The sequence below is a fragment of the Streptomyces sp. NPDC046859 genome (genome assembly GCF_040645135.1).
In the GTDB taxonomy this organism is placed as follows: domain Bacteria; phylum Actinomycetota; class Actinomycetes; order Streptomycetales; family Streptomycetaceae; genus Streptomyces.
The window spans coordinates 1-56,351 of the sequence record NZ_JBEYXR010000002.1 but is presented as its reverse complement, the minus strand read 5'-3'; the positions used below and the strand labels follow the sequence as shown (position 1 = coordinate 56,351).

The 56,351-nt window shown below is 72.6% G+C and carries 49 protein-coding genes, 2 rRNA genes and 3 pseudogenes (1 of these 54 running past the window's edge); 14 read left to right on the top strand and 40 right to left on the bottom strand.

From position 1 onward, the window contains the following. A protein-coding gene (locus ABZ899_RS02630) for a DUF3533 domain-containing protein (RefSeq protein WP_361339681.1) crosses the window boundary here: on the top strand, positions 1-364 show its 3' end. 698 nt of this gene lie to the left of the window's left edge; the window shows 364 of its 1,062 coding nt (coding positions 699-1,062); the start codon falls outside the window, past its left edge; it ends in the stop codon at positions 362-364. A 59-nt stretch (positions 365-423) separates the two neighbouring features. On the opposite strand, the gene ABZ899_RS02625 is transcribed toward ABZ899_RS02630, so the two are convergent. The 3 genes from ABZ899_RS02625 to ABZ899_RS02615 all read right to left on the bottom strand — a co-directional run bounded on the left by ABZ899_RS02625 (position 424) and on the right by ABZ899_RS02615 (position 4,613). After that, positions 424-1,506 carry a S1 family peptidase gene (locus tag ABZ899_RS02625; RefSeq protein ID WP_361339679.1) on the bottom strand — a complete coding sequence of 361 codons (1,083 nt, stop codon included), beginning with the start codon at positions 1,504-1,506 and terminating at the stop codon, positions 424-426. Between the two features lie 429 nt (positions 1,507-1,935). Further along, the gene (locus tag ABZ899_RS02620) at positions 1,936-2,841 is read right to left on the bottom strand and encodes a S1 family peptidase (RefSeq protein ID WP_361339676.1); all 906 of its coding nucleotides are present in this window, start codon (positions 2,839-2,841) and stop codon (positions 1,936-1,938) included. Between the two features lie 542 nt (positions 2,842-3,383). Then, a complete protein-coding gene (locus tag ABZ899_RS02615; RefSeq protein ID WP_361339673.1) occupies positions 3,384-4,613 on the bottom strand; it encodes a DUF5685 family protein in 1,230 nt (409 codons plus the stop codon). A gap of 314 nt (positions 4,614-4,927) precedes the next feature. Here ABZ899_RS02615 and ABZ899_RS02610 point away from each other — a divergent pair, with 314 nt between their 5' ends. Continuing rightward, a complete protein-coding gene (locus ABZ899_RS02610; RefSeq protein ID WP_361339670.1) occupies positions 4,928-5,365 on the top strand; it encodes a cell division protein SepF in 438 nt (145 codons plus the stop codon). A gap of 37 nt (positions 5,366-5,402) precedes the next feature. On the opposite strand, the gene ABZ899_RS02605 is transcribed toward ABZ899_RS02610, so the two are convergent. Further along, on the bottom strand, positions 5,403-6,593 hold the full coding sequence (locus ABZ899_RS02605; RefSeq protein ID WP_361339667.1) for an acyl-CoA dehydrogenase family protein: 1,191 nt from the start codon (positions 6,591-6,593) through the stop codon (positions 5,403-5,405). Positions 6,594-6,718: 125 nt separating this feature from the next. Continuing rightward, on the bottom strand, positions 6,719-8,320 hold the full coding sequence (locus ABZ899_RS02600; protein ID WP_361339665.1) for an MFS transporter: 1,602 nt from the start codon (positions 8,318-8,320) through the stop codon (positions 6,719-6,721). Between the two features lie 455 nt (positions 8,321-8,775). On the opposite strand from ABZ899_RS02600, the gene ABZ899_RS02595 reads away from it, so the two are divergent. Continuing rightward, the gene (locus tag ABZ899_RS02595) at positions 8,776-9,801 is read left to right on the top strand and encodes a phosphatase PAP2 family protein (protein WP_361339662.1); all 1,026 of its coding nucleotides are present in this window, start codon (positions 8,776-8,778) and stop codon (positions 9,799-9,801) included. 94 nt (positions 9,802-9,895) lie between these two features. Here the strand turns inward: ABZ899_RS02595 and ABZ899_RS02590 are convergent, their stop codons facing one another. Beyond that, on the bottom strand, positions 9,896-10,111 hold the full coding sequence (locus tag ABZ899_RS02590) for an I78 family peptidase inhibitor (protein ID WP_361339660.1): 216 nt from the start codon (positions 10,109-10,111) through the stop codon (positions 9,896-9,898). Between the two features lie 458 nt (positions 10,112-10,569). On the opposite strand from ABZ899_RS02590, the gene ctaD reads away from it, so the two are divergent. Then, positions 10,570-12,252: a cytochrome c oxidase subunit I gene (gene ctaD / locus ABZ899_RS02585; protein WP_361339657.1), complete on the top strand. Its 1,683-nt coding sequence runs from the start codon at positions 10,570-10,572 to the stop codon at positions 12,250-12,252. Here the strand turns inward: ctaD and ABZ899_RS02580 are convergent. Continuing rightward, a complete protein-coding gene (locus tag ABZ899_RS02580; protein ID WP_361339654.1) occupies positions 12,140-12,613 on the bottom strand; it encodes a hypothetical protein in 474 nt (157 codons plus the stop codon). The two genes, ctaD and ABZ899_RS02580, sit on opposite strands and share 113 nt — an antisense overlap. A 68-nt stretch (positions 12,614-12,681) precedes the next feature. After that, positions 12,682-12,918 (bottom strand): annotated as a pseudogene (locus ABZ899_RS02575) (amino acid ABC transporter substrate-binding protein); the annotation flags it as partial. On the opposite strand from ABZ899_RS02575, the pseudogene ABZ899_RS02570 reads away from it, so the two are divergent. After that, positions 12,917-13,518: pseudogene (locus ABZ899_RS02570) on the top strand (ATP-binding cassette domain-containing protein); the annotation flags it as partial. The pseudogenes ABZ899_RS02575 and ABZ899_RS02570 sit on opposite strands and share 2 nt — an antisense overlap. A 376-nt stretch (positions 13,519-13,894) precedes the next feature. Here the strand turns inward: ABZ899_RS02570 and ABZ899_RS02565 are convergent. Next, positions 13,895-14,191, bottom strand: a pseudogene (locus ABZ899_RS02565) (transglycosylase family protein); the annotation flags it as partial. Between the two features lie 218 nt (positions 14,192-14,409). Further along, complete coding sequence (locus ABZ899_RS02560; RefSeq protein ID WP_361339652.1) at positions 14,410-15,087, bottom strand: transglycosylase family protein; 678 nt, start codon at positions 15,085-15,087, stop codon at positions 14,410-14,412. A gap of 545 nt (positions 15,088-15,632) precedes the next feature. On the opposite strand from ABZ899_RS02560, the gene ABZ899_RS02555 reads away from it, so the two are divergent. Together ABZ899_RS02555 and ABZ899_RS02550 are read left to right on the top strand one after the other, a co-directional pair. Continuing rightward, the gene (locus tag ABZ899_RS02555) at positions 15,633-16,415 is read left to right on the top strand and encodes a hypothetical protein (protein ID WP_361339650.1); all 783 of its coding nucleotides are present in this window, start codon (positions 15,633-15,635) and stop codon (positions 16,413-16,415) included. Between the two features lie 130 nt (positions 16,416-16,545). Next, complete coding sequence (locus tag ABZ899_RS02550) at positions 16,546-16,899, top strand: hypothetical protein (protein ID WP_361339647.1); 354 nt, start codon at positions 16,546-16,548, stop codon at positions 16,897-16,899. Between the two features lie 51 nt (positions 16,900-16,950). Here ABZ899_RS02550 and der read toward each other — a convergent pair whose 3' ends face one another. The 5 genes from der to aroH all read right to left on the bottom strand — a co-directional run bounded on the left by der (position 16,951) and on the right by aroH (position 21,411). Beyond that, entirely contained in the window at positions 16,951-18,429 is a 1,479-nt protein-coding gene (gene der, locus ABZ899_RS02545; protein WP_361339644.1) for a ribosome biogenesis GTPase Der, read from the bottom strand. Between the two features lie 78 nt (positions 18,430-18,507). Then, complete coding sequence (locus tag ABZ899_RS02540) at positions 18,508-19,095, bottom strand: lysophospholipid acyltransferase family protein (protein ID WP_361340553.1); 588 nt, start codon at positions 19,093-19,095, stop codon at positions 18,508-18,510. 53 nt (positions 19,096-19,148) lie between these two features. Further along, complete coding sequence (cmk, locus tag ABZ899_RS02535) at positions 19,149-19,835, bottom strand: (d)CMP kinase (RefSeq protein WP_361339642.1); 687 nt, start codon at positions 19,833-19,835, stop codon at positions 19,149-19,151. A gap of 131 nt (positions 19,836-19,966) precedes the next feature. Beyond that, positions 19,967-21,052 (bottom strand): prephenate dehydrogenase, encoded by a 1,086-nt coding sequence (locus ABZ899_RS02530; RefSeq protein ID WP_361339639.1) that lies wholly within the window; start codon positions 21,050-21,052, stop codon positions 19,967-19,969. After that, positions 21,049-21,411 carry a chorismate mutase gene (gene aroH / locus ABZ899_RS02525; RefSeq protein WP_361339636.1) on the bottom strand — a complete coding sequence of 121 codons (363 nt, stop codon included), beginning with the start codon at positions 21,409-21,411 and terminating at the stop codon, positions 21,049-21,051. Before aroH ends, ABZ899_RS02530 begins: the two co-directional genes overlap by 4 nt. Positions 21,412-21,656: 245 nt before the next feature. Here aroH and ABZ899_RS02520 point away from each other — a divergent pair, with 245 nt between their 5' ends. After that, entirely contained in the window at positions 21,657-22,082 is a 426-nt protein-coding gene (locus tag ABZ899_RS02520; RefSeq protein WP_361339633.1) for a Rieske (2Fe-2S) protein, read from the top strand. 22 nt (positions 22,083-22,104) lie between these two features. Continuing rightward, positions 22,105-22,848 (top strand): nucleotidyltransferase domain-containing protein, encoded by a 744-nt coding sequence (locus ABZ899_RS02515; protein WP_361339630.1) that lies wholly within the window; start codon positions 22,105-22,107, stop codon positions 22,846-22,848. Here ABZ899_RS02515 and ABZ899_RS02510 read toward each other — a convergent pair. The 12 genes from ABZ899_RS02510 to ABZ899_RS02455 form a co-directional block, all read right to left on the bottom strand. Next, positions 22,774-23,517, bottom strand: a complete 744-nt coding sequence (locus ABZ899_RS02510; protein ID WP_361339627.1) for a nucleotidyltransferase domain-containing protein — start codon at positions 23,515-23,517, stop codon at positions 22,774-22,776. The two genes, ABZ899_RS02515 and ABZ899_RS02510, sit on opposite strands and share 75 nt — an antisense overlap. A 3-nt stretch (positions 23,518-23,520) precedes the next feature. Then, a complete protein-coding gene (locus ABZ899_RS02505; protein WP_361339624.1) occupies positions 23,521-24,543 on the bottom strand; it encodes an ADP-ribosylglycohydrolase family protein in 1,023 nt (340 codons plus the stop codon). Next, positions 24,540-25,277: an NUDIX domain-containing protein gene (locus tag ABZ899_RS02500; protein WP_361339621.1), complete on the bottom strand. Its 738-nt coding sequence runs from the start codon at positions 25,275-25,277 to the stop codon at positions 24,540-24,542. The genes ABZ899_RS02505 and ABZ899_RS02500 overlap by 4 nt, the downstream gene beginning before the upstream one ends. A gap of 266 nt (positions 25,278-25,543) precedes the next feature. Beyond that, entirely contained in the window at positions 25,544-26,659 is a 1,116-nt protein-coding gene (locus ABZ899_RS02495) for a pseudouridine synthase (RefSeq protein ID WP_361339618.1), read from the bottom strand. Continuing rightward, on the bottom strand, positions 26,659-27,309 hold the full coding sequence (gene scpB / locus ABZ899_RS02490) for an SMC-Scp complex subunit ScpB (RefSeq protein ID WP_361339615.1): 651 nt from the start codon (positions 27,307-27,309) through the stop codon (positions 26,659-26,661). Before scpB ends, ABZ899_RS02495 begins: the two co-directional genes overlap by 1 nt. Then, a complete protein-coding gene (locus tag ABZ899_RS02485) occupies positions 27,306-28,439 on the bottom strand; it encodes a segregation/condensation protein A (protein WP_361339612.1) in 1,134 nt (377 codons plus the stop codon). The genes scpB and ABZ899_RS02485 overlap by 4 nt, the downstream gene beginning before the upstream one ends. 18 nt (positions 28,440-28,457) lie before the next feature. Next, the gene (locus ABZ899_RS02480) at positions 28,458-29,030 is read right to left on the bottom strand and encodes a hypothetical protein (RefSeq protein WP_361339609.1); all 573 of its coding nucleotides are present in this window, start codon (positions 29,028-29,030) and stop codon (positions 28,458-28,460) included. Next, the gene (locus tag ABZ899_RS02475) at positions 29,015-30,151 is read right to left on the bottom strand and encodes a ParA family protein (protein ID WP_361339606.1); all 1,137 of its coding nucleotides are present in this window, start codon (positions 30,149-30,151) and stop codon (positions 29,015-29,017) included. Before ABZ899_RS02475 ends, ABZ899_RS02480 begins: the two co-directional genes overlap by 16 nt. A gap of 399 nt (positions 30,152-30,550) precedes the next feature. After that, on the bottom strand, positions 30,551-31,675 hold the full coding sequence (gene ald / locus ABZ899_RS02470; RefSeq protein ID WP_361339603.1) for an alanine dehydrogenase: 1,125 nt from the start codon (positions 31,673-31,675) through the stop codon (positions 30,551-30,553). A gap of 135 nt (positions 31,676-31,810) precedes the next feature. Then, positions 31,811-33,907, bottom strand: coding sequence for a tetratricopeptide repeat protein (locus tag ABZ899_RS02465; protein ID WP_361339600.1), 2,097 nt, complete (start codon positions 33,905-33,907; stop codon positions 31,811-31,813). Between the two features lie 168 nt (positions 33,908-34,075). Next, on the bottom strand, positions 34,076-34,702 hold the full coding sequence (locus ABZ899_RS02460; RefSeq protein ID WP_361339597.1) for an NUDIX hydrolase: 627 nt from the start codon (positions 34,700-34,702) through the stop codon (positions 34,076-34,078). Between the two features lie 83 nt (positions 34,703-34,785). Continuing rightward, positions 34,786-36,453: a CTP synthase gene (locus ABZ899_RS02455; RefSeq protein ID WP_361339594.1), complete on the bottom strand. Its 1,668-nt coding sequence runs from the start codon at positions 36,451-36,453 to the stop codon at positions 34,786-34,788. A 500-nt stretch (positions 36,454-36,953) separates the two neighbouring features. On the opposite strand from ABZ899_RS02455, the gene ABZ899_RS02450 reads away from it, so the two are divergent. The 3 genes from ABZ899_RS02450 to ABZ899_RS02440 all read left to right on the top strand — a co-directional run bounded on the left by ABZ899_RS02450 (position 36,954) and on the right by ABZ899_RS02440 (position 41,947). Continuing rightward, on the top strand, positions 36,954-38,756 hold the full coding sequence (locus tag ABZ899_RS02450) for a glycoside hydrolase family 15 protein (protein ID WP_361340550.1): 1,803 nt from the start codon (positions 36,954-36,956) through the stop codon (positions 38,754-38,756). A 67-nt stretch (positions 38,757-38,823) separates the two neighbouring features. Next, positions 38,824-40,203, top strand: a complete 1,380-nt coding sequence (locus ABZ899_RS02445; protein ID WP_361339592.1) for an FAD-binding oxidoreductase — start codon at positions 38,824-38,826, stop codon at positions 40,201-40,203. A gap of 67 nt (positions 40,204-40,270) precedes the next feature. After that, entirely contained in the window at positions 40,271-41,947 is a 1,677-nt protein-coding gene (locus tag ABZ899_RS02440) for a PucR family transcriptional regulator (protein ID WP_361339589.1), read from the top strand. An 11-nt stretch (positions 41,948-41,958) separates the two neighbouring features. On the opposite strand, the gene ABZ899_RS02435 is transcribed toward ABZ899_RS02440, so the two are convergent. The 6 genes from ABZ899_RS02435 to ABZ899_RS02410 all read right to left on the bottom strand — a co-directional run bounded on the left by ABZ899_RS02435 (position 41,959) and on the right by ABZ899_RS02410 (position 48,221). Continuing rightward, the gene (locus ABZ899_RS02435) at positions 41,959-43,098 is read right to left on the bottom strand and encodes a glycosyltransferase family 4 protein (RefSeq protein ID WP_361339587.1); all 1,140 of its coding nucleotides are present in this window, start codon (positions 43,096-43,098) and stop codon (positions 41,959-41,961) included. 333 nt (positions 43,099-43,431) lie between these two features. Further along, positions 43,432-44,196, bottom strand: coding sequence for a hypothetical protein (locus ABZ899_RS02430; protein WP_361339584.1), 765 nt, complete (start codon positions 44,194-44,196; stop codon positions 43,432-43,434). Between the two features lie 53 nt (positions 44,197-44,249). Next, positions 44,250-45,968, bottom strand: coding sequence for a DNA repair protein RecN (gene recN, locus ABZ899_RS02425; protein WP_361340547.1), 1,719 nt, complete (start codon positions 45,966-45,968; stop codon positions 44,250-44,252). A gap of 207 nt (positions 45,969-46,175) precedes the next feature. Next, positions 46,176-47,081 carry an NAD kinase gene (locus tag ABZ899_RS02420; RefSeq protein WP_361339581.1) on the bottom strand — a complete coding sequence of 302 codons (906 nt, stop codon included), beginning with the start codon at positions 47,079-47,081 and terminating at the stop codon, positions 46,176-46,178. Then, positions 47,078-47,893 (bottom strand): TlyA family RNA methyltransferase, encoded by an 816-nt coding sequence (locus tag ABZ899_RS02415; RefSeq protein WP_361339579.1) that lies wholly within the window; start codon positions 47,891-47,893, stop codon positions 47,078-47,080. The genes ABZ899_RS02420 and ABZ899_RS02415 overlap by 4 nt, the downstream gene beginning before the upstream one ends. Positions 47,894-47,900: 7 nt before the next feature. Continuing rightward, entirely contained in the window at positions 47,901-48,221 is a 321-nt protein-coding gene (locus ABZ899_RS02410; RefSeq protein WP_361339576.1) for a hypothetical protein, read from the bottom strand. Positions 48,222-48,263: 42 nt separating this feature from the next. Here ABZ899_RS02410 and ABZ899_RS02405 point away from each other — a divergent pair, with 42 nt between their 5' ends. Beyond that, a complete protein-coding gene (locus ABZ899_RS02405; protein ID WP_361339574.1) occupies positions 48,264-48,611 on the top strand; it encodes a sterol-binding protein in 348 nt (115 codons plus the stop codon). Here the strand turns inward: ABZ899_RS02405 and ABZ899_RS02400 are convergent. From ABZ899_RS02400 to ABZ899_RS02385, 4 genes are all read right to left on the bottom strand, one after another. Next, positions 48,595-49,473, bottom strand: a complete 879-nt coding sequence (locus tag ABZ899_RS02400; RefSeq protein WP_361339572.1) for an ABC transporter ATP-binding protein — start codon at positions 49,471-49,473, stop codon at positions 48,595-48,597. The genes ABZ899_RS02405 and ABZ899_RS02400 overlap by 17 nt on opposite strands. Further along, the gene (locus ABZ899_RS02395) at positions 49,470-50,489 is read right to left on the bottom strand and encodes an iron chelate uptake ABC transporter family permease subunit (RefSeq protein WP_361340545.1); all 1,020 of its coding nucleotides are present in this window, start codon (positions 50,487-50,489) and stop codon (positions 49,470-49,472) included. The genes ABZ899_RS02400 and ABZ899_RS02395 overlap by 4 nt, the downstream gene beginning before the upstream one ends. Positions 50,490-50,560: 71 nt before the next feature. Beyond that, on the bottom strand, positions 50,561-51,604 hold the full coding sequence (locus tag ABZ899_RS02390; RefSeq protein WP_361339569.1) for an iron chelate uptake ABC transporter family permease subunit: 1,044 nt from the start codon (positions 51,602-51,604) through the stop codon (positions 50,561-50,563). A 71-nt stretch (positions 51,605-51,675) separates the two neighbouring features. After that, the gene (locus ABZ899_RS02385; RefSeq protein WP_361339566.1) at positions 51,676-52,704 is read right to left on the bottom strand and encodes an HAD hydrolase-like protein; all 1,029 of its coding nucleotides are present in this window, start codon (positions 52,702-52,704) and stop codon (positions 51,676-51,678) included. A 72-nt stretch (positions 52,705-52,776) separates the two neighbouring features. Between ABZ899_RS02385 and ABZ899_RS02380 the strand changes: the two genes are divergently transcribed. Continuing rightward, positions 52,777-54,069, top strand: a complete 1,293-nt coding sequence (locus tag ABZ899_RS02380; RefSeq protein WP_361339563.1) for a DUF1015 domain-containing protein — start codon at positions 52,777-52,779, stop codon at positions 54,067-54,069. A gap of 54 nt (positions 54,070-54,123) precedes the next feature. Here ABZ899_RS02380 and ABZ899_RS02375 read toward each other — a convergent pair whose 3' ends face one another. The 3 genes from ABZ899_RS02375 to ABZ899_RS02365 all read right to left on the bottom strand — a co-directional run. Further along, a complete protein-coding gene (locus ABZ899_RS02375; RefSeq protein ID WP_361340542.1) occupies positions 54,124-54,858 on the bottom strand; it encodes a hypothetical protein in 735 nt (244 codons plus the stop codon). A 1,197-nt stretch (positions 54,859-56,055) separates the two neighbouring features. Beyond that, positions 56,056-56,172, bottom strand: a 5S ribosomal RNA gene (rrf, locus tag ABZ899_RS02370). A 106-nt stretch (positions 56,173-56,278) separates the two neighbouring features. Beyond that, a 23S ribosomal RNA gene (locus ABZ899_RS02365) occupies positions 56,279-56,351 on the bottom strand; the annotation flags it as partial.

The following is a 56,351-nucleotide window of genomic DNA, read 5'->3' as shown; positions in this document are numbered from 1 at the left end:
CTTCGCGGTCGGCGCGGCCACCCTCGCCTTCCAGTCCCTCTTCGGCCTGGCCGGCATCGGCCTGGCCATCCTGATCATGGTGATCCTCGGCAACCCGAGCGCGGGCGGCGCCCTGCCGCCCCCGCTGCTCCCCCCGTTCTGGAAGGACATCGGCCCCGCCCTGCCCCCGGGCGCGGGCACCTGGGCGGCCCGCTCGATCGCCTACTTCAGGGGCAACGACTCCACGGGCTCCCTGCTGGTGCTGTCGGCGTGGGCGGTCGGCGGCGTGGCCGTCGCGCTCCTGACGGCGACAGTGCGGGGCAGAGACAGAGGCAAGGGCGGGGGCAGGGACCAGGACCGGACCGAGACCGCGGCCGTCCCGTGAGGGGACGGCGACGAGCCCCGCCCCCCCGACAGCGGGGGCGGGGCTCTCGTGAAAAGGCGTCAGCCGATCTCGGTACCCGTGGCGGACAGCGCCTCGGTCACCGGCTGGAAGAAGGTCTCGCCGCCGGAGGTGCAGTCACCGCTGCCACCGGAGGTGAGGCCGACCGCCTTGTCGCCGGAGAACAGTGAGCCGCCGCTGTCGCCGGGCTCGGCGCAGACGTCGGTCTGGATCAGCCCGTTGACGATGTCGCCGTTGCCGTAGTTCACGGTGGCGTCCAGGCCGGTCACCTTGCCCTCGTGCACCTGGGTGGTCGAACCGCTCCGGGTGACCGCCATGCCCACGGTGGCCTCGGCGGCACCGCTGATGGCCTGCGAGGAGCCGTTGTATAGGTTGACCTCGCTCGGGTGGTCGACGCCGGCGGTGTACTCGACCAGGCCGTAGTCGTCGTCCGGGAAGCTCGAGTCCGCGTTGGTGCCGATCTGCCGGCCGCTGGAGTCGGACCAGGTCGAGATGGACTCGGTGCAGTGCCCGGCCGTCAGGAAGAACGGCTCGCCGCCCTTGACGACGTTGAAGCCGAGCGAGCACCGCCCGCCGCCGCCGGTGATCGCGTCACCGCCCGCGACGAAGGGCTTGAACTCCCCCTTCGACCGCTTCAGTTCGACCGTGGCGCCCAGCCCGTCGGCCACCTCGGTGAGCTTGGCCCACTCGGCCTTGGAGACCGTGCGGTCGGCGGTGACCACGACCTTGTTGGCGGTCGGGTCCGTCACCCAGGCGGTGCCCGGGATGGTGGCGTCCTTCCGCAGCGTGGTGCGGGCGCTTCTGAGCTCGGCCAGCGAGTTCCGGACGACCCGCGCCTCGGCGCCGGCCGCCTCGACGGCGTCGGCGGCGTCCTCGTCGAGGACGTTCACCACGAGGCTCCTGGCCTCGGCGTCGTAGTAGGTGCCCGCGGTGTCGGTGCCGAGGTCCTTCACGAGGGTCGAGGCGAGCTTTCCGGCCGCGCCGGCCGACAGGGTCTTGGGCGCGGACGCCTCTGGCGTCTCACTCGCGTTCGCAGACTGCAAGGTCACTCCCGCGGCGACCAGTGCGGCGATGCCCGCACCTGCCACGGCGACCCGGCGCCTGGATATGCGTCGGTGCTTCAACTCACGTCCTCCTGTGGGGGGTCGGTCCGGGAGGTTGTGGGGACCTCGTCGGACCGGAAGGCGTACGGCGAAGGGGACGACTCACAACAAAAGCCACACCCGCGCCGGTTGAACACGCCTCACTATTCCTATGTTCGACAGGAGCACACAAGGTCGACTTCAGGACGCGCACAGAACACACACGCACACACCCCCCACTCTTGACCATGCACAGTCACGCCTGCCGCCTTCGCTCAGCAAACACCGCGAGCGAGCGAGGCATCAGCAGCGGGTGAGGTCTACTCCTGTCTTGAAATCGCCCCTGGAGTGCCGGACATCGACGGCCCCGGAAAAGCCCGGACGCACAACGACGAGCCCCCGCACGCGATCGCGTGCGGGGGCTCTGCCCGATGCCGTGCGGACCTCACCTGTGCCGTGCCGGCACGACGGTCAGTAGACGCTGACGCCGTAGGCGGACAGGGCCTCGGTGACCGGCTGGAAGAAGGTCGTGCCGCCGGAGCTGCAGTTGCCGCTGCCACCGGAGGTCAGACCGTAGGCCGTGCCGTTGCTGCCGTAGAGCGAACCGCCGGAGTCGCCGGGCTCGGCGCAGACCGTGGTCTGGATCAGGCCGGAGACGACGTCGCCGCCACCGTAGTTGACGGTCGCGTTGAGAGCGGTGACCTGGCCGCTGTGCGTACCGGTGGTCGAGCCGTCCCGGATGACCGTCGTGCCCACGCTCGGCGTGGCGGCGCGGGTGATGTCCACGCCGTTGGCGGTGCCGGGCCGGCTGACGGAGCCGGTGTAGCGCACGATGCCGTAGTCGTTGCCCGGGAAGCTGGAACCGGCGGTGGAGCCGATGACCGTGGTGCGCCCGGAGTTGGAGTACCAGGTCCCCGCGCCGTCGGTGCAGTGGCCGGCGGTCAGGAAGTACTGGTTGCCGCTGCTGTCCTGGACGTTGAAGCCGAGCGAGCAGCGCCAGCTGCTCGCGTAGATGGCGTCACCGCCCTGGATGAACTTCTGGAACGTGCCGGGGGTGCGCTTGATCGTGAGCGCGTCGGCGTCGGACCCGGCCTGCTTCTTGATCTTCGCTATCTCCGCCTGGGAGACCGTGCTGTCGACGGTCACCGTGACGCGGTTGGTCTTGCTGTCGACGGCCCAGGCGGTGCCCGGGACGTCGGCCTTCAGCACGGAGCCGCTGACGCTCTTGAGCTGGGCGGCGCTGAAGGTGGTGGGGGTTTCCGCGGCGGTCGCGTTGGGGATCGCGAAGGCCGCCGCAGCGACGAGTCCGGAGGACACGGCGATCAGCCGGGTCCGTCTGGTGATGCCGCTGCGGGGGGTGGTGCGCTTGATCCTCACGTTTCGTTCCCTCCAAGGGAAGTCGGGGGGCCCGCGTGGGGTCGGGGCCCGTGAGGCGCAGGCAGGGGGCCGAGCGTCCGGATTCCGAACATGCCGTGCCCCTGACAAGCGCTGAGGGGAGTATTCGGCCGAACGACCGGTCGGCACAAGGGTGCCTTTCGGCCGTCAACATTTGAACTATGTGTACGTGTTGGTCGAGGCTGTCCGCATCGGCGCCGGTCAGAGCAGGTTGCGCGCCCCCTCGCCCGGCGCGCCCCCGACGGCCCGGGAGAGAGCGCAGAGGTGCCCGTCGCCCGCACAAGAGGGGCGCGGGCCATGGCCACAGCGGGACGCCGGCCGGTGTCCGTCGCCGGAATCCGGCACACGGCGTACGCGCCCCGGGGCTTCGCGCGCCACGCGCCCCGACGCGCATCGACCCGCCCGACCCCCGCCCCCGCGCACGCCTCCGCCCTTCGCCGAGTGGCCGGAATTAGCCCCTCCGAATAGCGCCGCCGACCTCCCGCAATCCGGACAGCGCCCTCCCCGCGTTGCGGCGAACGGTTCTAGCAGCCGTCGCACGGGCAGCAGCAGTCGCACCCGTCGCAGTCGCAGTCACGGCAGCAGCCTTCGCGCTTCTTCCGGGACCAGGGGCCCTCGTACTCCTCCGCGCAGCACAGCTTGCAGGTGCAGCACAGCAGCCAGAACATCCCGCAGCCGGCCCAGAATCCGCGCCGTCCCTTCGGGGGCTGCGGTGCCGGGCCACCGCCGAAGCCGCCGAAGCCACCACCACCCCCACCGGGCGCTCCCCCGCCGCCGGCGAAGGGGTTGCCCCCGGCGTACGGATTCCCGCCACCGGCGTACGGGTTCTGCTGCGCGCCGTGAGGTCCCTGCTGCGGCGGCTGCCCGTACGGGCCCGGCTGATGGGAGGAGCAGACCGGCGTCGTACCGAACGCCCGGTCCACGGAGCGCCGCAGTTCGTGCACGAGCAGCAGATGCGCGAGCCCGGGCTCGGTGAACTCCACCTCGCGCAGCGCCAGCCGTACGCCCTGCACGGCGTCGTCGGCGAGCCGCCGCGCCTCCGCGAGCGAGGTCCCGGTCGCGGTCAGCGGGTTCCACGCACCGGCCTCGGCGTCGGCGGCCAGGTCCTCCACCGCGTCCAGGAGGTGCGCAAGCCGCCCGAAGAGCCGGCCGGCCTCGGCCAGCGGCCCGGCGTTGCCCGGCCGCCCGGCGAGGACGGCGGTGTGCGCGAAGGCGGCGGCGGTCGCGGTCTCCGTCGGCTCGGTGACGGTGAGGATCGGTGTGCCGGGTCCGGCGAGTGTCTCGATGCCGAGCTGCCGGTCGACGGCGTCCACAAGGACGGCCGTGTCGAAGCCGACGGCCGAGCCGGAGCGCAGACCCGCCGCACCCCAGCCGGCGGCCACCCGCCGCGCGGCGAGCGCCACCGGCCTGCGGGCCAGCAGCCCGTCCCCGTCGGCCACGTGGTCGCGCACCTTCGCCGAGGCGAGCACCAGCGAGACGGCGGCGGCCAGCCGGGCGCCCTCACCCTGAGCGACGGACGCGGTGCGCATTCCGCGCAACGGGCACGGCCCCGCCGTACGCCGCAGCGCACCGGAGCCGTCGGACTGAGCCTCCGTCAGGACGGATATCAGCAGCCCGTCGTAGTTCGTGACCACCCGGGCCAGCTGACCGTGGTCCCCGCGCAGCGCGAGGCACAGCCCGCACAGATGCGCCATCCATTCACTGGTGAACCGCTCTCCGAGCCGGTGACGGCAGGGCCTGACCATTCCGAACATGACGCTCCCCCGAGGTTGTTCCGCTGTGCCGAGCTGCCGCATCGTACCGGCCGTCCGTGCCTTTCCCCCGGGCGCGTCGTTCACCCGGACGCACCCCTCATCACCCGGACGCCGTGAAGAATCATATTTCACTCACAGTCAGCAGCCGTTTGTGGCACGCCCCTTGGGGGACACGGACTCTCGACGGATTCGCTGTGCACCAGTACCGTCACAAACCCCCCGCGCGGCGTCTATCCACTTGGCGCGACGTCCGCATCATGGATGACGATAGGGATGCGGAATGGAAAGAAAGACCGCTGTGAGAGGAGGCGTCCATGGGATCGGTGCGCAAGGCGAGTGCCTGGCTGGGCCTCGTTGACGACAACGATGACGAGCGTTACTACGACGACGACTACTCCGAAGGGCCCGAGTCCGGGGACGCCTGGGTCACCGATCCGCGGGTCAAGGTGGCCACGGACGTCGCCGAGGAGAAGGGCCGCCGTATCGGCACGGTCACCCCGGACAGCTTCCGGGACGCCCGCGCCATCGGCGAGCTGTTCCGGGACGGCGTCCCGGTCATCATGAACCTCACGGCCATGGAGCCCGCCGACGCCAAGCGTGTCGTCGACTTCGCGGCGGGGCTCATCTTCGGTCTGCGCGGTTCGATCGACCGCGTGTCCAACCGGGTGTTCCTGCTGTCCCCCGCCGACACCGAGATCGTCAGCGGCGAGCCGGCGGCGCACCGCGCGGACGGCTTCTACAACCAGAGCTGAGGCAGGGCCGCTCGCCGGCCCTGCCCGCTGGTGGGGTTCACCGGAAGGCGTCCAGCCCGGTGAGCGCCTTGCCCAGCACGAGCTGGTGCATCTCGACGGTGCCCTCGTAGGTGAGCACCGATTCGAGGTTGGTCGCGTGCCGCATCACGGGGTATTCGAGCGAGATCCCGTTGGCACCGAGGATCGTCCGGGACGTACGGCAGATGTCGATGGCCTCGCGGACGTTGTTGAGCTTGCCGAAGCTGACCTGCTCGGGACGCAGGCGGCCGGCGTCCATCCGCCGCCCGAGATGGTGGGCGAGCAGAATCCCCTTGTGCAGTTCGAGCGCCATGTCGGCGAGCTTGGCCTGGGTGAGCTGGAAGCCCCCGATCGGCCGGCCGAACTGCTCCCGCGTCTTCGCGTAGTCGACGGCGGCCTCGAAGCAGGACCGCGCCGCCCCCATGGCTCCCCACACGATCCCGTACCGGGCGTGCGAGAGGCAGCTGAGCGGACCCTTCAGCCCGACCACCTCCGGCAGCACGGCGTCGGCCGGCAGCCGTACGTCGTCCAGCACCAGCTCGCTGGTGACGGAGGCCCGCAGCGACAGCTTGTGCTTGATCTCCGGCGCGGAGAACCCGGCGCTGTCGGTGGGCACGACGAATCCGCGGATGCCCTCGTCGGTCTGCGCCCACACCACGGCGACCCCGGAGACGGACCCGTTGGTGATCCACATCTTGCGTCCGCCGAGCACCCAGTCGGAGCCGTCCTTCTTGGCGTAGGTGCGCAGGGAGGCGGGGTCGGAGCCGTGGTCGGGCTCGGTCAGCCCGAAGCACCCGATGACCTCGCCGGAGGCCATCCGGGGCAGCCAGGTCTGCTTCTGCTCCTCGCTGCCGAAGCGGTGGATGGCGTACATGGCGAGGGAGCCCTGCACGGAGACGAGGGAGCGGATGCCGGAGTCGGCGGCCTCCAGCTCCAGGCACGCCAGCCCGTACTGCACGGCGGAGGCGCCGGCGCAGCCGTAGCCGGTGAGGGACATCCCGAGGGCGCCGATCGCGCCGAGCTCCCGCGCCAGCTCCCGGATCTGAGGCAGCTCGCCCTTCTCGTACCACTCCGCGACATGGGGCAGGACCCGGTCCGCCGCCCACTGCCGCACGGTCGCCCGGACCGCCAGGTCCTCGGACTCGAGGAGGTCGTCGATGCCGAGGGGGTCGGCGGCCTCGAACGGGGGCAACTTCACGGACGCGGACATGGGACACCCTCCGGCAGCACGAAAACTAGCACCGCTCATCATCATCGACCGGCCCGACGCTACGACGCGCTCCCCCCGCACGTCCAGTGCGCACCGGCACCGCAGGGCCCCTCACGAGGGCCGGGTCAGGCGGAGACGCGGGGTTCCACGGCCTCCCGCGGCTTGGGCAGTTCCACGGGCGGGGCCTCGCACTGCATCACGCGGGGCAGGCGCAGCGCCATCGCGGCCCCGAGCAGCAGCAGACCGGCGCTGACGAGGAGCGTCACATGCAGCCCGTGCACGAAGGAGTCCCGTGCCGCGTGCCGCAGCGCCTCGCCGGCGCGTCCGCCGAGTTGCGTGGCGATCTCGTAGGCCTCGCCCAGCGAGTGCGAGGCGGACGAGGAGGTGGACGCCGGTACGCCCTCGACATGGGTGAGGCCGGGGGCGTAGGCCGCGTTCATCACGCTGCCGAGCAGCGCGATCCCGATGCCGGCGCCCAGCTGGTAGGACGTCTCACCGATGGCCGCCGCGCCCCCGGCCTGCTCCTGCGGCGCCTCGGAGAGCATCGACTCGTACGCCCCGAAGAGCGTGGTCTCCAGCCCGAAGCCGAGCAGGACGAATCCGGCGACCATGAGCGCGCAGTTGTCGGTCCGTCCCATGAACGTCAGCAGCACCACGGCGGCGGCCGTCAGGCAGAAGCCGAAGCACACCATCGCCCGCGGCCCGAACCGGCGCAGCATCCGCGCCCCCGCGAGTCCGGCCGCCATCGCGGCGAAGGTGAGCGGCAGCAGCCGCAGCCCGGTCTCCAGCGGGGACAGCCCGAGCACCAGCTGGAGGTACTGCGCGGCGATCAGTTCGAGGCCGACCAGGGCGAGCATGGCGAGCACGATGCACCCGACGGACGTGCTGAACGCGGGCCGCGCGAACATCCGGAGATCCACCAGCGGATACGTCCGACGCCGCTGCCGTCGTGCGAAGAGGACCAGCAGGGCCGCGCCGGCCAGGAGCGGTGCCAGGGTGAGCGCGCTCACCACGGGCTCCCCGCCGCCGAGCCGCTTCACGCCCAGCACCACGCCGAACAGTCCGGCCGCCGCCATCAGGGCGCCGACGACGTCCCAGGGGCCTTGGCGGTCGCCCTTCGACTCGGGCAGCAGCAGACGTCCCACCGGCAGGCTGACCAGCATCAGCGGGATGTTGACGAGGAAGACCGAGCCCCACCAGAAGTGCTCCAGCAGGAAGCCGCCGAGCAGGGGCCCGACCGCCGCGCCCACGGCGGCGACGGCGCTCCAGATACCGATGGCGAGGGCGCGTTCGCGCCGGTCGGGGAAGACCTGGCGCAGGATGGACAGGGTGGCCGGCATGATCATGGCGCCGCCGACGCCGAGCAGCGCGCGGGCGAGGATCAGCACCTGTGGATCGTGGGCGAGGGCGGCCAGGCCCGAGGCGAGGCCGAAGAGGCCGTACCCCAGGAGCAGCACGCGTCTGCGGCCCACGCGGTCGCCGAGCGTGCCGAAGAGGATCAGCAGCGAGGCGCAGACGAGCGGGTAGACGTCGACGATCCAGAGCAGTTCTATCGCGCCGGGCCGGAGGTCCTCGGTGACGGCGGGTACCGCCACGTGCAGGACGGTGGCGTCCACGGCGACCAGCAGCAGGCTGACGCAGAGGACGACGAGGACGACCCAGCGGTTGGCACCGGCCCCGGCCGCCCGACGGCGCAGCGCAGCGGCGGCCGTGGTCGTCCCGGACATGTACGTACCTCCCAGATGTTCCCTCGCCCCGGCGGGCTCACGGGGTGGGGACTCCCCGAGACTCGGCCGGAGTAAGCGGTGTCTCCGGCCCGCGCGACGAAGGGCGAGTGACTCGTCAGAGTACGCGAGTCCGCGAGGGCGCCGAGTGGCGGACCTCTCAGAGCTCCGCCCGGCGCCTGTGGCGTATGCCACACCACCGGCCGTACCGGCCCCCGTCCGGCCCCACCCCGGAGGGTGATCGGCGGGCAAAGGTCACCCGAGGCTCCGATGAACGAATTCATAAGGCGGGAATAACAAAGGGCCGAGACGATCAATGGAATTGAAGGAACGGGCGCCCGCCGATTAGCGATTCACAGGAATTGAAGGTCTCGCTGAGAGGAATGCCACATCACATCGTCATCACAAAGCCGTGGAATCGCCGTTCTACCGCGCTCACTCGCTGTAGCGTCGATTGGGTGTGTACCAAACCGAAGCTGACCCGTCTGGACCGGGTCTTCGCCAGGCTGGACCGGGAGCCCGAACGCCCGGCCCACATCGATGTGCCGCGGATGACCCCGCACCGGGTCGTGCTGTTCGCGGCGGCCCTCGCCTTCTACGGGGCCATCGTGTGGGCCGTCGTCGTCACCTCGTGGCTGGTCCGGCTGGACTGGCAGGTCATGTTCTTCCGCCCGTACCAGCAGTGGGCCGAGATCCACGCCTTCGTCGACTACTACGTGGTGCTGGGCCAGCGCGGCCCCACCGCCGTGATGGTCGCCGCGTGGCTCGGCTGGCGTTCCTGGCGGCAGCACACCCTGCGTCCGCTGCTCGCGCTCGGCGTCTCCCTGCTGCTGCTGAACGTGACCGTCGGCGCCGCCAAGCTCGGCATGGGCCGGCTCGGACCGCACTACGCGACCGAGATCGGCTCGAACGAGATGTGGCTCGGCGGCGATATATTTCCGAGCGGTCACACCGCGAACGCCGTGGTCACGTGGGGGATCCTCGCCTACCTGGCCTCCACCCCGAGAGCCCGCCGCTGGCTGTCCGCCCTGTCGGCGGTGACCTCGCTGGGCGTCGGCATGTCCACCGTCTACCTCGGCACGCACTGGCTGAGCGACGTGGTGCTCGGCTGGACCGCCGGCCTGCTGATCCTGCTCGCCCTGCCGTGGTTCGAGCCGCTGATCGCCCGCGCCGAGACCTGGCTGCTCGACCTGCGCGACCGCTGGCGGGAGCGCGGGGCCACCGGGGCGGCCGTGCCGGTCGCGCCGGTCGAGGCCCCGGTGCTGCTCTCCTCGCTCCCCGCGGCCGTGGAGGACGAGGCCGCGGCCCGGGAGGCGAGCCCTCCGCCCCGCTCCCCCAGGGCGCCGGTCTATCTGGCGCCCGGCCCGCACACCGCCCGCGCCGAGCGCGCCCCGGGGACGCCGGCCGGCAGCCGCAGGCCGCCGCACACGGAGCGCACCGCACGCGGCGCCGCCTCCACGGCCCGTCCGGTGACGGGCGGCTGACACCCCGGCGGCGGGGTCCGGTACACACACATGAGGCCCCGCGGCACGGCGAAGGCCCCGGTTCCCTCCACGGGAGCCGGGGCCTTCGGCCTGCTCAGCCCTTCCAGGCCCGCACGACCCGGTCGTCCTTCACCTCGAAGTTCAGCCGTCCCGAGCGGTACTCCATCGTGATGATCGCCCCCGGCGGCAGCGCGCGCACCGTGGACCACCCCCGGGTCCGGGCGCGCCGCTCGGCCCCGTCGGCGTCGAGGCCGACGTAGGTGTCCGGGTCGTCCTGGGGTTCGGTGGGGGGATGCGGAATCGGTGCCATGCGGCCCACGCTAGGGCCTCGGCGCGGGATCGGGCCAGAGGGCCCGCGGCCGTGCCCCTCCGCGTCCGCGTCCCCTCGGGGTCACGCTTTCGTCACAGCATCACGACACGCGTTCCGGTCACCTGAACGGCTGTGGAGGACACGATGAGCCGCCACACGAACGAGTGATTTCCAAGGCCCACCGCGGGCATTCGAACGCAATTCCCGCGTGTCGCCGAAGGCCCCCGGAAGTGGGGCGCGAGAGTTCCGCACAAGCGCCTCGGCATTCCTTTTCCCGGGATTTCGCGCGGGCTCCGGCTGCCGATGCCGCACGAAAAGTACATGGTTCTACCACAGAACCTCCGTACGCCCTCTGTCGCCGCACCGCCGACGCGAGCATCATGGCGTGAGCTCGCGTCGGCGCGTGCGGCGCGGGTTCAGCGGGCCCGGGGCACGGCGAGCGAAGGGGCGAGCGAGCGATGGGGACGCAGACCGTACCGGCGACGGCACGACCCATACGGAGCGAGAGGCCCGGCCGGGTGGTCGTCGACTGGCTGACCACGACCGACCACAAGAAGATCGGCCACCTCTACCTGATCACGTCGTTCGTGTTCTTCCTGGCCGGTGGTCTGATGGCGTTGCTGATGCGGGCGGAGCTGGCCCGGCCGGGCCTGCAGATCGTCACCAACGAGCAGTTCAACCAGCTCTTCACCCTGCACGGCACGATCATGCTGCTGCTGTTCGCGACGCCGACCTTCGCGGGGTTCGCCAACGAGCTGATGCCGCTGCAGATCGGCGCCCCGGACGTGGCCTTCCCCCGGCTGAACATGTTCTCGTACTGGCTGTTCCTGTTCGGCGGGCTGATCGTGATGGGCTCGCTGATCGTGCCGGACGGGCCGGCGTCCTTCGGCTGGTTCGCCTACGCGCCGCTCAACAGCCTCCAGCGGTCCCCCGGCATCGGCCCCGACCTGTGGATCATGGGCCTGGCCCTGGCCGGCTTCGGCACGATCCTGGGCGCCGTCAACTTCATCACCACGATCATCGGGATGCGCGCCCCCGGGATGACGATGTTCCGGATGCCGATCTTCACCTGGAACACGCTGTTCACGTCGATCCTCATCCTGATGGCGTTCCCGGTCCTGGCCGCCGCGCTGCTGGTGCTGGAGGCGGACCGCCGGTTCGGCTCGGTGGTGTTCGAGGCGGGCAACGGCGGAGCGCTGCTGTGGCAGCACCTGTTCTGGTTCTTCGGGCATCCCGAGGTCTACATCATCGCGCTGCCGTTCTTCGGCATCATCACGGAGATCATCCCGGTCTTCAGCAGGAAGCCGATCTTCGGCTATCTGACGCTGGTCGGCGCGACGATGGCGATCACCGGGCTGTCGATCGTGGTGTGGGCTCACCACATGTTCGTCACGGGCGCGGTGCTGCTGCCGTTCTTCTCCTTCATGAGCTTCCTGATCGCGGTCCCCACCGGGGTGAAGTTCTTCAACTGGACCGGGACCATGATCAAGGGCTCGCTGTCGTTCGAGACGCCGATGCTGTGGGCGACGGGCTTCCTGGTGACGTTCCTGTTCGGCGGTCTGACGGGGGTGATCCTCGCGTCGCCGCCGCTGGACTTCCACGTGTCCGACACGTACTTCGTGGTCGCCCACTTCCACTACGTCGTCTTCGGCACCGTGGTGTTCGCGATCTTCGCCGGGTTCCATTTCTGGTGGCCCAAGTTCACCGGGAAGATGCTCGACGAACGGCTCGGCAAGATCCACTTCTGGACGCTGTTCACCGGCTTCCACACGACGTTCCTGGTGCAGCACTGGCTGGGCGCGGAGGGCATGCCCCGCCGGTACGCCGACTACCTCGCCGCCGACGGCTTCACCGCCCTGAACACCGTCTCGACGATCGGCGCCTTCCTGCTCGGCCTGTCGACGCTGCCGTTCCTCTACAACGTCTGGAAGACGGCCCGGTACGGTGAGAAGGTCGAGGTCGACGACCCCTGGGGGTACGGCCGCTCGCTGGAGTGGGCGACCTCCTGCCCGCCGCCCCGGCACAACTTCACGACGCTGCCGCGCATCCGCTCGGAGGCCCCGGCGTTCGACCTGCACCATCCACAGCACGCGCTGGAGGCGCCGCAGCCCGAACCGCCGTCCCACCAGGCGTCGTCATGAGCGCCAACCGGCTCTCGACGCTCAGGTTGCCCTGCCGGGTCACGTACGGGACGCGGGAGGCCGACGGGTGGACGTCCATGGCGCCCGACGCCACCCGGTGGTCGGGGGCCTCCGCGGTCACGCCGGCGTAGGCGTCCCAGTGGCCCTCCGGCAGGACGACGGTGCTGGGCAGGGCTGCGCGCAGCCGGCCCCGGGCCGCCGGGGCGAGTGGCAGGGTGACCTCCTCGGGCCCCTCGCGGTGGCGCAGCACGAGATGGGCCGCGGCGTTCGCGTCGGGGGCGGTGACGTCGAACGTGAGCCCGCCGGCCGAGTCGGCGATGCAGTCGGCGCGCAGGGGCGCGGCCTGCGGCACGGTCGTCATGCGCTGCGGTTCCTCCTCGGCTCGGGGCTACGTCGGTTGGACCGGCGATACCGCCGTTTGGTTGCCCTTCAGGGCCGGTACGGCGGCTGCGCCATCTCCAGGCACGTGCGGTTCATGTCTCCCTGGGAGACCCGGCCCCTGCCGTCCTCCCGGCGGGCCACCGACAGACAGGTGCGGCGGCTCTTCGGCGGCACGGGCAGCCGCTCGAACCCGACGGGGAGTAGCAGCCCGCCCGCGGTGAACCCCGGACTGCGGTCGATGTGGTCGTCCACGCACACGCGGGTGACGCCCCGGCCGGCGCACGCCGCCGGGCCGGGCGTCACCGTGTTGGGCCGCAACGGCAGCGGCCGTACGACCGTCCCGCGCACCCTGGCCGGGGTCGTGCCCCTGGCGGCGGGCGCCGTGGTGGGGGACGGCGCCGACGTGACCGAGACGCCGCGTACGGGCGGGCCCGCCGGGGGATGTGCCTGGTGCCCGAGCGCCAGGCGGTGTTCGGCTCCGTCACCGGGCGCGAGAACCTCGAATTCGTCGCCCGTTCCCCCGACATGGCGCTGGAGGCCTACCCCGCGCTCGTCCCGCTCCTGGCGCGCCGCGCCGGCACGCTCTCCGGGGGCGAGCAGCGGATGCCGGCCCTGTCCCGCGCCCTGCCGGCCCGCGCGCGGGTCGTCCTGGTGCACGAGCCGGCGCGGGGCACGGCACAGGCGGTGGCCGCCCGGACGTACGACCTGCCGGCCGGGCTCGACGCGTGCGTGGTCGTCGCCGAGCAACGACTGCCGCCCGCCCTGCGGGAGCGGGCGGCAGTCGTCCACGAACCGCGGCGCGGGGCGCTCGTCTTCAGTGGTGAGAGCGCTGAGTACCGGCGCCTGGCCGCGGCACGGGCAGGAGGGTCGACCCCCTCGGCATGAGCAGCAGGGCACCGGGGATGAGCAGGTCCTCGAGCCTGTGGTCGGGGTAGGCGGGCTGGTCGGCGCCCGTGTCCCAGCCGGGGGCGGTGGCCTTCTCGGGCTCGGTCGCCGGCGCGGTCTTCGGGGACTTGCCGGTCCCGGTCGACGCACCGGTCCCGGAGCCCGACCCGGACCCGGCGGGCTTGCCCTCCTTCTTCGGCTTGCCCTGCTTCGGCTCATCGCCCTTCGCGGGCTTCTCGTCCTTGCCCGGCTTCTCGTCCTTGGCCGGCTTCCCGTCCTTCGAGGGCTTCGCCGGCTTGGTGGGCTTGGCCGGCTTCTCGGCGTCCGGCTTGCCGCCCTTGCCGGGCTGGGTGACGGCGGGCTTCTCCAGCGTCATCCGGCCGGCGAGCCCGTACCGGCGGGAGCACTGCGGCCAGGCGCCCCAGCCCTGGACCGCCACCACCTTGACGGCGATGGTGATCTGCTCCTCGCGGGTGGCGAGGTCCGCGCGCGGGGCGAACTTCAGCCCGCCGAAGCCCGCCCAGGTGGACTGCGAGAACTGCAGCCCGCCGTAATGGCCGTTGCCGGTGTTGATGTGCCAGTCGCCGCCGCTCTCGCACTGGGCGACACAGCCCCAGGGCCACTGGTCCTTGGCACAGCTCAGGGACGCGTGTTTGGGCGGAGGCCCGGACATATATGGTGCGGAGGCCCCCCGGGGGGCGTACGTGGCCTGCGACGTCCCCGGGGTGACGGCGGTCAGCAGGACGGCGGCCAGGACGATGGTCAGCGGTGCGTTCTTCATATGAGCACGCTAGGCAGCTCCTTGCGGCCGTCCCGGCGCGGCGCGTCCGACAACGGCCGGGCCCCACCCGGTCGGCGGACCGGGCGGGGCCCGCATCAGGCGTGCGCGGGTCAGAGTTCGAGTCGCTGTCCCGGCACGATCAGGTCGGGGTCGTCGCCGATGACGGCCCGGTTGGCGGCGTGCAGCCGCTGCCAGGTGGTGCCGTGCCGGGCGGCGATGCCGCTCAGCGTGTCGCCCGCGCGCACGGTGTAGTCACCCCGCGAGGAACCGCGTGCGGGGTGTCCGGGCTGCGTGTCCGGTGTCCGCGCGGGAGTCGACGGGGCCGCCTTCTTCGCCGTGGCGGAGGAGGATGCCGTCGAGCCGTGCGTGGAGGCCGCCGGGGCGCTCCCGTTGGCGCCGGCCCGGGCCGAGCAGGTGGGCCAGGCGCCCCAACCCTGGGCGCGCTGGACCTTGGTGGCCACGGCGATCTGCTGCTCCCTGGACGCGCCGTCCGCCGTGGGCGCGTAGGCGGTGCCGCCGTAGGCCCGCCAGGTGGAGGCGGCGAACTGGAGCCCGCCGTAGTAGCCGTTGCCGGTGTTGATGTGCCAGTCTCCGCCGCTCTCGCACTGCGCGATGCGGTCCCACACGCCGCTGTCCGCCGCCGCGGCGTCGCCGGTGGCGGCCAGGAGTCCGAGCGGAGCGAGCAGTGCCGCTCCGGCGAGGACGGCTCCCGCCCTGGTCCGGCTTCCGCCCGGAGCCTTCGGCTTCTTCCGGACGTCGTGGTGAGTGGTATCGGCACATTCGGACATATGGTTCCCTCTCCGAGGACCCGGGGTCCCCGGGCGGTACGCCGCCGTACGCGCCATGGGACGCGTGGCCGGCGCCCCGCCCCGTCCGCCGGGAGGCTGGTACTGCGTTCCGGCGGGCGCTGCTTGCCGGTTGGCGGACGTACCCGGGCGGTGCTCGTTGCACACGGCGGAGGAATCTAAGGAGCCGGGCCGCCCGGCATCAACCAACTCCTCGTCATTCCAGGCCAGTTCGCCGTTACCTAGGGTATCGGCGATTATCGGCCACCCACTTCATTCCGTGATTTCGGGATTTGTCGACCATGGGCGGCCGCGATCTGTGACCCACCCCACGCAACCAACTTCCGTACATTTTCCTTTACTTGACGGTGAGTAGGCGGTTCCGGACCGATGGTGACCGAGCGCGTCGGATGGTTCGATTCCGTTCGCCCTGATGCGTGACTCCCGCCACAGATCGTCCGTTGTCTTCTTCATGAGCCCGGGGCCAGCCCGGTTCACGGGCCGGGAGCCACCCGGCCCCGCCACGCCACATCCCGAGGGAGCCATCCGTGCCGCGCATGCTCGACGTCAGCGACGAGGTACGTGCCGAGATCGGCGACGAGGAAGCCGACCGGCTGCTCGCCGGGGAGAACGCCCCGGGCAGCTACGACTGCACGTCCTGCCGCACCCCGGGCGACTCCGGACAGGAGCGCACCAGCACCGTCCTGTTCATCGGCGAGGAGACCGCCGTCCTCGCCTTCGCCCACGCCACCTGTCTGCCCTCGCAGGTCGTCCAGGTCACCGAGGACCAGCTGCGGGGAGCGGTGAAGTCCATCACCGGCGACCGCGTCGACCCGGAGCCCCAGCGGGTCGTGCCGGAGCAGGCGGTGCTGGGCGTGACCAGCGGGCTGATCCTGATCGCCGGGGAGCTGCACCCCGCCCTGGTCGTCGAGCCGACCGGCCCGATCGTGCGGCCCGGCGCGACCGGCACCGGCGACGACTTCCTGCCGCTGCTGATCGAGCAGGGGTTCATGCCGGCGACCGAACTGGCGGACGTGCCGCCGGTGCTGCACGGCTGGTCCGTGCTGCTGGCCATGGGGCAGCTGCACGCCGTCCTGCAGCCGGGGCCGAACGGCGGTCAGCCGGTGGCCTGGTGGCAGGCCCACCAGCCGCTCCAGGTGACCGACGGCTGGCGGGCCGCCGCCAACAAGCACCAGCAGGTGCTGATGTTCGCGGCCCCGGTGGGCTCCATCGGCCGCCAGCCCCGGGAGGACCTGCTGCGCGGCGCGCTGGACAGGGCGGCGGCCAACGGGCAGCTGGTGGCGGCCGCGCTGCCGCTCGCGGGGACCTGACCGCGCCCGTCCGGCGGGCCCGTCACCCGCGGGCGGACGGGCCGGGGCAGCCGCACACCGGGGGCGCCGCACGCCCCTTTGGTGCGCTCACCGGCCGCATCCCTTCCGGTGCCGGGTCGTTTGGACATACGTGCATGCATACGACGTTCCCCGCTTCCAGGGCGGCTCCTCGCCCACCCCGATCTACGACGCGCTCTACGCCGAATACGTCAAGTCCTTCCGCTCCCTGCCGGGAGACCGCAGCGGCGAGGAGGATCTGGGGTTCGTCGCCTTCGGCAACATCCAGCGCGGCACGGGCAGCTACTACGGCGGCCACCGCGCGGGGTCGTTCAGCGGCTCGTACAGCGCCTACAGCGCGGGGGCGCACAGCGCCCGGCACCACGGCGGGCAGCAGCCGCAGTGGCAGCGCGTCGGGCACATCGGGCCCCAGGGCTCCGGGATGCAGCACGTGCCGGCGGCGCTGCCACCGGCACGCAGGGGCTGAAGGACAGGGCGAAGGGGCGGTCCCGAGTGGGACCGCCCCTTCGCCCTGTCGTCACTTCTTCTTGCCGCGCTTCTCGCGCACGCGCACGGAGATGTGGATCGGCGTCCCCTCGAAGCCGAACTCCTCCCGCAGCCGGCGCTCGATGAAGCGGCGGTAGCCCGCCTCGATGAAGCCGGAGGCGAACAGGACGAACCGCGGGGGCTTGGTGCCGGCCTGGGTGCCGAAGAGGATGCGGGGCTGCTTGCCGCCGCGGACCGGGTGCGGGTGGGCGGCGACCAGCTCACCGAGGAAGGCGTTCAGGCGGCCGGTGGGGACCCGGGTCTCCCAGCCCGCGAGCGCCGTCTCGATCGCCGGGACCAGCTTCTCCATGTGCCGCCCGGTGCGCGCCGACACGTTCACCCGGGGCGCCCAGGAGACCTGGCCGAACTCGGTCTCGATCTCCCGCTCCAGGTAGTAGCGGCGCTCCTCGTCGAGGGTGTCCCACTTGTTGTAGGCGATGACCATGGCGCGGCCGGCCTCGACGGCCATCGTCACGATCCGCTGGTCCTGGACCGAGATGGACTCCGAGGCGTCGATCAGGATGACCGCCACCTCGGCCTTCTCCACGGCGGCCGCGGTGCGCAGCGAGGCGTAGTAGTCGGCGCCCTGCTGCAGGTGGACCCGCTTGCGGATGCCGGCGGTGTCGACGAACTTCCAGGTGACGCCGCCGAGTTCGATCAGCTCGTCGACCGGGTCGCGGGTGGTGCCGGCGAGTTCGTCGACGACGACGCGCTCCTCGTTCGCCACCTTGTTCAGCAGGGAGGACTTGCCGACGTTGGGGCGCCCGATGAGGGCGACGCGGCGCGGGCCGCCGACGGCCGCGCCGCCGAAGGTCTGCGCGGGCGCGGTGGGCAGCACCTCCAGGACGGCGTCCAGCATGTCGCCGGTGCCGCGGCCGTGCAGCGCGGAGACCGGGTGCGGCTCGCCGAGCCCGAGGGACCACAGGTAGGCCGCGTCGGCCTCGCCGCTGGGACCGTCCACCTTGTTGGCGGCCAGCACGACGGGCTTGCCGGCCTTGCGCAGCAGCCGGACGACCGCCTCGTCGGTGTCGGTGGCGCCGACCTTGGCGTCGACGACGAACACGACGGCGTCGGCGGCCTCGATCGCGTACTCGGCCTGGGCGGCCACGGAGGCGTCGATGCCGAGGACGTCCTGCTCCCAGCCGCCGGTGTCGACGAGCTTGAAGCGGCGGCCCGCCCACTCGGCCTCGTAGGTCACGCGGTCGCGGGTGACGCCGGGCTTGTCCTCGACGACGGCCTCACGGCGCCCGATGATCCGGTTGACGAGGGTCGACTTGCCGACATTGGGCCGGCCGACGACGGCGAGCACGGGCAGCGGGCCGTGCCCGGCCGCCTCGATCGCCCCCTCGACGTCCTCGATGTCGAAGCCCTCTTCCGCGGCGAGCTCCATGAACTCCGCGTACTCGGCGTCGCCAAGCGCTCCGTGGTCGTGCTCCTCGCCGGAGCCCTCGGAGTGGATGTGGTCGTTCATGAAGTCCGTACCTTCGTTCATCGTGGTGATCGGTGGATCGGCCGGTGGTCCACCCGCTGATCCACTACTCAGTGTCGCCTAGCGACCGGTCAGCCGCCTGGCGTTTTCCAGGTGTGCGGTGAGCTCCTTCTGGATGCGCTCCGTCGCCTCGTCGAGCGCGCGACGGGTGCGCCGCCCGCTGCCGTCGCCCGCGTCGAACGGGTCGCCGAAGACGACGTCCACGCGGTGCCGCAGCGGGGGCAGCCCCTTGATCAACCGTCCGCGCCTCTCGGAACTTCCCAGCACCGCGACCGGGACGATCGGGGCGCCGCCGCGCACGGCGAAGTACGCGAGTCCGGCGCGCAGCGACGCGAAGTCGCCCTCGCCCCGGGTGCCCTCGGGGAATATGCCGAGGACGCCGCCCTGGCCCAGCACGTCGAGCGCCCGGGTGATGGCCGTGCGGTCGGCGGCGTGCCGGTCCACCTTCAGCTGCCCGATGCCGGTCAGGAAGGGGTCGAGCGGGCCGATGAAGGCTTCCTTCTTGATCAGGAAGTGCACGGGCCGGGGAGCGACGCCCATCACCATGGGCCCGTCGATGTTGTGGCTGTGGTTGACCGCGATGATCAGCGGCCCGGCGGCGGGCACTCTCCAGGCGCCCAGGACCCGCGGTCGCCACAGCCCGTACATCAGGCCGACGCCGATCCGCCGCCCGATGTCGGCACCGCGCTCGGATGGAGCTGTCACTTCGCGGCCCGCTTCTCCTCGACGAGCGTGACGACGCACTCGATGACCTGCTGGAGGGTGAGCTCGGTGGTGTCCACCTCGACCGCGTCGTCCGCCTTGGCCAGCGGGGAGGTCTTGCGGCTGGAGTCGGCCGCGTCCCGCTTCAGCAGCGCCTCGCGGGTGGAGTGCACGTCGGCGCCCTTGAGCTCACCGCTGCGGCGGGCGGCGCGGGCCTCCGCGGAGGCGGTGAGGAAGATCTTCAGGTCGGCGTCGGGAAGGACGGTGGTGCCGATGTCGCGTCCCTCGACGACGATGCCGCGCTCGGCGGAGGTGGCGGTCGTGCGCTGCAGCTCGGTGATCCGGGCGCGCACCTCGGGCACCGCGCTGACCGCGCTGACCTGGGAGGTGACCTCCTGGGTGCGGATCGGGCCGGCCACGTCGACGCCGTCCACGGTGATCGTCGGGGCCGACGGGTCGGTGCCGGAGACGATCTCGGGCTTGCCGGCCACGGCGGCGATCGCGGACGGGTCCCCTATGTCGATGCCGTTGGTCACCATCCACCAGGTGATCGCCCGGTACTGGGCGCCGGTGTCCAGGTAGCGCAGTCCGAGCTGCGCGGCGACGGCCTTCGAGGTGCTCGACTTGCCCGTGCCGGAGGGGCCGTCGATGGCGACAATCACGGGCTTGGCGGCACCGTTTTCCACGGGAGGACACCTTCCTGGTGCTGTGGGGCGTGAGTGGGGGAACGCGAGGGCGCCCCGCACAAGGTTACTGGGTGCGCGTCACTCGTCCGGCCGCGCCCGGAACGGACGACCGGCGCCGGCCGCGGGGCCGGCTACTGCCGGATCGCCCAGCCCCGCTCCCGCAGGGCCGCGGTGAGCACCGGGGCCGCCTTGGGCTCCACCATGAGCTGCACCAGACCGGCCTGCTGCCCGGTGGCGTGCTCGATGCGGACGTCCTCGATGTTCACGCCGGCCCGGTCGGCGTCGGCGAAGATCCGCGCCAGCTGTCCGGGCTGGTCGTCGATGAGCACGGCCACGACGTCGTAGACCCGCGGGGCCGTGCCGTGCTTGCCGGGGACCCGCACCTGGCCGGCGTTCCCCCGGCGCAGGACGTCCTCGATGCCGGAGACGCCCTCGAGCCGCTTGTCCTCGTCGGAGGACTGCAGCGCCCGCAGCGCCCGGACGGTCTCCTCCAGGTCGGCTGCGACGTCCGTGAGCAGGTCCGCGACCGGTCCGGGGTTCGCGGAGAGGATGTCGATCCACATCCGGGGGTCGGAGGCCGCGATCCGGGTCACGTCCCGTACGCCCTGGCCGCACAGCCGGACGGCCGCCTCCTCGGCGCCCTCCAGACGGGCGGCGACCATGCTGGACATCAGGTGGGGCATGTGGGAGACCAGGGCGACCGCGCGGTCGTGGGCGTCGGCGTCCATCACGACCGGGACCGCGCGGCAGTGCGAGACCAGTTCCAGGGCGAGGTTCAGCACCTCGGTGTCGGTGTCCCGGGTGGGGGTGAGCACCCAGGGGCGGCCCTCGAACAGGTCGCCGGTGGCGGCCAGCGGCCCGGACTTCTCACGGCCCGACATGGGGTGGGTGCCGAGGTAGGCGGACAGGTCGAGGCCCAGCGCCTCCAGCTCACGGCGCGGTCCGCCCTTGACGCTGGCGACGTCGAGGTAGCCGCGGGCGACGCCCCGGCGCATCGCGTCGGCGAGGACGGCCGCCACGTGCGCGGGGGGCGCGGCGACGATCGCGAGGTCGACGGGGCCGTCGGGCGCCTCGTCCGTGCCGGCGCCGAGCGCGGCGGCCGTGCGGGCCTGCTCGGGGTCGTGGTCGGCGAGGTGGACGGTGACGCCCCGCTGGGACAGGGCGAGGGCGGCGGAGGTGCCGATGAGTCCGGTGCCGATGACGAGTGCGGTTCTCACTGGGCGATGTCCTTGCGCAGGGCGGCGGCGGCACCGAGGTAGACGTGGACGATGCCGGCGCGGGGCCGGTCGGACTCGATGTGCGCGAGGATCCGGACGACCCGGGGCATGGCGCCCTCGACGTCGAGTTCCTGGGCGCAGATCAGCGGGACGTCCACGATCCCGAGCTTGCGGGCGGCGGCCGCGGGGAAGTCGCTGTGCAGGTCGGGGGTGGCCGTGAACCAGATGCTGATCAGGTCGTCCGCGGTGAGGTCGTTGCGTTCGAGGACGGCGGTGAGCAGGGCTCCGACCCGCTCGTCCATATGCCCGGCCTCGTCCCGCTCCAGCTGGACGGCCCCCCGGACCGCTCGTACCGCCACGGCGCTGCTCCTCGCTGATGTACCGATCGCCTCTACGCCGGTCCAGCCTAGTCAGCCCGCACGCCGCCCACGCACCGCGCCCGTACGCTGAGACACCGCCCGGGACAGGACGAATGCGCGATTTGCGGTGTGGGTCCCCAATTACCACCGCTTGAGCGATTCGGATGCGAAGATGCTGCTGCTCCTGTCCGGAGCGGGTCGCCCCCGACCTCTTCGCCCCTTCCGCGCACCCCCGGAGTGACGACATGACCAACCGTCCGACGCGACGCGACCTCCTCATCGCGACGGGCACGGCGGGCGCCGCGGCGCTCACCGTCGGCTGCGGCGACTCCGGCGGCGACTCGTCGTCGAGCGTCTCCCCCGGCCGGTCGGGCGGTACGCCCGGCCAGGAGCTCACCACGACCGACGACATCCCGGTGGGCGGCGGCAAGGTCTTCGCCGACGAGAAGGTGGTGGTGACCCAGCCGGAGGCCGGCGAGTTCAAGGCGTTCTCCGCCGTCTGCACGCATCAGCACTGCCTGGTCACCACCGTCGCCGACGGCACGATCGACTGCCCGTGCCACGGCAGCAAGTTCAAGATCACGAACGGTGCGGTGGCGCACCCGCCGGCCACCGAGCCGCTGCCGCCGAAGGACATCGTGGTGGAGGGAAATTCGATCCGCCTGGTGTGACCGGCCCCGTACGCTGCCGGGCATGCGCCCCGAGACCCTGGTCCGCGACCACACGATCTACTCCTGTGTCATGGGGTCGCGCGCCTTCGGTCTGGCGACGGACGGCAGCGACACCGACCGCCGCGGCGTGTTCCTCGCCCCCACCGCCCTGTTCTGGCGCTTCGACAAGCCGCCCACGCATGTCGAGGGACCGCTGCCCGAGCAGTTCGGCTGGGAGCTGGAACGCTTCTGCGAGCTGGCCCTGCGCGCCAACCCGAACATCCTGGAGTGCCTGCACTCCTCGCTCGTCGAGTACGCCGACACCACCGGGCAGGAGCTCCTCGCCCTGCGTGAGGCGTTCCTGTCCCATCAGGTGTACGCGACCTTCACGCGGTACGCGCTCGGCCAGCGCGGAAAGCTGGAGGCGGGCCTGCGCGCGCACGGCGCCCCGCGCTGGAAGCACGCCATGCACATGCTGCGCCTCCTGGCGAGCGCCCGCGATCTGCTGCGCACCGGCCGCATGACGGTCGACGTGGGCGACGCGCGCGCGTCGCTGCTGGAGGTCAAGCGCGGCGAGGTCCCCTGGCCGGAGGTGGAGTCCCGGATGGCCCGCCTCGCCGCACAGGCGGAGGAGGCGCTGCACCGCAGTCCGCTGCCTGCCGAGCCCGACCGGCGCCGGGTGGAGGACTTCCTGGTCCGGGTCCGGCGCGCCTCAGCCCTCGAGCCGTACGCGGACGACGAAGGCGTGCAGGGCGTCGTGGCCGCTCGGGGCTCCGGGCAGCGCTGAGGCGGCCTGCGCCTCGTCGAGCACGGCGTGCAGACGCTCCACGTCGGCCGCCACGCGCGCGTGGTCGACGCCCGCCTCCCCGTGCTCGCGCTCGGCCTTCGCGGCGATCAGCTCGGGCAGGTAGGCGGGCGCGTCGACCCCCTGGAGCAGGGTGGGCAGATGGGGCTCGACCTCGCCGCTGCGCATCAGGTGGATGCCGGTGAGCAGCACACGGAAGGTGTACAGCAGCGGTTTGAGCTCCCCGGTCCGCTCGAACAGCCGCCACTGCGTGGTGGCGAACCCCCGGTAGTGGTGGGCGTGGTGCGCGGTCAGCACGCCCGGCGCGAGCTCGGCCAGCTCGCGGTGGGCGTCGGTGGTGTGCACGACCAGCGGGGAGAGCAGCTGCTCCAGCACATAGCCGTTGCGGCGCAGCATCAGCCGTACGAACTTGCGCAGGTCGTGGGTGACCAGGTCCATCTCCACGCCGTCGCGCACCCACATCCGTGAGCGTGTCTCGTCCGGCTCCCGCAGCCCGACGAGGTCGGCGGCCGGCAGCAGGTGCACCCCGCGCAGGTCGACGTCCGAGTCGCGCGACGGGAAGCCGTACAGGTGGGCGCCGGAGACGGTCGCGAACAGCACGGGGTCGGGCTGTTCCGCGACGACGGGGGCGAGGTCGAGGGCGTCGAGCATCGGTCAAGCGTCCCAGAGCGCTCCGAGGGCCAGCAGGTCGCCCCGGTACTCGATCCGGTCTGCCCAGTCGGCGGGCCAGGCGTCCGCGCCGAGGTGGGCTCCGGCGAACGCCCCGGCCAGGCAGGCGATCGAGTCGGAGTCCCCGGCCGTGCAGGCGGCCCGGCGCAGGGCGGTCAGCGGCTCGTCGACGAACCAGAGGAAGCACAGCAGACCGGTGGCCAGGGCCTCCTCGGCGATCCAGCCCTCGCCGGTGGCCAGGCAGGGGTCGGTCTCCGGCGACACGGACCGGACGGCCTCCTGGAGCCGGTCCAGCACGGCCAGGCAGTCGTCCCAGCCGCGCGCGATGAAGTGCTCGGGGGTGGGGTCCTGGGAGCGGGTCCACAGGTCGCCGAGCCAGCGCTCGTGGTAGCGCGTGCGGTTGTCGTAGGCGTACGACCGCAGCAGCCCGACCAGTCCGGCCGGGTCGGCGCCGCGCGCGAGGAGGTGCACGGCGTGCGCGGTCAGGTCGGAGGCGGCGAGCGCCGTGGGGTGCCCGTGGGTGAGCCCGGACTGCAGCTGTGCGGCGCCGGCGCGCTGTTCGTCGCCGAGTCCCGGGACGAGGCCGAGGGGGGCGACACGCATGTTGGCGCCGCAGCCTTTGGAGCCGATCTGTGAGGCGTCCTGCCAGGGCCTGCTGTCGTCCTTCAGCAGATCGCAGGCGACCAGGCAGGTCCTGCCCGGCGCCCGGTTGTTCTCCGGTGACCGGTACCAGTCCACGAACTCCTCACGTACCGGCCGCTCCAGCCGCCCGGGCCCGAGCGGACCCCGGTCCATCGCCGTCCGCAGCCCCTTCCCCAGCGCCAGGGTCATCTGGGTGTCGTCGGTGACGATCGCCGGCGTCGGCAGGGCCATCTGCTGCCACGGCCCGCACTTGGCGAGGATCGACGGCACGTCGTCGAACTCCGTGGGGAAGCCGAGCGCGTCGCCGAGGGCGAGGCCGAGCAGGGAGCCGGTGGCGGCGCGCTTGCGGACGGTGGTGGCGGTCATGCGGGGCGTCCTTCCGGGGTGGGCCTGAGCAGGGGCGGGTGGAGGGAGGTCGCGGTGCCCGCGCGGTACAGCGCGGCGGGTTTGCCGCGGCCGCCGGTGAGCCGGGCCCCGCCGGGGACGGGTTCGACGAAGCCGGGGGTGGCGAGCACCTTGCGCCGGAAGTTGGGCCGGTCCAGGGCGGTGCCCCACACCACCTCGTAGACCTTCTGGAGCTCGCCGAGCGTGAACTCGGGCGGGCAGAAGGCGGTGGCGAGACCGGAGTACTCCAGCTTGGCGCCGATCCGCTCGTGGGCGTCGGCCAGGATCCGGTCGTGGTCGAAGGCGAGCGGCCGGGCCTCGTCGTACGGCACCCAGCGGGCCTGTGCCGCGTCGCTGCCGCCGTGCGGTTCGGGCGGGTCGGGCAGCAGGGCGGTGAAGGCGACGGTCACGACCCGCATGCGGGGGTCGCGGTCCGGCTCGCTGTAGGTGCGCAGCTGCTCGAGGTGGAGGCCGCTGACGTCCGACAGGCCGGTCTCCTCGGCGAGTTCGCGCCGGGCGGCCGTCTCGGCGGACTCGTCGGGCTGCACGAAGCCGCCGGGCAGGGCCCAGTGGCCCCGGTACGGCTCCTGTCCGCGCTCGACGAGCAGGACGTGCAGGGCGCCGTCGCGGAGGGTGAGGACGGCGAGGTCGGCGGTGACGGCGAAGGGCTCGTGGGCGTGCTTGTCGTAGCCGTCGGGCGCGACGGGTCCGGGCATGCCGGGCCACCCCCTTAATGGTCAGTACGACTATTAGTCAATCTGACTCTAAAGGATCGGCGGACGCTTCCACAACCCCCGCGGCCCGCGCATCGGCAGGGGCCCCGCACGGCCCCCTGGCGGCCTTCTGCGGCCCTCCGGAGCCGGAGCGCGCCCCCTCGGACCTCTCACCCCTTCCCGGCCCGCCACGGGCCCACAGGGGGCGGGAAACGCGACGGCCGGCCCGGGGAGTCCCGGACCGGCCGTCGCCACGCACACGCCCGTGTCTACAGATCGACTTCCTTCATCAGCATGCCGACCTCGGTGTTCGACAGCCGGCGCAGCCAGCCGGACTTCTGGTCGCCGAGGGTGATCGGGCCGAAGGCGACCCGCACCAGCTTGTCGACCGGGAACCCGGCCTCGGCCAGCATGCGGCGCACGATGTGCTTGCGGCCCTCGTGCAGGGTGACCTCGACCAGGTAGTTCTTGCCGGTCTGCTCGACGACCCGGAAGTGGTCGGCGCGCGCGTAGCCGTCCTCCAGCTGGATGCCGTCCTTGAGCTGCTTGCCCAGGTCGCGCGGGATCGGGCCGACGATGTGCGCGAGGTAGGTCTTGCGCACGCCGTACTTGGGGTGGGTGAGGCGGTGGGCCAGCTCGCCGTGGTTGGTGAGCAGGATGACGCCCTCGGTCTCGGTGTCGAGCCGCCCGACGTGGAACAGCCGGGTCTCCCGGTTGGTGACGTAGTCGCCGAGGCACTGCCGGCCCTCGGGGTCCTCCATCGTGGAGACGACGCCGGCGGGCTTGTTGAGCGAGAAGAACTGGTACGACTGCGTGGCGACGGTCAGCCCGTCGACCTTGATCTCGTCCTTCTCGGGGTCGACCCGCAGGCCCTGCTCGACGACGATCTCGCCGTTGACCTCGACGCGCGCCTCGTCGATCAGCTCCTCGCAGGCGCGCCGCGAGCCGTAGCCGGCGCGCGCGAGCACCTTCTGCAGCCGCTCGCCCTCCTGCTCGGCGCCCGGGAACGTCCTGGGCGGCTTGACGTCCTTCTTGCCCGCGTACCGTTCGCGGTTGCGCTCCTCGGCGCGCGCCTCGTACTCGCGGGACGTGGCCGGGACCGAGCGGCCCCGCTGCAGGGGCTTCTTCGGCCCGCCCTTGGCACCTCCGCGGGCCGTGGGCCCGCGACCCGACTTGGGGCCCTCCTGGGTGGCGCCGGGGCCCACGTCGTAGCGTCGCTCCTCCGGGCGCGGCTTCTTCGGACGACCGCCCTGCCGGTCGTCGCGGTCGTTGCCGGCACCGCGGTGATGACCGCGGCCACCGCCGCTCCCGCCGCGGCCGCCGCTGTTGCCACCACGGCTCCCGCCGTTGTTTCCGCTGCTGTTCCTGCCGCTGCTGCTTCGCATCAAAGTTCCGTCTTGTCGTCTGCGTCCTCGGAATCCGGGGCGTCCGGATCGAACGACGGGTCCGCTTCCAGTGTCTCGGCCTCGATCGCCTCCGCCTCGGGGAGGAAGGGCGCGAGTTCGGGGAGCTCGTCCAGGCCGCGCAGGCCCATCCGCTCCAGGAAGTAGTTCGTCGTCCTGTACAGGATCGCACCTGTTTCGGGTTCCGCGCCCGCCTCCTCGACCAACCCGCGCTGCAGCAGGGTGCGCATCACGCCGTCGCAGTTCACCCCGCGCACGGCCGAGACGCGGCTGCGGCTGACCGGCTGGCGGTACGCGACGACCGCGAGGGTCTCCAGGGCGGCCTGGGTGAGGCGGGCCGTCTGCCCGTCCAGCACCAGGCGCTCGACGGCCGCCGCGTACTCGGGCCGGGTGTAGAAGCGCCAGCCGCCCGCGACGAACCGCAGCTCGAAGCCGCGGCCCTGCACGGCGTACTCGTCGGCGAGCTCCCGCAGCGCGTCCGCGACCTGCCGCCGCGGCCGCTCCAGCAGCTTCGCGAGGTGCTCCTCGGCCGCGGGCTCGTCCACGACCATGAGCATCGCCTCCAGGGCGGGCTTGAGGTCGAGGTCCGCGACGGCGCTCGACCCGGCGGGCAGTCCGGTGATCTCGCTCACGCCTTCTTCTCCTCCTGCTCGGGCGGCTCCGGCGGCCGGTCGAACTCGTCGGTCACCCTCGGTTGCGCGTCCCCGTCCCCGCCGGTCCAGCGCACCACGAGGTCACCGAGCGCCGTCTCCTGGTCCAGGGCCACGGCCTTCTCGCGGTACAGCTCGAGCAGCGCCAGGAAGCGCGCCACGACCGTGAGGGTGTCGTCGGTGTCCGCCACGAGGTCCCGGAAGCTCGCCTCGCCCAGCTCCCTGAGCCGCGCGACGACGATCCCGGCCTGTTCCTGCACGCTGACCAGCGGCGCGTGGATGTGCTCGACGTACACCTGCGGCTTCGGCTTGGGCTGCATCGCCTTGACCGCGAGTCTGGCGAATCCTTCCGCCCCGATGCTGATGACCACCTCGGGCAGCAGCTCGGCGTGGTGCGGTTCCAGGCCGACGGTACGGGGGTAGCGGCGCGCCTCGTCGTCGAGCCGCCCGCTGAAGATGTCGGCGATCCGCTTGTACGCCCGGTACTGCAGCAGCCGCGCGAACAGCAGGTCCCGTGCCTCCAGGAGCGCCAGGTCGGCCTCGTCCTCCACCTCGGCGGCCGGGAGCAGCCGGGCCGCCTTGAGGTCCAGCAGCGTGGCGGCGACCACCAGGAACTCCGTCGTCTCGTCCAGGTCCCAGTCCGGTCCCATGGCCCGGATGTGCGCCATGAACTCGTCGGTCACCTTGGACAGGGCGACCTCGGTGACGTCCAGCTTGTGCTTGGAGATCAGCTGGAGGAGCAGGTCGAAGGGGCCCTCGAAGTTGGCGAGCCGGACCTTGAAGACACCGTCGGTCTCCGTGTCGGCGCCGTCCTGCGGCGCCGGGATCTCCGCGGCCGCGGCCGTCGGGACGGGCCGCGGTTCCGGCTCCGCTGCTGCGGGCACCGGCGTCTGCGCGGCGGGCGACGGCTCGGGCGCGCGGCCGGCGGGCCGGTCCTGCGGCGCGGGCGCCGGAGCCTCGGGAGCGCCGGGGTCGGGGTCCGGCTCCGCGGGCGACCGCTCCGGTGCCGGAACCGGCGGGACCACCGGCGCCGCTCCCGGTCCCCGGCCCAGCGCGCGCCGGCGGCCGGCGGGGGCACCGGCGCGCGGGGCGGGAACGTCGTTCGAGGTCATGGCCCCCGCAGGCTACCGCTACCGCCCGCGCAGCCGTCGTACGAGAATGCTGGCGTCGCCCCGGCTCTCCAGATCGGCCAGGACCACGGCCACCGCCTCGCGGACGATCCGCCCGCGGTCGACGGCGAGCCCGTGCTCGCCGCGGAGCACCAGACGCGCGTGCTCCAGATCCATGAGTTCCTCGGCGGAGACGTAGACGGTGATCTTCTCGTCGTGCCGCTCGCGTCCGCTGGGCCGGCGTGCGGCGGCACGCCCCCGCTTGCGCGGCGCTGCGGCGGCGCCCCCGGCAGAACCTTCCTGCGCGCCCTGACGCCGTCCGGAGCGGTCCCCGGCGGCGGACCGGCTGCGGGACTCCCCCGCCTCGGCCTGCTCGGTGTCGGCCGCCACGTGCTCGGCGCCCTCGCCGTCGCCGCCCCGCGCGGGCACCGACTGCGGCCCGTCCTCGGCGGCCGCGGCGTCGCTCTCCCCCGCGGGGGCCGGCACCCGGGCCTCGCCGTTGGCCGGGCGCCGGGGAGTGGACGGCTGGAGCGCCGTACCCCCTGTCGTGCGGAACAGTTCGTCGGCCCCCGGCAGACTCACTCGGCGTGACACCGGGCGAGCACCTCCCTGGCGAGCTGGCGGTAGGCGGCGGCACCGACGGAGTTGGAGGCGTACGTGGTGATCGGCTCACCGGCGACCGTGGTCTCCGGGAAGCGGACCGTCCGCCCGATGACCGTGTGGTAGACGTGGTCGTCGAACGCCTCGACCACGCGCGCCAGGACCTCACGGCTGTGGACCGTGCGCGAGTCGTACATCGTGGCGAGGATCCCGTCGAGCTCCAGCTCCGGGTTCAGCCGCTCCTGGACCTTCTCGATGGTCTCGGTCAGCAGCGCCACACCGCGCAGGGCGAAGAACTCGCACTCCAGCGGCACGATCACCTTGTGCGCGGCCGTCAGGGCGTTGACCGTGAGCAGGCCGAGCGAGGGCTGGCAGTCGATGACGATGAAGTCGTAGTCGTCCATCAGCGGCTTCAGGGCCCGCTGGAGCGTGGACTCCCGGGCGACCTCGCTGACGAGCTGGACCTCGGCCGCGGACAGGTCGATGTTGCTGGGCAGCAGGTCCATGTTGGGGACCGCCGTCTTCAGCAGCACCTCGTCGGCCGACATGCCCCGCTCCATGAGCAGGTTGTAGACCGTGAGGTCGAGCTCCATCGGGTTCACACCGAGTCCGACCGACAGCGCGCCCTGCGGGTCGAAGTCCACCAGCAGCACGCGGCGACCGTACTCGGCGAGGGCGGCACCCAGGTTGATGGTCGACGTCGTCTTGCCGACGCCGCCCTTCTGGTTGCACATCGCGATGATCTTCGCGGGACCGTGGTCGGTCAGCGGGCCCGGGATCGGGAAGTACGGCAGCGGGCGTCCGGTCGGGCCGACGCGCTCGCGGCGCTGCCGGGCAGCGTCGGGCGCGAGGGTGGCCGCGTACTCGGGGTCGGGCTCGTACTCCGCGTCGGGGTCGTAGAAGTGCCCTTCGGGCAGTTCGTCGTAGTCGGCGAAGTGGTTGCGGGGCGCGCCACTTCCGTCGCCGGCCATGGCGTTCACGTGATGGCCATCCATGCTCTTGTTTGCTGTCAGAGCCGTGTGGGGGTTGGTCTGGCTCTGGTGGGCTGCGAAGGTTCGGACAGCGACGGAGCCGACAGCCTCGAATCCCGCGGGACCCTGGCCCCGTACAGGCATTCCTGGTTGACCACCCCCGGGAGAAAATGTCGACTCATTCACAAGTCGTCTTACCTCCTTGGTGACCAGGAAACTTCTAGACAGGTCAGCGTGGCACCATGCCGACGGTTGGCGACTCTATGGCGTGTCGGCGGTCCGCAGCAACACAATCCACCGGACCGGGCAGATGTGTCGACAATGAAACATCCCGCTGTCAAGGGCGTACGACCGTCGCACAGCAGGTTTCACCGGTGTGCGAATCGGTCGAAGGGTTGCGTTCGAGGCGAGTTGACCGAGCTTCGCAAAGTGACCATACACACATCCAGCCGGACCTTTTCGAGCAAGGTCCGGCTGGGTGCGCGGGGTTGACGACCTGTGTTGACGTATCGCCTTTACCAGAAAGTGACTTGCCGGACCGGCTCAGCCGAGGAGCGACTCGAGCTCGACGTGCTCCAGGCCGTGCGCCTCGGCGACCTCGCGGTAAACGACCTTGCCGTCATGCGTGTTGAGGCCCTTGGCCAGCGCGGGGTCACGGCGCAGCGCCTCGACCCAGCCCTTGTTGGCCAGCTCGACGATGTACGGCAGCGTGGCGTTGGTCAGCGCGTAGGTGGAGGTGTTGGGCACCGCGCCGGGCATGTTGGCGACGCAGTAGAAGACCGAGTTGTGGACCGGGAAGGTCGGCTCGGTGTGCGTCGTCGGACGGGAGTCCTCGAAGCAGCCGCCCTGATCGATCGCGATGTCGACAAGGACACTTCCCGCCTTCATGCGGGAGACCAGCTCGTTGGTGACCAGCTTCGGGGCCTTGGCGCCGGGGATGAGGACGGCGCCGATGACGAGGTCGGCCTCCAGGCAGGCCTTCTCCAGCTCGAAGGCGTTGGAGACGACGGTCTGGATCTTCGTGCCGAAGATCTTGTCCGCCTCGCGCAGCTTGTTGATGTCCTTGTCGAGCAGGGTCACGTGGAAGCCCATGCCGATGGCGATCTGCGCGGCGTTCCAGCCGGAGACGCCGCCGCCGATGACCACGGCACGGCCGGCGAGCACACCGGGGACACCGCCGGGCAGCACACCGCGGCCGCCGTTGGCGCGCATCAGGTGGTAGGCGCCGACCTGCGGGGCGAGGCGGCCCGCGACCTCGGACATGGGGGCGAGCAGCGGCAGGGCGCGGTTGGGCAGTTCGACCGTCTCGTAGGCGATCGCGGTGGTGCCGGACTCGATGAGGGCGTCCGTGCACTCCTTGGACGCGGCCAGGTGCAGGTAGGTGAAGAGCGTCTGGTCCTTGCGGAGGCGGTGGTACTCCTCGGCGACGGGCTCCTTGACCTTCAGCAGCAGGTCGGCGGCGGCCCACACCTCGTCCGCGGTGGGCAGGATCTGGGCGCCCGCGGCGACGTACTCGCTGTCCGGGATCGACGAGCCGAGGCCGGCGCCCTGCTCGACGACGACCTGGTGGCCGTTGCGCACCAGCTCGAGCACGCCGGCGGGGGTGATGGCCACCCGGAACTCGTTGTTCTTGACCTCGCGGGGGATGCCGACCTTCACGTCGATCACGGTCCTTGGCTCAGGGGGTGTGGGGCATTGATACGCAATCCCGGGCATGCGGTGGCATACCAGGAAACACCGCAGGAGAAGGTGCGGCAGAGCCAGTCTAATGAAGGTGTTCTCGCTGTCTAGCCTTTCATTGCATCAATCTTCGTTGGATGTGCTGCGGATTTCGCAGGCGTCAGCGTCGTGTTTCGGCTCGATGGCCTTCTTCTCGGCCCCGGACCCGGCCGCGTCGGCCTCCTCGGCCGCATCGGTCTCCTCCACCAGGATCCGCCGCGCGGCGCCCCGGTGCAGCTCAGCGGCCGCGGGATCGCCGAGCCGGTCCAGGGTGTCGGCGAGCCGCAGATACAGCGCGCCCAGGAGCCGTACGTCCTCCGCGCGGCGGGCCAGTTCCACCGCCTCCTGGCAGGTGCGCAGCGACTCGTCGAGCCGCCCGGCGTACTCCTGGACCCGGGCCAGCTCACTCAGGGCACGCGCGTGACCTGCGACGTCGCCGTTCTTGCGGTGCACGGCGATCGCGGCCCGCCAGTTGCGCCGGGCCTCGCCGTACCGGCCGGCGTACGTGTGCGCCTCGGCGGTCCTGCCGTACAGCCGGGCGGTCTCGGCGCCCTCCCCGCGGGCCAGCCGCTGGGCGAGGGCCCGGCCGAACCAGTCGGCGGCCCGGTCGTAGTCCCCGAGCTCCAGGTGGGCGCCGCCTACGGATTCCATCGCGCGGCCGGTCGCATACGGGTCGTCCGCCTCGCGTCCGGCGTCCAGGGCGGCCCGGAACCGCGTCAGCGCCTCACGGGTCCGCCCCGTGCGGGCGTCCAGGTCGCCGAGGTTCAGCAGGGCCGCCGCCTTCTCCCTGGGCAGGTTCCGGCGCTCGGCCACGTCCAGGACGAGACCGTGGATCTCGTACAGGTCCCCCGCGGCGGCCTGGGCGCCGAAGTGCGCGGCCATCGCCCTGACCAGTTGCGACATCAGGCGCCTGGCGAGAGTGTCCAGCTCCCCGTCGGCGACCGCGGCCCGGGCCGAGGCCAGCAGGGCGGGCCGGCGCAGGCGCAGCCAGTCGGCGGCCGCCCGGGGGTTGGGGAAGCGCAGGGCGCGGGGCACGCCGAGGAGCTTCTGGCGGGTCTCGGGGCTGTCGGTCTCGGTGATCGCCCGGCAGGACTGGAGCAGCCGTACGGTCCGCTCCAGCATGCGGGCGCGCGCGAGCTGCACCTCGGCGGGCCGGTCCTGGGTCTCGCTGAGGGCCTGCAGGAGCGGGTGCAGGCAGCCCGGGACCCGGTACTGCGGCAGCGGCGAGTCGACGCGGTGCAGCAGCCCGAGGGCGGCCAGGTCCTCCAGGGTGCGGTGGGCGCCGTCCACCGAGCAGCCGGCGAGGGCGGAGGCGACGTGCGGGTCGACGAGGCCGGCGGGGGCCAGCGTCAGCAGCCGCAGCATCCGGGCGGCGGGGACGGGCAGCGAGGCGTGGACGAGCCGTAGCAGGCGGCCGAGCGGGGTGCCCTCCTCGCCCTCGGCCCGCAGTTGTCTGGCCAGGTCGGAGACGGCGGACTTGGGGCGGGCCGCGAGCCAGCCGCCGGCCAGCGTCAGCGCGGCGGGCTGCCCCTGGCACACCTCCACCAGCCCTTCGGCGGCCCTCGGGTCGACGGTGATGCGGACGGAGCCGGAGAGCCGGGTGAGCAGTCCCACGGCCGACTTGGTGTCGAGGCCGCCGAGCGTGCAGGGCCGGACGTCGGAGATGCCGGTCAGCGGACCACCGGAGACGACGACGGCCAGGCACTCCGGGGTGTCCGGCAGCAGCGCGTCGACCTGCTCGGCGTCGGCCGCGTCGTCGAGCAGCAGCAGGGCCCGGCGATCGGCCAGCGCCTCGCGCAGGGCCGCCGCCAGGTCGTCCTCGGCGGCGCCGGGCGGTGCGGGCACGTCGAGGTCGGTGAGCAGGTCGCGGGCAGTGCGCGCGACGGGTACGGGGGCGCCGTCGGGCTCGCTGAGCCGGGCGCGGAGCACCCCGTCGGGGTAGCGGCCGGCCACCTGGCGGGCCAGTTCCCCGGCGAGTGCCGTACGGCCGGAGCCGGGGCGGCCGGCGATGAGCAGTACGCGCGCACGGGGTGCCTTGCGGCCGGAGAGGGTGTCCAGGCCGGCGCGCTCGATGTCGGCGCGCAGTTCCTTCAACTCGCGCGTGCGGCCCAGGAAATGACTGCCGTCGGGGGTCCGTGCCGACGTCCGGACGTCGCCTGTGTCCACCACCTGGTCCGTCACGGGCCACACTCCCGTCCCACGCACGCGCAAGCCCGCCGGGACTCCGGTTCGGGCGTGCTCAGAGCCTAGTTGACGCTCTGGTACGTTCCGGGCGGAGTGCGGCGGGCACGGCGGGGACATCGCCCGATCGGATCAGCCGATCTTCACACTGCGGGTGCCGGGCTCCGGTCAGGAGGCGAAGGGCCGCGCGGGCCAGGGGGCCTCCGCCGGGCGCAGCGCGTCCAGCCCGTCGCCGGTGCGTGCGGCGACCAGCGACAGCACGCCCACGACGAGGCAGTTGTTGTGCACGTCACCGGCGAGGACATGCCGGACGAGGTCGTCGACCGGCACGCGCGCGTGCTCCATGTCGGCTTCCTCGTGCTCCACCACGAACCGCTCGCCCTCGGCCTCGGACAGCTGCCGGGCGAGGAAGATCCGCACGGCCTCGTCGCAGCCGCCCGGGCTGGTGTAGACGTCGGTCAGCACCCGCCAGTCCTCGGCCTTGACGTGGGCCTCCTCGTACAGCTCGCGCTGGGCGGCGTGCAGAGGGTTCTCGCCGGGGACGTCGAGCAGGCCGGCCGGGATCTCCCACAGCTTGTGGCGGACCGGGTGGCGGTACTGCTTGATGAGCAGCACGCGGTCCTCGTCGTCCACGGCGAGCACGGCGACCGAGCCGGGGTGGACCTGGTAGTCGCGCCGCACCACCGAGCCGTCCGGCATGACGACGTCGTCCGTGCGGACGGAGGTCTTGTTGCCCACGAAGGGGGTCTCGGTCGCCCGGACCTCCCACTCCTCGGGGGTGTCCTTGATCGTCATGCCCTGCCCTTCCACGTGCGCAAAGGAAAACCGGGGCGCCCACCGTTGAAGGTTCGCGCCCCGGCCACCGTACAACTCTCGTGTTACTTCGAAATCTTGCGCTCGACCGCGGCCTTCACGAGCCCGGCGAACAGCGGGTGCGGGCGCGTCGGGCGCGACCGCAGCTCCGGGTGGGCCTGCGTGGCCACCAGGTAGGGGTGGGTCTCGCGCGGGTACTCCACGTACTCGACGAGCTTGCCGTCGGGCGAGGTGCCGGAGAACAGGATGCCCGCCTTCTTCTCCAGCTCGGCCCGGTAGGCGTTGTTCACCTCGTACCGGTGGCGGTGCCGCTCCTCGACGTACTCCTTGCCGTCGTACACCTCGCGCACGATGGAGCCCTCGGCCAGCTTGGCCGGGTACATGCCGAGCCGCATCGTGCCGCCCATGTCGCCCTCACCGGCGACGATGTCCATCTGCTCGGCCATCGTGGAGATGACCGGGTGGGGGGTGGCCGGGTCGAACTCGGTGGAGTTGGCGTCGGAGACGTCGGCCAGGTTGCGTGCGGCCTCGATCACGATGCACTGCAGCCCCAGGCACAGGCCCAGCAGCGGGATCTTGTGCTCGCGGGCGTACTTGATCGCGCCGACCTTGCCGTTCACCCCGCGCTCACCGAAGCCGCCGGGGATGCAGATGCCGTCCACGTCACCGAGCTGGGCGGCGGCGCCGGCCGGCGTCTTGCAGTCGTCCGAGGTGACCCACTTGATCTTCACGCGGGCCTTGTTGGCGAAGCCGCCCGCGCGCAGCGCCTCGGTGACCGAGAGGTAGGCGTCGGGCAGGTCGATGTACTTGCCGACCAGCGCGAGGGTGATCTCGTGGTCCGGGTTGTGGACGCGGTCGAGCAGATCGTCCCAGGTCGTCCAGTCCACGTCGCGGAACGGCAGGTCGAGCTTGCGGACGACATAGGCGTCCAGTCCCTCGCCGTGCACGGTCTTCGGAATGTCGTAGATGGACCGCGCGTCGGGGCAGGCCACCACGGCCGCCTCGTCGACGTCGCACATCAGCGAGATCTTCCGCTTGATCGCGGTGGGGACCTCACGGTCGCAGCGCAGCACGATCGCGTCTGGCTGGATACCGATGTTGCGCAGGGCCGCAACCGAGTGCTGCGTCGGCTTCGTCTTCAGCTCCCCGGAGGGGCCGATGTACGGCAGGAGCGAGATGTGGACGACGAAGACGTTGTCACGGCCGACCTCGTGGCGGACCTGGCGGACGGTCTCCAGGAACGGCAGCGACTCGATGTCGCCGACCGTGCCGCCGACCTCCGTGATGACGACGTCGACCTCGTCCGTCGCCATGCGGCGGATGCGGTGCTTGATCTCGTTGGTGATGTGCGGGATGACCTGCACCGTGTCGCCCAGGTACTCGCCGCGCCGCTCCTTGGCGATCACCGTGGAGTAGACCTGGCCGGTGGTGACGTTGGCCGATCCGTCCAGGTCACGGTCGAGGAAGCGCTCGTAGTGGCCGATGTCCAGGTCGGTCTCGGCGCCGTCGTTGGTGACGAACACCTCACCGTGCTGGAAGGGGTTCATCGTGCCAGGGTCGACATTGAGGTACGGGTCGAGCTTCTGCATGACGACGCGGAGACCACGCGCCTTCAGGAGCATGCCGAGGCTGGAGGCCGTCAAGCCCTTGCCGAGGGAGGAGGCGACACCCCCGGTGACGAAGATGTGCTTGGTCGTCGTGGCTGCGTTGGTTCGGAAAGCAGCGGGCGGCATGGCCAAGAGGGGGCTCCCGTGGTCGCGATCTTGAAGTGCGGTTCGGGGGTCTTCACGCCCACCGGTCCACGGGCTACCAGGGTATCAGTGACCGGGACCGATCCTTTCCGGCCACGCTCCGCGCACGCCCCGGCACGGATCCGCGCACTTCACGGGGTCCCCACGGCCCGGTCACCCACTGCTCACCCGTTCGGCCGACCCGGGTTGCCCGGAGCGGCACGCAGATCATCTACGTGCGTCGTATCCTGCTCGGACATTCGCTGCCGAGCCCGGCCGGCAAAAGGGCACCACCCCTCGCCCGCAAGCACCGGAACAACGAGAGCTCGTCAGTTCGTTGAGCAGAGATCGTCGAGCAGTGACCACCGTTTTGCCTCACGGCCGGGGCGACTGCTTTGCTTCACCGCTCAACGACGATTTACAACCACCCCTTGACCGCACTAGCGAGAGCCCCCTTGTCGTACCGAAGAGGGGGTGACGTGGCCGTTCGACTGGAGTTGCACGTGGCCGGGCGCATCGAAGACTACGCACTCATCGGAGACATGCAGACCGCGGCGCTGGTCTGCCGGGACGGCACAGTCGACTGGCTGTGCCTGCCCCGCTTCGACTCGCACGCCATCTTCGCCGGCCTGCTGGGCACCGAGGAGCACGGCTTCTGGCGGCTCGGGCCGGCGCACGCCTCCGACTCCCAGCCGCCGACGGCGACCCGGCGCGGGTACCGGGGCGACTCCCTGATCCTGGAGTCCGAGTGGGACACCCCGCGCGGCACGGTCCGGGTGATCGACTTCATGCCTCCCCGGGACGGCGCGCCCCAGCTCATCCGCATCGTGGAGGGCGTCTCCGGCCGGGTGCCGATGCGCTCGACCCTGCGGATGCGCTTCTCGTACGGCCGGGTGGTGCCGTGGGTGCACAAGCACGAGGGGCGTACGGTCGCCGTCGCCGGGCCGGACTCCGTGTGGTTCGACACGGACGCCGAGACCTACGGCAAGTCGCTGACGACCTACTCGGACTTCACGGTCGCGCCGGGCGAGCGGATCGCCTTCACCATCTCCTGGGAGCCCTCGCACAAGCAGCCCCCGGCCCTTCCCGAGCCGGAGCAGTCGCTGGAGGCCACGGAGGACTTCTGGCGCGACTGGGTCGAGCACTGTACGTACCACGGGCCCTACCGCGAGGCGGTCATCCGCTCGCTGATCACCCTGAAGGCCCTCACATACGCCCCGACGGGCGGCATCGTCGCCGCCCCGACGACCTCCCTGCCCGAGGACATCGGCGGCGTGCGCAACTGGGACTACCGCTACACCTGGCTGCGCGACGCGGCGATCACCCTGTCGTCGCTGCTGCGCACCGGCTACCGCGAGGAGGCCCGCGCCTGGCGCGAGTGGCTGCTGCGGGCGGTCGCCGGCGACCCGGAGAACCTGCAGATCATGTACGGCATCGCCGGTGAGCGCGAGCTCGGCGAGGCCGAGCTGGACTGGCTGCCGGGCTACGAGAACTCGGCCCCGGTGCGGGTCGGCAACGGCGCCGCCCACCAGCTCCAGCTCGACGTGTACGGCGAGGTCACCGAGGCGCTGCACCTGGCCCACATGACGGGCCTCGCCCGCAACGACTACGCCTCCCTGCTCCAGCTGAAGCTGATCCGCTACCTGGAGGACCACTGGGACGAGCCGGACGAGGGCATCTGGGAGGTGCGCGGCCCGCGCCGCCACTTCGTGCACTCCAAGGTGATGGCCTGGGTCGCCGTGGACCGGACGATCAAGCTCATCGAGTCCGGCGACGCGGACGGCCCGCTGGAGCGCTGGAAGGAGCTGCGCGACGAGATCCACCGGGACGTGTGCGAGAAGGGCTACGACAAGGAGCGCAACACGTTCACGCAGTCGTACGGCTCGAAGGAGCTGGACGCCGCCCTGCTGCTGATCCCGCAGGTGGGCTTCCTGCCGCCGGACGACAAGCGGGTCATCGGCACCGTCGAGGCGATCCAGCGCGAGCTGTCCACGTCGGACGGCTTCATCCTGCGCTACCCCACGGAGGGTGAGGACGAGGGCGTCGACGGTCTCCCCGGCGACGAGGGCGCCTTCCTCGCCTGCTCGTTCTGGCTGGCGGACGACCTGGCGATGATCGGCCGCGTCGACGAGGCCCGCAAGCTGTTCGAGAAGCTGCTGTCGCTGCGCAACGACCTCGGGCTGCTCGCCGAGGAGTGGGACCCGGTCCGCCAGCGCCAGGTCGGCAACTTCCCGCAGGCCTTCAGCCACGTTCCGCTGATCGACACCGCGCTGCGCCTGACGGCGTCGGGGGCCTACGGCGGCTGAACAGGAACGGCGGCTGATGCCTGCCTAAGGTGGGAGCCATCAGCCCCTGCGCGGAAGGGGGCGCCTCATGGCCTCCCATTCGAAGGCGGGCGCGGCCCTCGCCGCGCTGCGCGAGGAACTGGTGGGCGATGTGTTCGCCCCGTGGGACGCGGGCTACGACGAGGCCCGCACCGTCTTCAACGCCATGATCGACAAACGGCCCGCCGTCATCGCGCAGTGCGTGGACGAGGACGACGTCGTGCGGGCCGTGCGGTTCGGCAGGGACCTCGACCTGAACATCGCGGTGCGCGGCGGCGGGCACAGCGTCGCCGGCTCGGCCGTCAACGACAACGGGCTCGTCGTCGATCTGCGGCACATGCGCGCGGTCTCCGTCGACCCCGCGGCCGAGGCGGTGCGGATCGCGGGTGGCGCCACCATGAGCGACCTGGACCGGGCGTGCCGGCCGCACGGCCTGGCCACCACCGGCGGCCGGGCCTCCACGACCGGGGTCGGCGGCTTCGTCCTCGGGGGCGGCACCGGCTGGCTGGACCGCTCCTTCGGCCTGGCCGTCGACAACCTCCTCGCCGTCGAACTCGTAACCGCGGACGGCGAGCGGGTCCACGCGAGCGCCGACGAGAACCCGGAGCTGTTCTGGGGCCTGCACGGCGGCGGCGGCAACTTCGGGGTCGCGACCGCGCTCACCCTGAGGCTCCACCCCCTGCCCGACTTCGCGATCGCCCTGCTGCTGTACCTGCCGGAGTTCGGCCGCGAGGTGACCCGCACCTACCGCGAGGTGATCGCCGCGGCTCCCGACGAGGCGAGCGGAGCGGTGCTGTACCTCACCGGGCCGCCCGAGGGCTTCGTGGCCCCGCACCTGGTCGGCTCGCTCCTGTGCGGCGCGCTGCTCACGTACGCCGGGCCCGAGGAGGACCTGCGCAAGCTGGCCCAGCCGCTGCTGGCGCTGCCGCACGAGCAGGAGATCGTCGGCGCGATGCCGTACGCCGACGTCCAGTGCATGCTCGACGATCCGCCGGGGATGCGGAACTACTGGTCGGCCGAGTATCTGACGGGCGCGCCCGACGCCTACGTGGACGTGTTCTGCGCGGCCGGCGAGGCCCTGCCGCCCGGCGGCACCATCCTTCTGCTGTTCCCGCAGGGCGGGGCGATCGCGGCGGGCCCGCACGACTCCCCGGTGCCCTACCGGGACGCGCCCTGGGCCGTCCACCCCTTCGCGATCTGGGAGGACCCCGCGGACGACGAGCGGTGTGTGCGGTGGGTCCGGGACGTGCGCGCCGGCGCGCGGCCGTACAGCACGGGCGCGGTGTACCTCAACTTCATTGGGGACGAGGGCACGGACCGCGTGGAGGCCGGACTGGGTGCCGAGAACACCCGGCGGCTCGCCGGCCTCAAACGCCGCTACGACCCGGACAACGTCTTCCGCTTCAACCACAACATCGCTCCGGTCTGACGGGCGGACTCCGCCGCCGCGGGGTGCGGATGTGCCGCCGGGGAGCGCCCGCGGGTAGCGTCCGGCTATGGACAGCCGCAGGGACAGCGCGTTCGACACCCACAGCGCCGGGATCACCGTGCGCCGGGCCCTGGAGCTGCCCGGACTGCGCAGCGGGCTGCCCGAGGTCCTCGCGGGCGGCGACCGGCTGGGGCGCACCGTGCGCTGGGTCCACGCGGGCGAGGTGCCCAACATCGCCTCGCTGCTCAAGGGCGGGGAACTGCTGCTGACCACGGGCTACGGCCTCGGCACCCGGCCCGCCGACCAGCGGGCGTTCGTGCGCACCCTGGCCGACCGGGGCATCGCGGCCCTGGTGGTGGAGCTCGGCGCGCGCTTCAGCCGGCTGCCCGCCGCGCTGGTCGACACGGCGCGCGCGGCGGGGCTGCCGCTGGTCCAGCTCCATCGGGAGGTGCCGTTCGTCACGGTCACCGAGGAGATCCACACCGAGATCGTCAACGGCCACTACGCGCTGCTGCAGCGGGCGGAGGAGGTGCACCGCCGGTGCACGGAGGCGCTGCTCGGCGGGGGCGGGGTGCCGCAGGTGCTCGCCATCCTGGCCGACTTCGCCGGGAACCCGGTCTTCCTGGAGACCTCGGACGGCCGGCTGCTGTACGCGGCGGGGGCGGGGCCCGAGGGCACGGATCCACTGCAGGTGTGGGAGGGCCTGCGCGGCCCGCACAAGGAGGCGCCGCCGCCCGCCGGGTCGGTGCTGGTGGAGGTGCCCGGCGGCGGCGCGGGCACCGGGTCGGTGCGCGCCCGGCTCGTCCTGCTGCCGGTGCGCGGGCCGCTGGCGCCGGTGCACCGGATCGCGGCGGAGCGCGCGGCGGGCATCCTGGCCGTGGTGCTGATGCAGGCGCGGCAGGAGGAGGAGCTGGCCGCCCGGGGGCGGGGCGACTTCCTGACCGATCTCGCGGAGGGCCGGGTCACCCCGGAGGACGCCCCGGCGCAGGCCCGGGTGCTGGGCTTCAAGCCGGGTTCCGGTCCGCTGCTGCCGGTCGTGATGCGGCTCGGCGACGGGCTGGCGGCGCCCGGGGGTGCGTCCCGCCCCGGCGCGGAGAGCGGGGGCGGCTGGGCGGTGCTGGCCCGCGCGGTCGGCGAGGAGCTGGCCTCGGTGGGGGTGCCGGTGCTGCTGGGCGTGCGGCCGGTGGAGGGCCGGGTGCCGCTGCTGCTGGGGCTGCGCTCGGAGTCGGAGCGGCCGGCGGTGGCGGACCGGGTCGCGGCGGCGCTGCGGGCGGGCGCGGAGCGGGCCGGGATGCGGCGGCCGGGCGCCCCGCCGCCGGTGGTGGTCGTCGGGGAGGCGGGCGGCTGGCCGGCGGCCTCGGCGTCGCTGCGGCACGCGGCGGAGACGGCGACGGCCGCGCAGGGGCTGCCGGACGTGCCCTGGTACGACGCCCGGCGGCTGGACATCGACCTGCTGCTGTGGCGGCTGCGCGACCACCCCGGCCTGGCGGCGTTCGTGGACCGGGCGATCGGCCCGCTGCGCGCGCACGACGAACGGTCCCGGCCGCCCCTGCTGCCCACGCTGGAGACGTATCTGGCGCACGCGGGCCGCAAGGCGGAGACGGCCCGCGAACTGCATCTGAACCGGCAGACGCTCTACAACCGCCTCGCGCGCATCGGCGAGTTGCTCGGCACCGACCTCGACGACCCGCACGCGGTCCTGGCGTTGAGCCTCGCGCTGCGGGCGCGGCGGTACGTGCCGTAGGCCCGGGCGGTTCAGATCATGGGCTGCGGCTGCGTCAACTCGTCGTAGACGCTCAGGACCTGGGCCACGGTCTCGTCCTCGGTCGGCCAGGTCGCGGCCTGCCGCACCCCGCGCTCCCTGAGCAGGTCCCGCCGGCCGGGATCGCCGAGGAGCCGCACGACGGCGGCGGCGAGGGCGTGCGCGTCGCCGTACGGGACGAGTTCGGCGGCGTCGCCGACGAGTTCGGGCACGCCGCCGGCCCCGGTGGCGACGAGCGGCACGCGCGCGTGCAGTGCCTCCTGGGCGAGGACGGACCGCGCCTCCCAACGGCTGGGCAGCAGCGCGATGTCGGCGGCGGCCAGCAGGTCGGTGACGTCGTCGCGGCGCCCGATGAGGCGTACGGGCAGGGTCTCCTCCTCGATCCGCTGCTGGAGCGCGGCCCGCAGCGGTCCCTCTCCCGCGATCACGACCAGCGGCGCGGGATCGAGGGCCCGCCAGGCGCGCGCGGCGTCCAGCAGCACGTCGTACCCGCGGTGCCGTTCGAGGGCGCCGACCGCGATCAGCAACGGGCGTCCGGTGGCGCCGAGTTCGGCGCGGGCCTTGGCGGTGAGCCGGTCGGGGTCGTCGCGTTCGGCGGCCGCCCGGCGCGGCCGGGGCAGGGCGACCGCGGCGAGCCGGGCGTCGCGCGCACCGGTGCGGCGGGCCCTCTCGACCAGGGCGGAGGTGGTGCCGAGCACCACGGAGGCGTTCCTGACGACCCGTCGCTCCAGCAGCCGGACGAGATGCGCCCGGGCGCCCTCGGCGTGGGCCCGGTCGTGCCAGGTGACGACGAGCGGCGTACGCCGGCCGCTCAGCGCGAGGACGCTGCGGAAGGAGGCGTGCAGACCATGCGCGTGCACCAGGTCGGCGTCGGCGCACGCGGCACGCAGGGCGGCCACCGAGGCGGGGTCGCTGCTGCGGGGCACGTGCACGTGTTCGGCTCCGGCGCCCTGGAAGTCGTAGAGGTGATCGGCTTCGAGGGGGGCGCACACAGTGACCCGCACGCCTCGCGCGACCAGCCCCGAGGACAGCGATCGCACATGCGCGCTACTGCCGGCGTTGCCGCCGCCCAGTACCTGCACGGTGCGCAGCGACGACTGGCCGTGCGGTGAGTGGCTGCTCACGGGGGTCACGTGGCCAAGTCTCCTGCTTCGGGTCGGGCAGTCACGAAGAACGTACAGAAGGATCGGGCGGAGGGGGTGTACCGCCTGAATCCCTACGCGTACGACATGTTTACGCCAAGGATGCCAGGACGCGGGGCCGTTCCGGGACCGGTGGGAGGGCGGTGGCCGGGCAACGCGGCACGACGAGTCACCTGCACGAGTGAGGCGCGTGGCGCACGGTCCACGAACACGCGCGCGTGGTGCGCTTTTCGGCACTCGGCGTGATCCCGTGCGCCGGATCGGCCCTCTCCTGCGATCGCGCCCCCGCGCCCCGCCGCGCGCCGGTCCGGTGCCGACGCCGTCTCAGACCGGGCCCGACCCGCGCGCGACGGCGCTCACCGTGTCGCCGTACACGGCCGCCGCGACCACGGCGGCGGCGTGGACGGCCAGTCCGGTACGGCCGTTGCCCGCGACGACGGCGGCGCCGAGGGCCGCGCCCAGCGCGTGGGCTCCGGTGTCGCCGATCATCGTCCGCTCCCCCAGGTCGTCGGCGAGCACGGAGGCGGCGGCCCCCATGGCGGCGGCGGCGATCCGGGCACCCGGCCCGGCGCGCAGCAGCCCCGGCGCTCCGAGCGCCAGCACACCCAGGGCGGCCCGTCCCGGCCGTACGTCGACCAGGTTCACCGCGTGGGCGGCCCCGGCGATGACCACGCCCGCGAGCAGCCTGTCCAGAGGCCGCTCCTTGAGGACGGCGCCCGCGACGAGCCCGGCCGCCGACATCCCGGCCAACTTGACGAGGCCGCTGGTGACTTCGCCGTCCCGCAGCGCGGACAGATGGGCGCGGAAACCCCGCCTGGAGTCACCGGCCCCCGCGATGTCGTCGTACGCTCCGCAGGCCCCGGCGACGGCCACGGCGAACCCGGCGGCGGGCGACACACGCGCGGTTCCCAGCGCGGCGGCGAACGCGCAGGCCGGCCCGGCGTGCAGCGTCACGGTCCGGCCCGCGTAGTTCTTCCGCTCCCAACGGTCCGGCCCACCGGGGGGCTTGGCGCGCAGCACCCCACCGGCGGCCCGGGTGAGGGCCGCGGAGAGGGCGAAGGAGGTGACCCGGCGGGCGCGTTCGATCATCCGGCCAGCCTAGGCGGCGCCACCGACAACGCCCCCGCCGGGCGCCGGACTCCCTACACGTCCGCGCGGGCCGTCTCCAGCAGTTCCTCGGCGTGCGCCCGGGCCGCCTCCGAGTCCTCCTGGCCGGCGAGCATCCGGGACAGCTCCTTGATGCGCTCCTCGCCCTCCAGGACCTTCACACCGGACCGGGTCACGGACCCGTCGTTGGTCTTCTCCACCAGCAGCTGCCGGTCGGCGAACGCGGCGACCTGCGGCAGATGGGTCACGACGACCACCTGGGCGGACTTGGCCAGCCGGGCCAGCCTGCGCCCGATCTCCACGGCGGCCTTGCCGCCGACGCCCGCGTCGACCTCGTCGAAGAGGTAGGTCGGCACCGGGTCGGTGCCGGCGAAGACCACCTCGACGGCGAGCATCACGCGCGAGAGCTCACCGCCGGAGGCGCCCTTGGCGATCGGGCGCGCCGGCGCCCCGGGGTGCGGGGCGAGCAGCAGCTCGACCTCGTCCGCGCCGGACGGGCCGTAGGCGACGGTGCGCCCGCCGACCTCCACGCCCTCCGGGTCCTCGGTCTGCCGGATCGCGAACGACACGCGCGCGTGCGGCATGGCGAGCGAGGCCAGCTCGGCGGTCACGGCCGCCGCGAACCGCTCCGCGGCCTCCGCGCGCGCGTCGGTCAGGGCCTGGGCGAGCCCGCCCAGCTCGGTGCGGAGCGCGTCCCGCTCGGCGGTCAGCTCCTCGATGCGCTCGTCGTCGCCGTCCAGCTCGGTCAGCCGCCGGCCGCTCTCCTCGGCCCAGGCGAGCACGGCGGCGACGTCCTCGCCGTACTTGCGGGTCAGCCCGGTCAGCGCGGCCCGCCGTTCCTCGACGGCCGCCAGCCTCAGTGGATCGGCGTCCAGGTCGTCGGCGTACCCGGCCAGCTCCCCGGCGACGTCGCCGAGCAGGATGCCGATCTCCCCGATCCGGTCGGCCAGCGCGGACAGCGCCGGGTCGTGCGACCGGACGGCGTCCAGGGCCCGCTGGGCGCCCGCGACGAGCGTCGCCGCGTCGATGCCCTCGGGGTCCTCCGGATTGCCCGCGAGGGCGGCGTGCGCGGCCGTGGCGGCCGACGACAGCGCCTCGGCGTGCCCGAGCCGCTCGGCCTCCTCGGCGAGCTCGACGTCCTCACCGGCCCGCGGCTCGACCGCGGCGATCTCGTCGAGCCCGAACCGCAGCAGGTCCGCCTCCTGGGCGCGCTCACGCGCGCGCGTGACGATCTCCTCCAGCTCCGTGGAGACCGCCCGCAGCCGCCGGTATGCCTCGCCGTACTTGGCGAGCGGCACGGCGACGGCGTCCCCCGCGTACCGGTCGAGCGCCTGGCGCTGCCGGGTCAGCTTCAGCAGACCCTGCTGGTCGGTCTGCCCGTGCACCGCCACCAGTTCGTCGGCGAGCTCGGCCAGCATTCCCACCGGGACGCTGCGCCCGCCGAGGTGCGCGCGGGACCGCCCTTCGGCGGAAACGGTACGGCTGATGAGCAGCGCGCCGTCGTCGAGCTCGGCGCCCGCCTCCTCGGCCCGCACGGCGGCCGAAGCGTCCGGGGGAACGGTGATCCGTCCCTCCACGACCGCCTTCTCGGCCCCGATCCGCACCAGCGCCGGGTCCGCGCGCCCGCCGAGCAGCAGCCCGAGGCTCGTGACGACCATGGTCTTGCCCGCGCCCGTCTCACCCGTGACGGCGGTGAATCCGGGCGACAGCTCGACCACCGCGTCGTCGATGACTCCGAGCGACCGTATCCGCATCTCCTCCAACACGGACACGACCTTACGAGGTCCGGGGCCGGGGATGCGACGGGCCCCGGTCCCAGTCCTGTGAAGGTCCAGGTGACGAATGGGTACGGACCCCACCTTGTCACCCGGGCGGGTGGCCTTTCCCCCAGGTCCCGGGCCTGTCCGCGACGTCCCGCCCACCGTCCGGCGTGATCGGCGAGGAACTCTTGGTGGGGCGTCTTAGTGGGGCGCCCCACGCCACCCGGAGACGGGCAGCGCGAACTTCGCCACCAGCCGGTCCGTGAAGGACGCGTGGTGCAGCCGGGCCAGCCGTACCGGCACCGCTCCGCGCCGCACCTCGACCCGCGCCCCCGGCGGCAGTTCCACGGTCCGCCGCCCGTCGCACCACAGCACCCCCGGCGGGATGTGCGGCAGCACCTCCACGGCGAGCACCGAGTCCGGCGAGGTCACCAGCGGCTTCGCGAACAGGGCGTGCGCGCTGATCGGCACCATCAGCAGCGCCTCGACCTCCGGCCACACCACGGGCCCGCCGGCCGAGAAGGCGTACGCCGTCGACCCGGTCGGCGTCGACAGCACGATGCCGTCGCAGCCGAACCCGGTGACCGGCCGCCCGTCGATCTCCAGCACGACCTCGAGCAGCTTCTCGGCGGAGACCTTCTGTACGGCCGCCTCGTTCAGCGCCCAGTCGGTGTGCACGATGTCGCCGTTCTGGTGCACGACGACGTCGACGGTCATCCGCTCCTCGACCTCGTACGCTTTGCTGACGACCCGGTCGACGACCTTGTCCAGGTCGTCGCGCTCGGCCTCCGCGAGGAAGCCGACCCGCCCCAGGTTGACGCCCAGCATCGGCACGCCGGACGCCCGCGCGAACTCGGCGCCGCGCAGCAGCGTCCCGTCACCGCCGAGGACGATGAGCAGCTCGCAGCCGTCGAGGCACTGCGGGGTCGCCTCCTTGACGAGTTCCACCTCGTCCGGCAGCGGCAGGTCCTCCGCCTCGGCCTCCAGCACCCGCACGCCGATCCCCGAGCGCAGCAGGCCGCCGACCACGAGTTCGGCGCTGCGGATGGCCGCGGGCCGCCCGGTGTGGGCGAGGAGGAAAACAGTACGAGCTCGGTTCGGTATCAACGGGGCCCCTCCGCCACTGCACGGTCGATGTCGGCCGGGTCCGGAGCGGGCGCCCCGGCACGCAGCCACAGAAAGTACTCCACGTTCCCGGAGGGTCCCGGCAACGGACTGGCGGTGACCCCGTTCACCCCGAGCCCGAGCTCCCAGGCCTTCCCGGCCACCGTCCGCACGGCCTCCGCCCGCAGCTGCGGACTCCGTACGACTCCCCCACTGCCCAGCCGTTCCTTCCCCACCTCGAACTGCGGCTTGACCATCATCACAAGATCGGCGTCCGGCTTCACGCACCGCACCAGGGCGGGCAGCACCAGGCCGAGCGGGATGAAGGAAAGATCTCCGACGACAAGATCCACAGGCTCCCCATCGATCGCATCGAGCGTCAACTCGCGTACGTTCGTACGGTCCTTGACGGTGACGCGTTCATCGCTCTGCAGAGTCCAGGCGAGTTGTCCGTATCCGACGTCCACGGCGACGACGTGCGCGGCGCCCGCCCGCAGCAGTACGTCCGTGAAACCGCCCGTGGACGCGCCGGCGTCCAGGGCGCGCCGGCCCTCCACGACGAGCCCCTCCGGCACGAACGCCGCCAGCGCGCCCGCCAGCTTGTGCCCGCCGCGGGAGACGTAGTCGGGGTCGCTGTCGTCGGCCCGTACGACGATGGCGGCCGCGGTCTCCACCTGGGTCGCGGGCTTGATCGCCACGGTCTTGCCGACGGTGACCCGCCCGGCCGCGATCAGCTGGCCGGCGTGCTCGCGCGAGCGCGCCAGCTTGCGGCGGACCAGCTCCGCGTCCAGACGGCGGCGTGCGACTCCTGCCACGTTCGGTTCAGCTCCTGTTTCGGTACGGCGGAGAGGGCGCCGGGGGTCCCGGACGGGCGTCGAGCGCGGTGAGCGCGTCGCGCAGCCCTCGGTGTACATCCTCGTACACCTCGAGGTGCCCGTCGGTCGCCAGGTGGTCGGCGTCACCCAGCCGTTCCAGCCAGGCGTCCACGTCGGCGTTCCCGGTGGGGACGCGCGGGACGCCCAGCGGAGCGGGGGCCGCCGGGTCGTGCTCCGGTCCGTCCGGCTCCACGGCGCCCACGGCGTCCACGGACTCCACGACCGCCTCGTCGACCGGTGTCGTGGCCTCGGGCACAGAGTCGCTCATGCCCAGACGCTACCGCGAACCGCTGGGGTACCGTCGATCCCGATGGCCACGATCGAGGAGTGCCGTGCCGCACTCGAGAAGCTCTCGGATTCCATGCGGCGTGCCGAGGGGGACGCCCGCGCCGCGGCCGCCCTGGACCGCTCGGTGAGCTGCCACGTCACCGACCTGGACGTGACGTTCACCGGCCGGATGACCGGCGGCCGGATCCACGTCGACCACACCCTCCAGGGCCCGCCCCGCGACAAGGCGCAGATCCGCCTGGGCATGACCGGCGACGACCTGGTCGCCCTGGTCGCCGGCGAACTGCACTTCGCCAGGGCCTGGGGTGCGGGCCGGGTCAAGCTGCACGCGGGCGTCCGCGATCTTCTGCTGCTCAGGAAGCTCCTGTGACGGACGCCCTCGCGCGGGCCCTGCGGGCCGCCGGCACCACCAGCGGCGTGCCCGTCTCCGGGTCGTCGATGACCTGACAGCGCAGCCCGAAGACCTTCTCGACCAGAGCGGCCGTGACGACGTCCCCCGGGGCGCCCTCGGCGACGACCCGCCCGTCCCGCAGAGCGATGAGATGGGTGGCGTACCGGGCGGCGTGGTTGAGGTCGTGCAGCACGGCGACGAGGGTGCGGCCCTGCTCCTCGTGCAGCTCCGCGCACAGGTCCAGCACATCGATCTGGTGCTGGATGTCCAGATAGGTCGTCGGCTCGTCGAGCAGCAGCAGCGGCGTCTGCTGGGCCAGCGCCATGGCGATCCACACCCGCTGGCGCTGCCCGCCGGACAGCTCGTCGACATACCGGTCCGCGAGCTCGGCCACCCCGGTCTGCTCCATGGACTCCCGGACGACCCGCTCGTCCTCGGCCGACCACTGGCGCAGGATGCCCTGGTGCGGGTATCGCCCGCGACCCACGAGGTCGGCGACCGTGATGCCGTCGGGCGCGATCGAGGACTGCGGCAGCAGGCCCAGGGTGCGCGCGACCTTCTTCGGCGGCATCGACTGGATCGCCTTGCCGTCCAGCAGCACCCGCCCCTCGGCCGGCTTGAGCATCCGCGACAGGGCGCGCAGCAGCGTGGACTTGCCGCACGCGTTGGGGCCCACGATCACGGTGAAGGAGTGGTCGGGTATCTCCACCGACAGCTGCTCCGCGATGACCCGCTGGTCGTAGGCGAGGGTGACGTTGTCGGCGGACAGGCGGTTCACTGTGCTCCTTCGGTTGTTCGGCCCGTGGGCCGCCTCGCTGCCGGGGCCGCTGCCGGCGCTCATATCCGGCCCGCCCTGCGCTCGGTGACCAGCAGCCACAGCAGATACACGCCGCCGAGCACGCCCGTCACCACACCCACCGGCAGCTGGTCCGCGCCGAAGACCCGCTGGGACGTCCAGTCGGCGGTGACCAGGAGGGTGGCGCCCATGCACAGCGAGGGCAGCAGGTTCGGGCCGGGCGAGCGGGTCAGGCGCCGGGCCAGCTGCGGGGCGGTCAGCGCCACGAAGCTGACCGGGCCGGCGGCCGCGGTGGCGGCCGCGGTGAGCAGTACGGCGGCCAGCATCAGCAGCAGCCGGACCCGCTCGACCCGCACCCCGAGGGCGTACGAGACGTCGTCGCCCATCTCCATCATCCGCAGCGCGCGCCCGTTGCCGAGGACGAGCGGGACGAGCACCGCGCACAGGGCGAGCAGCGGCCACACCTGCTCCCAGTCCCGGCCGCTGAGCGATCCGGTCATCCAGACCACCGCGCGGGCCGCGTCGACCATGTCGGCCTTGGTCAGCAGATAGCCGTTGACCGCCGTCATGATCGCCGACATGCCGATGCCGACCAGGACCAGCCGGTAGCCGTGCACGCCCCGCTTCCAGGCGAGCAGATAGATCGCCAGCCCGGTCGCGAGCCCGCCGACGAGGGCCCCGACGGTGACCTGGCGGGCGTCCCCGGAGACCAGCACGATCACCACGAGCGCCCCGGCCGTGGCGCCCTGGCTGAGCCCGAGGATGTCGGGGCTGCCCAGCGGGTTGCGGGACAGCGCCTGGAACAGCGCCCCGCCCAGTCCCAGCGAGGCGCCGACCAGCAGGGCGACCAGGACCCGCGGCAGCCGCATGTCGGTGACGACCAGTTCCTGCCCCGGGTTGCCGTCGCCGAGCAGGGTCCTGACCACGTCCCGGGTGGTGATCGGGAACTCGCCGGTGCCGATGAGCAGGACGCTCGCGCCCAGCGCGGCGGCCAGCAGGACGACGACCACGGTCAGCGCCCGCACGTCCAGCCGGACGGAGAGCCCGCCCGGGGTCCGCACGGCGCGCGCGGCGCGACGGAGCCTGGCCGGGGCTGCCTCCTCGGCGCGCGGTGCCTGCTTCGATGCGGTGCTCACAGCTGGGCCGTCCTCCGCCGTCGTACGAGAAAGATGAAGACCGGTCCGCCGAGGATCGCGGTGACGATGCCGACCTGGAGCTCCGACGGCCGCGCGACGATCCGGCCGATCACGTCGGCGCCGAGCAGCAGCACGGGCGACAGGACGGCCGCGTACGGCAGGATCCAGCGCAGGTCCGGGCCGGTGAAGGAACGGACCACGTGCGGGACCATCAGCCCGACGAACACGATCGGCCCGCAGGCGGCGGTCGCCGCACCGCACAGCACGGTGGCCGCGAGCATCGACAGCACCCGGGTCCGGTTCAGACGGGCGCCGAGGGCCCGAGCGGTGTCGTCGCCCATCTCCATCGCGTTGAGCGGCCGGGCCAGGCCCAGCGCGAGGACCATGCCGACGACGAGGAACGGCAGGACCTGCCGGATCGTCGAGTCCGTCGCCGAGGTCAGCGAACCCACCGTCCAGAAGCGCATCCTGTTCAGCGCCGCATTGTCCAAGATCATCACGGCTTGCAGATAGCCGTACAGGGCGGCGCTGATCGCCGTCCCCGCGAGCGCGAGCCGCACCGGGGTGGCGCCCCGGCTGCCGCCGAGGAACCAGACCAACGCCCCGACCGCCGCGGCGCCGGCGAACGCGAACCACACATAGCCGCTCAGGCTCGTGACGCCGAGAAAGGTGATGGCCGTGACGACCGCGGCGGACGCGCCCGCGTTGATGCCGAGCAGCCCCGGATCGGCCAGCGGGTTGCGGGTGAGGGCCTGCAGAACGGCCCCCGCCAGCCCGAGCGCGGCCCCCGCGAGCACCCCGAGGAACGTGCGCGAGATCCGGTCGTCGACGACGACGTCGGCATAGGTGCCCGTGCTCGCGAACAGGCCGTGCCAGACCTCCCCCGGCGACAGCTGTTTCGCCCCGACGGCGATGCTCGTCAGCACGACGGCCACCAGGATCAGGACGGAGACCGGCAACCCGACGGCACGCGCCGCCCGTCGGCTCGGCGCCACGGGCACCGACCGGGCGCGCTCTTGGGGAGGACTGTCGACCAACACGCAGTTAGGTTAGCCTACCCTGCCAACCAGCGACGATGGTCTCCCGGACGGCGAGGGCACCCTCCACGGCGTCACAGCCCCAGCCGCGCCAGCGCCTTCTGCGCGTCGAGCGTGCAGGCGCCGTCCCCGGCCCACGTCCAGGCGGCGGCGCACAGGGCGCGCAGCCCGTCCAGGGCCGCGCCGTCCCCGTCGAGGTCCAGCCGCTCACCGCGCGCCGAGGCCGTCCAGCCGCCGCACCGGAAGCCGTCCCCCTCCGCGGTGACCTCCGGCTGCCCGGTGAGCAGCCCCCGCAGGTCCGCGTCCACATACGTCGGCCGGTGCTGCGGCGGCGCGGCGAGCAGCTGGGCGCCGTCCGTGACACCGGTCAGCACGAGCAGCGAGTCCACCCCGCCGTTGAACGCGCCCTCGATGTCCGTGTCCAGCCGGTCCCCGACCACCAGGGGCCGCTCGGCACCCGTCCGCAGCACCGTCTCCCGGTGCATCGGGGGCAGCGGCTTGCCCGCCACCTGCGGCTCCGCACCGGTGGCGATCCGCACGACCTCCACCGCCGCGCCATTGCCCGGGGCGATCCCGCGCGCGCTCGGAATCGTCAGATCCGTGTTCGACGCGAACCACGGCACACCGCGCGCGATCGCGTAGCTCGCCTCCGCGAACCGGCCCCACGGCAACTCGGGCCCGCCGTACCCCTGCGCCACCGCCACCGGATCGTCGTCCGCCGAGTCGACCGGCACGAGACCGCGCTCGCGCAGCGCCACCCGCAGCCCCTCCCCGCCGATCACCAGCACCCGGGCACCCTCCGGCACCTGCTCGCTGATGAGCCGCGCGACGGCCTGCGCGGAGTTGATCACGTCGTCCGCGGCGGTCGGTATGCCCAGCTCCGTCAGATGCGCCGCCACGGCGTCCGGGGTGCGCAGCGCGTTGTTCGTGACGTACGCCAGGTGCATCCCGCCCGCCTTGGCCGCCGCGAGCGAGTCCACGGCGTGCGCGATCGCGTCACCCCCGGCGTACACCACCCCGTCGAGGTCGAGCAGCGCCGTGTCGTACGCCTCGCTCAGCACCCGGCCACTGCCCTCGGGCCTCGTCCTGACGCTCTGGCTCATCCCGCATCGCTCCTCGTTCGACGGCTTTCCCCCGATCATCCCCCATGCCACCGACACCCGTACGATGCCGGGATGAACACAGCAGGTCACCCGGAACCACCGGCGGGCCCCGGCCTGGAACTCACCCCGTTCCGCGGCCTTCGCTACGACCCCGACCGGGTCGGCGGTCTGGCGGCCGTGACATCGCCGCCGTACGACGTCGTCGTACGGCCCGACGGCCTGCACCACCTCCAGGACGCGGACCCGTTCAACATCGTCCGCCTCATCCTGCCGCAGGCCGACAGCCCCGTCGCCCGCAACGAGCAGGCCGCGAAGACGCTCCGTCACTGGCTGTCCGAAGGCATCCTCAGGGCCGACCCCGAACCCGCCCTCTACGTGTACGAGCAGCGCTCCGACGACGGCGTGCTCCAACGCGGCGTCATCGGCGCGCTGCGCCTGTCGGAACCGTCCGAGGGGCTCGTGCTGCCGCACGAGGACGTCATGCCGCACGTCGTCGCCGACCGCGCCGCCCTGATGCGCGCCACCTCGGCGAACCTCGAACCCCTGCTGCTCACCTACCGCGGCGACGGCACGGAGACCGACACCACCGCGGTCATCGAGCGCACGGCCACCCGGGCGCCCCTGTTCGCCACCACCACGGAGGACGGCCACCGTCACCGCCTGTGGGCGCTCACCGACCCCGCCGACCTGGCCCACGTCCGCTCCGACCTGGCCCGCCGGCAGGCCCTGATCGCCGACGGCCACCACCGCTGGGCCACCTACCTGCGGCTGCGGGACGAGCACCCCTCCCCCAGCCCCTGGGACCACGGCCTCGTCCTCCTGGTCGACACGGCCCGCTACCCCCTGCGTGTGAGGGCCATCCACCGTCTTCTGCACGACCTGGCGCCGGCCGACGCCCTGGCCGCGCTCGACGGCCGCTTCCGCGTACGCCGCCTCGACGCGCCCCTCGCCGGGGCGCTGGAGCACCTGGCCGACGCGGCCCGGGAGGGCAACGCCTACCTGCTCGCCGGGGACGGCGCCTTCCATCTCGTCGACCGGCCGGACACCGCGCTGCTCGACCGTACGGTCCCCGCCGACCACCCGGCGGCCTGGCGCACCCTGGACGCCACCGTCCTGCACGCCACGCTCCTCGCCCACGTCTGGCGGATCCCCGAGGACGACCCGGCCCGCATCGCCTACATCCACGACACGGCCGCCACCGTGCGCAAGGCGGAACGCGACGGCGGTACGGCGGTGCTGATGCACCCGGTTCGCGAGGACGTCGTCCGCGACCTCGCCCGCCAGGGCGTGACGATGCCCCGCAAGTCGACGTCGTTCGGCCCCAAACCCGCCTCGGGCCTGGTGCTGCGCGCCCTGGACGTCTGAGAACGCCGAAGGGGCGGGACCCCGGCCGGGATCCCGCCCCTCCTCACACGTCACTCACTCGTCGTCCGCCGGCGTCGCCGCGTCACCGCCGTCGCCCTCGTCCTCCGACTCGTCGATCGCGTCGACGAACTCGACACCGTCCAGCTCCGCGAGCCGGTCCGAGGCATCCGTGCTGCCCTCCTTGTCGGCCTCCACGGCCTTGGCGAACCACTCCCGCGCCTCGCCCTGCCGACCGGCGGCGAGCAGCGCGTCCGCGTACGCGTACCGCAGTCGCGCCGTCCACGGCTGGACGGAGTTGGACGCGAGCTCCGGGCTCTGCAGCGTCACGATCGCCGCGTCGAGCTGCCCCATGTCACGCCGGGCGCCGGCCGCGACCAGCCGCATCTCCACCTGGCCGGCCTTGTCGAGCTTGTGCACCTCGGGCGCACCGGCCATGTCCAGCGCCTTCTCCGGACGTCCGAGCCCACGCTCGCAGTCGGCCATGAGCGGCCACAGCTCCACGGTGCCGGTCATCCGCCGCGCGGCGCGGAACTCCGCCAGTGCCTCCGCGTACTTCTGGTTGGCGTACGCCGCGAAGCCCGCCGCCTCCCGAACGGCCGCCACGCGCGACGCCAGCCGCAGCGCGACCCGCGAGTAGCCGTACGCGCCCTCGGGGTCCTCGTCGATCAGCCGCGCGACCATCACCAGGTTGCGGGCCACGTCCTCCGCGAGCGTCTTCGGCAGGCTCTGGAGCTCCTGCCGCACGTCCTTGTCGATCTCGTCGCCCGTGACGTCCTCGGGGATCGGCAGCCGCTTGATCGGCTCACGGTCACGGTCCCGCTCGTCACGGAAGCGCCCACCGCCCCGCCGGTCGTCCCGGCCACGGAACCCTCCGGGGCGGCCCCCGCGGTCGTCCTGGCGAGGCCCACGCCCACCCCGGTCGTCCCGCCCGCGGAACCCACCGCGGTCGTCACGGCGGTCATCACGGCGGAAGCCACCCCGGTCACCGTCACGACGGTCGTCGCGGCGGTCGTCACGGCGGTCATCACGGCGGAAGCCACCCCGGTCACCGTCACGACGGTCGTCGCGGCGGTCGTCCCGACGGTCATCCCGGCGGAACCCGGCCCGGTCACCGTCACGACGGTCATCACGGCGGTCGTCCCGACGGAAGCCGCGATCGCGGTCGCCCCCTCGGTCGTCACGGCGATCGTCACGGCGGAACCCGCCACGATCGCCGTCACGGCGGTCGTCCCTGCGGAAGCCGCGGTCCCGGTCGCCGCCACGGTCGGCACGGTCGCCCCGGTCATCACGCCGGACCTCGCGGTCCCGGTCGTCATCCCGGCGAAAGCCGCGGTCCCGATCCCGGTCGTCCCTGCGGAAGCCACGGTCGCGGTCGTCGCCACGGCGATCGTCCCTGCGGTCGTCACGGCGATCGTCACGCCGGCCGTACCCGCCACGGTTGTCATCGCGACGGTCGTCGCGCCGGAAGGACGGACGGTCCCCCTCACGACGGAAACCACGGTCCCGGTCCCGGTCGTCGCGGCGCGGTGCGCCCGGCCGGTCGTCGCGACGGAACCCGGGACGCTGCCCGCGGTCGCCGTCCCGGCGATCATCCCGGCGGTCATCCCTACGGTCGTCACGGCGATCATCGCGGCGGTCGTCGCGCCGGCCGTAGCCGCCGCCGCTGCCCGCACCGCGGTTGTCGTCGCGACGGAACCCACGGTCCCGGTCGTCGCGACGGAACCCTCCGCGGTCACCCCGGTCGTCCCTGCGGTCACCGCGGTCGTTGTCCCGCCGGAAGCCGCCACGATCACCACGATCGCCACGGTCACCTCGGTAACCGCCACGGTCACCACTGTCCCGTCGCCGCGGGTCGCGCTCCGGTCGATCGTCGGGAGAGTTGGTGGACATGGGTGACTCCTGTCTTCGGTACCACAAGCATTGTAAAAACAAAAGGACCCCTGGTCCCAGCTGAACGCTGGTGACCAGGGGTCCTTCCCAAAGATTGTTCGGCGGTGTCCTACTCTCCCACAGGGTCCCCCCTGCAGTACCATCGGCGCTGTAAGGCTTAGCTTCCGGGTTCGAAATGTAACCGGGCGTTTCCCTCACGCTATGACCACCGAAACCCTAATGGTTTCGAGCGAACAAGCACACTCTGTAGTTATGTGTTCTGCTCAAGAAACCGGCAACGGTCGTTGCCTCAGAACTAACACAGTGGACGCGAGCAACTGAGGACAAGCCCTCGGCCTATTAGTACCGGTCACCTCCACACGTTACCGTGCTTCCAGATCCGGCCTATCAAC

What these genes read in the sequence shown, in the direction of transcription:
- ABZ899_RS02495 (WP_361339618.1), bottom strand. Translation starts at nt 26,659, where the DNA reads ATGCGAAGCAGCAGCGGCAGGAACAGCAGCGGAAACAACGGCGGGAGC.
- ABZ899_RS02610 (WP_361339670.1), top strand. Translation starts at nt 4,928, where the DNA reads ATGGGATCGGTGCGCAAGGCGAGTGCCTGGCTGGGCCTCGTTGACGAC.
- ABZ899_RS02505 (WP_361339624.1), bottom strand. Translation starts at nt 24,543, where the DNA reads ATGACCGCCACCACCGTCCGCAAGCGCGCCGCCACCGGCTCCCTGCTC.
- ABZ899_RS02605 (WP_361339667.1), bottom strand. Translation starts at nt 6,593, where the DNA reads ATGTCCGCGTCCGTGAAGTTGCCCCCGTTCGAGGCCGCCGACCCCCTC.
- ABZ899_RS02600 (WP_361339665.1), bottom strand. Translation starts at nt 8,320, where the DNA reads ATGTCCGGGACGACCACGGCCGCCGCTGCGCTGCGCCGTCGGGCGGCC.
- der (WP_361339644.1), bottom strand. Translation starts at nt 18,429, where the DNA reads ATGAACGACCACATCCACTCCGAGGGCTCCGGCGAGGAGCACGACCAC.
- ABZ899_RS02385 (WP_361339566.1), bottom strand. Translation starts at nt 52,704, where the DNA reads ATGAGCCAGAGCGTCAGGACGAGGCCCGAGGGCAGTGGCCGGGTGCTG.
- ABZ899_RS02540 (WP_361340553.1), bottom strand. Translation starts at nt 19,095, where the DNA reads ATGTACGGGCTGTGGCGACCGCGGGTCCTGGGCGCCTGGAGAGTGCCC.
- ABZ899_RS02405 (WP_361339574.1), top strand. Translation starts at nt 48,264, where the DNA reads ATGGCCACGATCGAGGAGTGCCGTGCCGCACTCGAGAAGCTCTCGGAT.
- ABZ899_RS02445 (WP_361339592.1), top strand. Translation starts at nt 38,824, where the DNA reads ATGGCCTCCCATTCGAAGGCGGGCGCGGCCCTCGCCGCGCTGCGCGAG.
- ABZ899_RS02580 (WP_361339654.1), bottom strand. Translation starts at nt 12,613, where the DNA reads ATGACGACCGTGCCGCAGGCCGCGCCCCTGCGCGCCGACTGCATCGCC.
- ABZ899_RS02440 (WP_361339589.1), top strand. Translation starts at nt 40,271, where the DNA reads ATGGACAGCCGCAGGGACAGCGCGTTCGACACCCACAGCGCCGGGATC.
- ABZ899_RS02400 (WP_361339572.1), bottom strand. Translation starts at nt 49,473, where the DNA reads ATGAGCGCCGGCAGCGGCCCCGGCAGCGAGGCGGCCCACGGGCCGAAC.
- ABZ899_RS02515 (WP_361339630.1), top strand. Translation starts at nt 22,105, where the DNA reads ATGCGCCCCGAGACCCTGGTCCGCGACCACACGATCTACTCCTGTGTC.
- ABZ899_RS02380 (WP_361339563.1), top strand. Translation starts at nt 52,777, where the DNA reads ATGAACACAGCAGGTCACCCGGAACCACCGGCGGGCCCCGGCCTGGAA.
- ABZ899_RS02460 (WP_361339597.1), bottom strand. Translation starts at nt 34,702, where the DNA reads ATGACGATCAAGGACACCCCCGAGGAGTGGGAGGTCCGGGCGACCGAG.
- ctaD (WP_361339657.1), top strand. Translation starts at nt 10,570, where the DNA reads ATGGGGACGCAGACCGTACCGGCGACGGCACGACCCATACGGAGCGAG.
- ABZ899_RS02510 (WP_361339627.1), bottom strand. Translation starts at nt 23,517, where the DNA reads ATGCTCGACGCCCTCGACCTCGCCCCCGTCGTCGCGGAACAGCCCGAC.
- ABZ899_RS02430 (WP_361339584.1), bottom strand. Translation starts at nt 44,196, where the DNA reads ATGATCGAACGCGCCCGCCGGGTCACCTCCTTCGCCCTCTCCGCGGCC.
- ABZ899_RS02485 (WP_361339612.1), bottom strand. Translation starts at nt 28,439, where the DNA reads ATGACCTCGAACGACGTTCCCGCCCCGCGCGCCGGTGCCCCCGCCGGC.
- ABZ899_RS02475 (WP_361339606.1), bottom strand. Translation starts at nt 30,151, where the DNA reads ATGCCTGTACGGGGCCAGGGTCCCGCGGGATTCGAGGCTGTCGGCTCC.
- ABZ899_RS02560 (WP_361339652.1), bottom strand. Translation starts at nt 15,087, where the DNA reads ATGTCCGAATGTGCCGATACCACTCACCACGACGTCCGGAAGAAGCCG.
- ABZ899_RS02615 (WP_361339673.1), bottom strand. Translation starts at nt 4,613, where the DNA reads ATGTTCGGAATGGTCAGGCCCTGCCGTCACCGGCTCGGAGAGCGGTTC.
- ABZ899_RS02500 (WP_361339621.1), bottom strand. Translation starts at nt 25,277, where the DNA reads ATGCCCGGACCCGTCGCGCCCGACGGCTACGACAAGCACGCCCACGAG.
- recN (WP_361340547.1), bottom strand. Translation starts at nt 45,968, where the DNA reads ATGCGGATACGGTCGCTCGGAGTCATCGACGACGCGGTGGTCGAGCTG.
- ABZ899_RS02410 (WP_361339576.1), bottom strand. Translation starts at nt 48,221, where the DNA reads ATGAGCGACTCTGTGCCCGAGGCCACGACACCGGTCGACGAGGCGGTC.
- ABZ899_RS02520 (WP_361339633.1), top strand. Translation starts at nt 21,657, where the DNA reads ATGACCAACCGTCCGACGCGACGCGACCTCCTCATCGCGACGGGCACG.
- ABZ899_RS02590 (WP_361339660.1), bottom strand. Translation starts at nt 10,111, where the DNA reads ATGGCACCGATTCCGCATCCCCCCACCGAACCCCAGGACGACCCGGAC.
- ABZ899_RS02455 (WP_361339594.1), bottom strand. Translation starts at nt 36,453, where the DNA reads ATGCCGCCCGCTGCTTTCCGAACCAACGCAGCCACGACGACCAAGCAC.